The sequence below is a fragment of the Streptomyces sp. RG80 genome (genome assembly GCF_040446465.1).
Classification (GTDB): domain Bacteria; phylum Actinomycetota; class Actinomycetes; order Streptomycetales; family Streptomycetaceae; genus Streptomyces.
Window position 1 is genome coordinate 563,309 of record NZ_JBEAAJ010000004.1, and the last position, 55,973, is coordinate 619,281.

Below are 55,973 nucleotides of genomic sequence, written 5' to 3' on the forward strand. Positions count from 1 at the left end.
CCTCCAGGCCCTGGACCTGGTCTCCCCGGCGGGCGTCATGGTCGGCCTGGCACTGGCGGTACTGCTGTGGGGGATGGTCCGGGGCACCCCACACGGGAGGGAGAACCTGGCGCTACAGGCCGCGGGGGCGGTTGTCTTCGGCGCACTGGCGGTGACGGGCCTGCTGGTCGACCCGGACCTGGGCCGCTGGTTCGTGGCAGCGGGCTGGTTCTGCCACGGCATCTGGGACTTCGCGCACCTGACGCTGGCGAGGCTGAAGGGGGTGGTGGCACCGACATTCGCGGAATGGTGCGCGGTGGTGGACATGCTGGTGGGGATGGAGCTGGTGTTTCTGACGTAGGGGAACTGGACCCACCCAGGGGCGCGGGGCCGTATCGCTTTGCGGCTCCGCCGCGCGGGCGCGACCAGCCACACGCAGCCCGCACCCGCAAGACGACCCCAGCCCCTACGGCGCCCCCGGTCACGCGCTCCGGCGGCCGCTACCGAATCATGCGGCGAGCTCACCCACCCAGGGGCGCGGGGAACTGCGCGACAAGCCACGACGAACCCGCACCTCCACGACGGCCCCGCCCCCCACCGCGCCCCCGGTCACCGCGCCCCCGGTCACCGAGCCTCCGGCGGCCGCTGCCGAGGCATGTTCGGTCGAGCGCCGCCGGCACTGGGCGGCAAGGGGAACCGTCCCTGCACCACATTCCCGTCCGACCGCCCCGCCCCCGCCACCGCCGCCTGAATCCCCAGCGGCGCCGACCCCGTCCGGAACTCCACCATCCAGTCCGCGGTCTCCACCCGCACCAGCTCCGTCACGTCCTCGGAGAACCGCCGCAGCACCCCGAGGCACCGCTCGGCCGCCTCACCCGCGGTCCCCTCGGTCGGTCCCAGCACCTCCCGCACGCTCTCGGAGGCCCAGTCGAACTGAAGTACCTGGAGCCGCCGCTGCACGGCCTGCGCGGTGGCCACGTCCCTTATCCAGCCGGACGTCACACCGAAGAACCGGTCCACGGCCACGCACGCGACGGCGAGGAGCAGCGCCAGATATCCCCAGGTGGCGCCCCCGCCGATCACCCCGGTGAGGTCCAGCAGGGGCAGCGAGGCCCCGGCGACCGCACCCGCCGCCGCACCGGCCCGCAGCGCCCGCGCCCCCCGCCGCTTCCACATCCGGTCCGCGAGGTACCACGCGGCGGTGTCGAGCGCCCCGCGCTCCACCCACCGGTACAGCTCGTCGAGCCGGAGCGCGGGCTCGCCCCAGTCGCCGAGCGGAAACGTCCGTCCCGTCAGGTCGTCCGGCCGCGGCCCGGCCGCCTCCCCGCCCCGCCCGTCCTGAGGAGGATCCTCGGGCTGCATCTCCGGCTGACCCACCCGGCACTCCCTACTGACCACGACGAACACGCACGAGCACGCTGTGTGACGCATGATGCTGACGCGCCGGACCCTTCCTACCGCCCAATGGGTGGCGAAGGGATAGCTTTCGCCTCTTTTCCCCTCGGAAGTGGCCCTTGATCAGGTATAGGACTCGACGGCATCTCACTCGAAAGAGTGCTGGAGCGATGGCTGCGCAGACCACGTAGGCTCGTGACAGACGTAAGAGCACAGCAGGACCCAGGCGGAAAACAGCAGGGAGCTGATCGTGATCCCCGGTGGTGGCCAGCCCAATATGCAGCAGCTGCTCCAGCAGGCCCAGAAGATGCAGCAGGACCTGGCGAACGCGCAGGAGGAACTCGCGCGGACCGAGGTCGACGGCCAGGCGGGCGGCGGCCTGGTGAAGGCGACGGTCACCGGCTCCGGTGAACTGCGCGCCCTGAAGATCGACCCCAAGGCGGTGGACCCGGAAGACACCGAGACCCTCGCCGACCTGATCGTGGCGGCCGTACAGGCGGCCAACGAGAACGCCCAGACCCTCCAGCAGCAGAAGCTCGGCCCGCTGGCCCAGGGGCTGGGCGGCGGCATTCCGGGCCTGCCTTTCTAAGACGGGCGTCGGCCAACTACGGTACGTACCCAAGGAACCCAGGAAGGACGGCAGTCCGTGTACGAAGGCGTGGTCCAGGACCTCATCGACGAGTTGGGGCGGCTGCCCGGCGTCGGTCCCAAGAGCGCGCAGCGGATCGCCTTCCACATCCTGCAGGCCGAACCGACGGACGTACGGCGGCTCGCGCAGTGCCTGATGGAGGTCAAGGCGAAGGTCCGCTTCTGCGCGACCTGCGGGAACGTGGCGCAGGAAGAGCTGTGCAACATCTGCCGCGACACCCGCCGCGACCCCACCGTCATCTGTGTGGTGGAGGAGCCGAAGGACGTCGTCGCGATCGAGCGCACGCGCGAGTTCCGCGGCAAGTACCACGTCCTCGGCGGCGCCATCAGCCCGATCGAGGGTGTCGGACCCGACGACCTGCGGATACGAGAACTTCTCGCGCGGTTGGCCGACGGGACGGTCACGGAGCTGATCCTGGCCACGGACCCGAACCTGGAGGGCGAGGCCACGGCCACGTACCTCGCCCGCATGATCAAGCCCATGGGCCTCAAGGTCACCCGCCTGGCCAGCGGCCTCCCGGTGGGTGGCGACCTGGAATACGCGGACGAGGTGACCCTCGGCCGCGCCTTCGAGGGGAGACGACTTCTAGATGTCTGACGCCACACTGCACGCGACCGCCCAGAACCCGGACGACTTCGCGGTCCAGATCGCGGACCAGGTGGAGAGCTTCCTGGTGGCCGTCACCGAGGTGGCCAGGGGCGACGAACCGGACTCCGCCGTGCCCTTCCTCCTCCTGGAGGTCTCCCAGCTCCTGCTGGCCGGCGGGCGCCTCGGCGCCCATGAGGACATCGTCCCCGACGAGCGCTACGAGCCCGACACGGGCCCGGACGCCGACGTGGACGAGCTCCGCGAGAACCTGGCGCGGCTGCTGGACCCGATCGACGTCTACTCCGAGGTCTTCGACCCCTACGAGCCCCGCAAGGCTCCGGTGCCGGCCCGGATCTCCGACGACCTGACCGATGTCATCACCGACCTCCGCCACGGCATGGCCCACTACCGCGCGGGCCGCACCACGGAGGCCCTGTGGTGGTGGCAGTTCTCCTACTTCTCCAACTGGGGCTCGACGGCCTCCGCGACCCTGCGCGCCCTTCAGTCGGTGGTGGCCCATGTCCGCCTGAACCAGCCCCTGGAGGAGCTGGACGGCCTGGACACGGACCAGAGCATGGGCGACGAGACCCTGGAGATGGAGGCCGGCAAGGTGATGGCGGAGGAGATCGCGGGCCCGCTGGGCCTGCGGCCGGTGCAGTAGGGCGGCTCGCCCTCCGGCGCCCCCGTCACGGCCCCCACAGCCCCCACAGGCCCTTCCCCACGGCCGTGACCCCGCCCGTCAGGGCGAGCAGCAGTACGAGCAGACGGGCCCGCTGTTCCGGTGTCCGGGCGGCGAGCCCTCTGCCGATGACCCCGCCGAGCGCCATCGCGACGGCGACGGACACCCACTGCGGTGCGCGCAGCTCAGGGAGCCCGTTGGAGGCCACGGAGAACGCGTTGACGACGACGCCGTAGAACATGGCGTTCGGTACGAACTCCCGTACCGTCCAACCCGCGTTGACGGCGTACAGGGAGATCGGCGGGCCGCCCACGCCGGCCGCGGAGTTCATGAACCCGCCCGCCGCGCCCGCCGCGATCGCGCCCCGGGTGCCGCGCAACGCCGGTATCCGCACCCCTCGCATGATGACCAGCACGGCCACGGTCACCAGCCCGCCCATGACCAACAGCAGCCAGGACTCGGGGAGTCGGCGGGTCACCCAGGTCCCCGCCGGGACCGTGCAGGCCGCCGCCACGCACAACGGCACCATCGCGGCCGGGCGCACCCGCCGCCAGCCGCCGGCCAGCCCCACGACACAGATCACCCCGGCCGCGCAGTTGGCGAGCACGACCCCCTGGGCGGGGCCGAGCAGCAGGATGAGCGCGGGTACGGCGACCAGGGCGAAACCCATGCCGGTGAGCCACTGCACGGAGGAGCCGAGCAGCACGATCCCGGCCAGCAGCAGTATGTCGCCCACTCGCCCCACTCCGTTCGTCGTCCGGGCGCGGTACGGTCGCCGCGCCTCCGGGAGGGTACGCCCTGGTGATCACCTCCGGGGGAAAGTGGCGTTGAGTGATCGAGCCGTCACCGCAGGTGAGTTGGGTCTTCGTTGGACGTCCCCTGTACGACGCCTGCACGGTCGCTAACCGGTGTCACGCGAATCTGGAGTCACTTCCTCGACAGGGACCGGAACCCGGGACCGCAGACAGAGAGAGGAAGCAACCCCCCTCGCCCGCACTGGAGTTGACATGACCCGTCGCCCGATAACCAAGCGCGCAGCCATCATCGCCGCCACCGCCCTCGTCGCCGCCGGCACCGTCACCGCGGGTGTCAGCCTCGCCGGGCCGGAGTCGCCGAAGAAGCCCACGAAGAAGGAGATCGCCGGCCTCTTCGACGGCTGGAACAAGTCGCTCCAGACCGGTGACCCCGAGATCGTGACCGAGCGGTACGCCGACGACGCGGTCCTGCTGCCCACCGTCTCCAACAAGGTCCGCACCGACCACGCCGGTATCGAGGACTACTTCGAGCACTTCCTGCTGAACAAGCCGGTCGGCAAGAAGATCGAGACCCACATCAACATCCTCGACAGGAACTCCGCGCTCGACGCCGGCGTCTACCAGTTCACGCTGACCAACCCGGACACCGGCGCGAAGAGCGTGGTCAAGGCCCGCTACACGTACGAGTACGAGAAGCGGGACGGCGAGTGGAAGATCGTCAACCACCACTCTTCGGTGATGCCCGAAGGCTGATCCGCACGGACAGCCCGCCCCCGGGCGCGTCCCCGAGAGTCACGGTCCCGTTGTCGTCGGTCACCAACTGCTTGACGACGGCGAGACCGAGGCCCGAACCGGAGCGCCCGGTCAGGCCCTGACCGCGCCAGAAGCGGTCGAAGGCGCGGGACTTCTCCGCGTCGGACATGCCCGGTCCCTGGTCGAGGACCGAGAGCAGGACCTCCTCGCCCCGCGTCTCGACCCGGACGGTGATCGTGCCCCCGTCGGGCGACACCTCCAGGGCATTGGAGAACACGTTGTCCAGCACCTGGTCCAGATGGCCGGGGCTGGCCAGCACAAGCAGCCGGCCGTCGGCGGTACTCCCCCCTAGCGCGATGGTGACTCCGCGCTCGTCGGCGGCCGGCCTCCACACCGCCAGTCGTTCGGCCACGATGTCGAACAACGGCAGCGGTTCGGCCGCCGTCACCTTGGCCTCCGCCCGCGCCAGCACCAGCAGGCCGTTCACCAGACGGCTCATCCGGACCACCTCCGCGGTCGCCTGCTCGACGTCCTCGCGGACGAACTCGTCGTCCACCCCGTCCGCGATGTTGTCCAGCGACAGCCGCAACGCGGTGAGTGGGGTACGGAGTTGGTGCGAGGCGTCCGCGACGAAGATCCGCTGCGAGGCGACCAGCGTGTCCAGGCGTTCCGCGCCCTGGTTCAGGGTGCGCGCGAGCGTCTGGGTCTCCGGCGGGCCCGTCACGGGGGAGCGGGCGGTCAGGTCGCCGTCGCTGAACTTGCTGGCCATGGCGTTGAGTTCGCGCAGGGGCGCGGTGATCCGGCGGGCGGCGTATGCCCCGATCGCGGCCGCGGCCGCCAGTACGAGCGCGGCGAGTCCGGCCCGGAAGCCCCAGATCTGCCACAGCCGCTTCGTCATGTCCGAGGTCGAGTAGACGATCCGTACGGCCGCGTCGCCCTCGACAGGGACCGTGACCGTCAGATGCCTGCCCCAGACGAAGTCGGAACCCCAGTCGGTCGTCGGCTCGTTCTCCTCCACGGCCCGGGTCAGCGCCGCGTCCGCTGTAGGCCTCTCCAGCTTCGGGTCGCACTCGGCGGTGGGGGTCGCCTGGACGTCGCCGTAGGCTCTGGCCACCTTGGTCAGTGCCTCGCACGAGGCCCGGTCGCCGTTGCCCAGCAGTAGCGCCATGGTGTTCGCCTCGCGCAGGACGGACTGTCTGGTGTCGTCCCGCAGCTGCTTGGTGAGCGTGAAGGCGACCGGCACCGTGAACAGGAAGATCGCCACCGCGACGAGCAGGATGTAACTGCGGATCAGTTGCCGGTTCATGAAGCGTTGCCGTCGCCCTTGACGATCTCCAGCCGGAAGCCGACGCCTCGGACCGCCTCGATGCTGATCGCCCCGGCCAGCTTCCGCCGCAGCGCCGCCACATGGACGTCCAGGGTCTTCGTCGGCCCGAACCAGTTCGCGTCCCAGACCGCTTCCATGATCTGCTCGCGCGACATCAGCGCGCCCGGCTCCTCGGTGAGGAAGGCCAGCAGGTCGTACTCCTTGGGCGCGAGCGCGACCTCCGCGCCGTCCAGGTGGACCCGGGCCGCCTTGCGGTCGACGGTGAGGCGGTCGCCGTACCGGTCGGGACCGGCCGCGCCCGCTCCGGTGCGCGGCTGCGCGCGCCGCATCACCGCTCTTATCCGCGCGATGACCTCGCGCACCCCGAACGGCTTGGAGACGTAGTCGTCCGCGCCGAGCTCCAGCCCGACCACCCGGTCCGTCTCGTCGCTGCGCGCGCTGATCACGATGATCGGCACGTCCCCGCGCTCACGCAGCGCCTTGCACACGTCGAGCCCGTCGGTGTCGGGCAGCCCGAGATCGAGGAGTACGACGTCGTAGGGCTCCGTGTGCCTGAGGGCCGCCCCGCCCGTGGTGACCCAGGCCACCTCGAAGCCGTAACGCAGCAGTCCGCGCCGGAGTGACTCGGCGACCGGCTCATCGTCTTCCACCAGCAGTACGCGCACAGGCGAACCCTAATGCTTGAAGTTTAAAGACGGTCGGTCGCCGAGCCTCTCAGCCCGCGATCACCACAGGACGGGCAGCCGCTCCGGGATCCGCTTCATGAATCCGGTCCGCCACACCAGCTGCTCGACCGGCACGGCCAGGGCCAACCGGGGCAGCCGCTCCAGCAGCACCGCCAGGGCGATCTCGGCGTGCCTGCGGCCCAGCGCGGTGGCCGGGCAGTAGTGCCGGCCGCCGCCGAAGGAGAGATGCGCGGCGCTGTTGGCGCGGTCGAGGTCGACGGAGTGCGGGTCGGGGAAGGCGTCCGGGTCGAAGTTGGCGCCCTCGACCAGTACGAGGACCAGCTCGCCCGCGCGCACCTCGACCTCCCCCAGCTGCACGTCCTCCAGCGCCAGCCTCGGCAGCCCGTCCCCGATGGACAGGTTGATCCTCAGCAGCTCCTCCACGGCCGCCGGGATCCGCTCCGGATACGCGACCAGCTCCTCCTGGAGCTCCGGCCGCTGGATCAGCGCCAGCAGGGCCATGGTCAGGAACCCGGACGTGGAGATCACGCCCGCCCCGAACATCGTCACCCCGACCGTCGCGAGCATCTCGTCGGTGAGGTGGGCGTACTCGGGGTCCGCGCGCAGGGCGGCCAGCTCCGCCATCAGACCCGTGGTCGCCGGGTCGTCGAGGCGCTCGGTCATGTACGCGATGTCCCGGTCCCAGTTGAGCCGGGCGCCCGTCACCGGGCATGCCGAGTTCATGAACGCGATGTCCAGGCTCCGCATCAGCTTCGGCGCGTCCGCGTACGGGATGCCGAGGAGATGGCAGTGCATGCCCGCCGAGTACGGGTCCGCGAAACCACCCCGCAGGTCCGCCGGGGCGCCCTCGCGGACCATCCCGTCGACCAGCTGACCGGCGTACGACCGCATCCACTCCACGAGCCCCGGGCTCTTCGGGTTGAGGGCCTTCAGTACGGCCTTGCGCAGTCCGGCGCCCGTGATGTTCCCCATGTTGTTGACGACCTCGGGCGGGATCGTCAGCGCGTACTGCCGGGGCACCCCCGGCGCCGAGGTGTCCTTCAGGCTGAAGCGGGGGTCCTCGAGGACCCGCTTGCAGAGCTCGTACGACGACACCAGCCAGGCCTCGTCCCCGGCGATGGTGCGCACGCGGCGGACGGGTGCGTCGATGCGCAGCTCCTCGACCTCCGCCGGGAGCTGGTCGCCGCGCCAGGAGAACGGGAAGTCGACGATCAGGTCAGCGGCGGACAAGGTGCACCTCCTCGGCGGGCGTGACGATCGCGTGGCCCTGGTTGCGGGAGGCGCGCAGGCCCGCGCCGGGGGCGTACAGCAGCTCGGCCATCGGCAGCAGCTGGTGGTAGCAGTTCAGGGAGGACGGCACGCCGAGGATGGCGGGGGTGTCCAGGAAGAGGGGTGCCTCGGCGCAGACGTAGGCCAGGCAGACCTCGCGCTGGGCCTCGGTGACGTCCTCGATCTTGCCGGAGAGGAAGGTGCCGACGAGCTGTTCGCAGGTCGTGCGGAACTCCTCGTCGGTGCCGAGGCGGGCGGTGAGGTGCTCGTGGAGGTCGCGGTAGGCCGACCTGGCGCGGAGCTCCGACATCGCGTGGGCCCGTAGGCGCGTGCCGCCGGGGTCGACGGCCTGGACAGCGCCCAGCACCTTGGCCCGTACGCCGCGCAGGTTCTTCACCGCCTTGCGGCGCGCGTCGTCGGCCGGATAGCCGGAGGCCTCGTACATCTCGGCCACGTGCAGGTCGGTGTAGACGAAGTCCACCCGCTCGAACAGGGCCACCGACCAGCGGGCCAGGTCCAGGACCCGGCGGGCGGAGAAGTAGCTGTTGCCGGGGGAGACGCCGATGACGGCGTGGTCGCCGGCGGCTCGGATGACCTCGCAGTGCGGGGTGAAGGGGCGGACCTCGAAGAGGTCGGCGGGAGTGACGTGCTGGATCTCTGCGGTCGCAGTCGTCAAGGGAAGGAAGTCCTTCGCGCGTCGCTAGTCCCGGGGGAGCCGTGTGCTCCTGGTGTGGCGACGACGACGCGAAGTTAGCGTTCGACTACGGAGAGCGTCAACGGGTGACCTGGCCCACTTTGCCGAGTGTTCACCGTGGGGATGGGCAGGGTCGTGCTGGGCGTCCGGGTCTCACCATGTGGTTTCACGAAGGTCGATTTCGGACGCTCGTTAGACTGAGCCGACCGCAGTACATATGCGTATGTGCGGATAGTGACTGAGTGAGCGAGGAGCGCACGTGGGCCTTGTCGTGCAGAAGTACGGAGGCTCCTCCGTAGCCGATGCCGAGGGCATCAAGCGCGTCGCCAAGCGGATCGTGGAAGCGAAGAAGAACGGCCACCAGGTGGTCGTGGTCGTTTCCGCGATGGGCGACACGACGGACGAGCTGATCGATCTCGCCGAGCAGGTATCTCCGATGCCCGCCGGGCGTGAGTTCGACATGCTGCTGACCGCCGGAGAGCGTATCTCCATGGCCCTGCTGGCCATGGCGATCAAAAACCTGGGCCACGAGGCCCAGAGCTTCACCGGCAGCCAGGCAGGCGTCATCACCGACTCGGTCCACAACAAAGCCCGGATCATCGACGTCACGCCCGGCCGGATCCAGGAGTCCCTCGACAAGGGCAACATCGCCATCGTCGCGGGCTTCCAGGGCGTCAGCCAGGACAAGAAGGACATCACCACGCTCGGTCGTGGTGGCTCCGACACCACCGCCGTCGCCCTCGCCGCCGCGCTCGACGCCGAGGTCTGCGAGATCTACACCGACGTGGACGGCGTGTTCACCGCCGACCCGCGCGTGGTGAAGAAGGCGAAGAAGATCGACTGGATCTCCTTCGAGGACATGCTGGAGCTGGCCTCGTCCGGCTCCAAGGTGCTGCTCCACCGCTGCGTGGAGTACGCCCGTCGCTACAACATCCCGATCCACGTCCGGTCCAGCTTCAGCGGACTCCAGGGCACGTGGGTCAGCAGTGAGCCGATCAAGCAAGGGGACAAGCCGGTGGAGCAGGCGATCATCTCCGGTGTCGCGCACGACACCTCCGAGGCCAAGGTCACGGTCGTGGGCGTGCCCGACAAGCCGGGCGAGGCCGCCACGATCTTCCGCGCGATCTCGGACGCCGAGATCAACATCGACATGATCGTGCAGAACGTGTCCGCCGCGGCCACCGGTCTGACGGACATCTCCTTCACGCTCCCCAAGACCGAGGGCCGCAAGGCCATCGACGCCCTGGAGCGGCACAAGGCCGGCATCGGCTTCGACTCCCTGCGCTACGACGACCAGATCGGCAAGATCTCCCTGGTCGGCGCCGGGATGAAGACCAACCCGGGCGTCACCGCCTCCTTCTTCGAGGCGCTGTCCGACGCGGGCGTGAACATCGAGCTGATCTCCACCTCGGAGATCCGTATCTCGGTGATCACCCGCGCCGACGACGTCAACGAGGCCGTGCGCGCCGTGCACACCGCCTTCGGTCTCGACTCCGACAGCGACGAGGCCGTCGTCTACGGGGGCACGGGACGCTGATGGCCGGGACAGGGTCCGGGCGACCGGGGCGGCCGACGCTCGCGGTCGTGGGCGCGACCGGAGCCGTCGGCACGGTCATGCTCCAGATCCTGTCCCAGCACGCGGACATCTGGGGCGAGATCCGTCTGATCGCCTCCCCGCGCTCGGCCGGCCGCAAGCTGGCCGTGCGCGGGGAGCAGGTCGAGGTCGTCGCCCTCACCGAGGAGGCCTTCGAGGGGGTCGACGTCGCCATGTTCGACGTCCCCGACGAGGTCTCCGCGCAGTGGGCGCCGGTCGCCGCCGCGCGCGGCGCGGTCGTCGTGGACAACTCGGGCGCCTTCCGGATGGACCCGGAGGTGCCCCTCGTCGTCCCCGAGGTCAACCCGCACAGGGCACGCGTCAGGCCGCGGGGCATCATCGCCAACCCCAACTGCACGACCCTGTCGATGATCGTCGCCCTCGGCGCGCTGCACGCCGAGTTCGGGCTGCGCGAGCTGGTGGTGTCGTCGTACCAGGCGGTGAGCGGGGCGGGGCGGGCCGGTGTGGAGACACTGCGCCAGCAGCTCGCGATGGTCGCCGGTACGGAACTGGGGACCCACCCCGGAGACGTACGGCGGGCCGTGGGCGACAACACCGGGCCGTTCCCGGAGCCGGTCGCGCTGAACGTCGTGCCGTGGGCCGGGTCGCTGCGCGAGGACGGCTGGTCGTCGGAGGAGATGAAGGTGCGGGACGAGTCCCGCAAGATCCTCGGACTGCCGGAGCTGCCCGTCGCGGTCACCTGTGTCCGGGTGCCGGTGGTCACCACGCACTCGCTGACCGTCCACGCCCGCTTCGAGGGCGAGGTCACCGTGGCCAAGGCGCGGGAGATCCTCGCCACCGCGCCGGGTGTCGTGCTGTTCGACAACCCGGCCGCGGGGGAGTTCCCGACCCCCGCCGACGTGGTCGGCACGGACCCCACCTGGGTGGGCCGGGTGCGCCGGGCGCTGGACGACCCGACCGCCCTGGAACTGTTCGTCTGCGGCGACAACCTGCGCAAGGGCGCCGCGCTCAACACCGCGCAGATCGCCGAACTGGTGGCGGCGGAATTCACGGGTGGCTGAGCCCGGTGAGTTTGTAAGATCTGTGAACCAAGTGTGAGCCGGTCGACGCTCCGGATCACTTGCTGCGGACGCCCTTGTCGTCCGAAGATTTTCCTCCCCGTCCTTCGCAACCGCGCGCAGGGCGGGGAGCGTCTTTGCGAACGCCCTTCAGGGGGCGCGGGGATGTGACACGAGGTGTGGGGACATCTCGGTCATCCGGTATATAGGGGAAGAGCGGGTAGGCATGAGGGCGTTTGACGCACGGTCAGTTGTGCTGCCTGACATCAGACGGCCGACCGCGAGAGGCGACGCAAAAGTGACGCTCGGCACGTACAACCCTCACGGGGGTAGCGGTGTCCAACTGGCGTGGCAGAGGTACTCGACTTCACAGCGGTCTCGCGCGGCACGGCCCTCCGGCCGCCGCGCCCGCCGGCCGTACGACCCCGCATGGCCGGTGCTCCCGGTGGCATGCCGGTGATCGCGCCCATGCCCGCAGCGCGGCCGGCCCGCATACCCAATCAGCGTGACGGCGCCGAGGATGTCGCGGCAGCCGGCACCACCGTCGATCACCTCACCGAGACCTACCGGGCGCACTACAGCTCCCTGCTGCGTCTCGCCGCCCTCCTCCTCGACGACACCGCCTCCTGCGAGGACGTCGTCCAGGAGGCCTTCATCCGGGTCCACTCGGCGCGCAAACGCGTCCGGGACCGGGACAAGACGCTCGCCTATCTGCGGCAGACCGTCGTCAACCTCTCCCGCTCGGCCCTGCGCCGCCGCATCCTCGGACTGAAGCTCCTGTCCAAGCCGATGCCGGACATGGCGAGCGCCGAGGAGGGGGCGTACGACCAGCTGGAGCGCGACTCGCTCATCAAGGCGATGAAGGGTCTCCAGCGCCGCCAGCGCGAGGTCCTCGTTCTGCGTTACTTCGCGGACATGACCGAGGCGCAGGTCGCCGAGACGCTCGGGATATCCCTGGGCTCGGTGAAGGCGTACGGCTCCCGCGGCATCGCCGCGCTCCGGGTCGCCATGGAGGCAACGGCATGAGCGGCTCCGGAGAGCATGATGGGCGCCGCCCCTCGCACGCCCCGCACGAGCCCTACGCATGGCGCGAACCGGGCAGTACGGGCGCGCAAGCCAAGCCGAAGCAATCAACTGCTGGGAACGGAACTGTGAACCACGGCCTCGACGACCAGAGCCCCTCGGGAGGGCTCGACTCGGACGAGCTGGCACTGCGCCGCATGCTCCATCAGGCGGTCCAGGAGATCGAGCCGCGGGACGGCACGCTCGACCATCTGCGGACGGCGGTACCCGCCCGGCGGGCCCGCAAGCGGCAGGCGCTGGTCGGCATGGCGGCCGCCGCGCTCTTCGTCGGCACCGCGATCCCCGCCCTGCTGCACGTCTCGGGGGCTGTCGGCTCCGACGCCGACCCTCAGAACGCCGGCCTCTCCTCGCAGGCCCAGGGCGGTGCCGGCCAGGGCAAGGGCCCGGACGGCGGCGAGAGCACCTCCGGCGGCTCCTCCGGCAAGGTTGAGGACAAGGGCAAGGGCGACACCAAGGACGACGACAAGGACAAGGGCACCGGCGCCGGCACCGGGGGCAGCGACAGCTCCGACCCGTCGGCCACCAGCACGGAGGGCGTCGCCGCGTGCACGGCCGCCTCGTTCGGTGTTCCGACCGCGAGCACCGACGCCGCCGACTCGGCCGGCGCGGTGTACGGCACCTTCACCTTCACCAACGCCTCCGGCGCGGCCTGTACGGTCACCGGCCCGGGTTCGGTGAGCAAGGCGGTGTCTGGCGCGGCGGACGACAACAAGGTCTTCGCGGCCCGGCACGTCTCCGGTGACGCGGCGGTCTCCCTGCCCGACCCGTCCACCGAGCTCGCCTCCCTGGTCCTTCAGCCCGGCGCCTCGTACCACGTGAAGTTCGCCTGGGTCCCCTCGGAGACCTGCCCGACCGACACCGGCTCCACCCCGACGCCCACACCGACCCCCACGGACAACTCCGGCACCACCACGGAGGGCACCTCCACGGGCGGCGACACCGGCGTCACCACGCAGTTGATGACGGAGGACGGCACGCTCGACGGCAGCGTGACGATCACCGGCGCGGCGGAGGGCGGCACCCCGTCGACCTCGGCGACGGTGACGAACGCGTGCGCGGGGACGGTGTACTTCACGGGCCTGCTGTCGCCGACGGTGTAGCCGAACGTGTTGTCGGCGGACGCCTCGTAGCGGGGCGCCGCATGGCCGGGCGTCGAATGACTGAGCGCCCGAGTGACTGAGCGCCGGTGACTGGGCGCCGGTGACTGGGCGCCTTACACGGACGCGCGCTGCTCGCCCGTCTCCGGCTTCGCGCCCGGGTCCGGCTCCGCCTCTGGCTTCGTCTCCGCGTCTGGCTTCGTCTCCGGGTTCGTCCCCGGTTCGGGCAGCAACCCGAGTTCGGCGTCCCGGATGAACTCCACCTCGCGGCGCAGCAGCCGGAACCACATGAACACCACGAAGCCGGCGAAGACGAACCACTCCCCGGTGTAGCCCAGGTTCTGGAACGCCTTCAGGTTCAGGCCGGTGTCCGGAGCCGCGGCCGCGGGCACCGCCTTCATCCCCGAATCCCCGGTGTTGAGCGTGACCCAGGCGTCGTACACGTCGTAGGACACGAGGTTCACCAGCGATGCCGCGCTGATCGCCGACGTCTGTCCGGCCGGCAGCCCGCCCTGCGCACTGACGCCGTTCTCACCGGGCTGCTCGGACGCCTGCAGGGCGCCCCTGACGGTGACCTCGCCCGAGGGCGCGGCCGGGGCCTTCGCGGCGTCCGCGGTCCCCGGCAGCCAGCCCCGTACGACGGGCAGCGCCTTGCCGCCGTCGATCCGCAGCAGCGTCAGCACGTAGTAGCCGGGCTTGCCGTCGAGCTCCCGGTCCGGCACCAGCAACTGCTTGCCGTACCGCCCGGACGCGATGACCTGCTTCCCGGACGTCTCCTTGTCCACGGGCAGCAGGTCCGCCAGCGGCCGTGCGACATCGCGCTCGTCCGTCGCCACCCGCGAGGTCGCCCGGTCGTGGTCCGCCATCCGGTCCTCGAACCGGCTCAGCTGCCAGGACCCCATGAACACACAGAAGGGGATGGCGAGCAGCACGAAGACGTTGATCCCCCACCAACGGGGCGTCAGCAGAAACCGGTACACACCTCAACGGTACGGGGCAGCCCGGCGACGCCGGTCCGCGGGGTCAGAACCTCTCGACGAGGTGCTCCCGGCCTGTCGGCGGCTCGTACGGCTCGGGCCAGAAGTCGGTGACGGCGGCTATCCGGCCGGACTCGTCCCCGGTGAAGAAGGAGATGCCGTACATCTCCTCCAGGCCCACCGTGAAGTGGATCCAGCTGACCACGTGCCCCGGCTCGGCGATGATCCGCTCGATCCGCATGCGCCAGTCGGCCGGGTACTCCCGGTTGAACTGCACGAACCGCTCCCGACCGCTGATCCGCTCCCTCGTCTGCGGCAGCGTGTACACCACGTCCTCGGCCAGGGTGCCCGCGAACGCGTCCCAGTCCCGTGCCTCGGCGGTGGCCCAGAAAGTCTCGACTGTCTTGCGCAGATCGGTCATGGCGACGAGTCTGCACCCGGCCACTGACAATCGGCCCTCGCGGTGTGATCGGTGGAGGTTATCCACAGGCTGGGGACCTCGTCGGCGCATTGTGGGCGGGGCCAGGCAGTATGGGGCCATGACTGAGAGCAACGGGTCCGTCTCGCCCGAGCAGAACGAAGCGATGCCGGACTGGGAGAAGCGCTTCCGGGCGCCCCGGGTGTCCCTGCCGGACTGGGCGGAGGACGCACCGGACCGTTCCCTGTTCGTGTCGAACGCGACGGGGACGTACGAGCTGTATGCCTGGGACCGCGTCACGGACGAGCAGCGCCAGGTCACCGACCGGCCGAACGGCACGACGGACGGCGTGCTCGCCCCCGACGGCGCGTGGATCTGGTGGTTCGACGACAAGGACGGCGACGAGTTCGGCGTCTGGCGCCGCCAGCCGTTCAACGGCGGCGAGGACGAACTCGCCGCCCCGGGCCTGGACGCCTCCTACCCGGCGGGCCTCGCCCTCGCGAGGGACGGCCGCACGGCGGTGGTGGGCCGCTCCACCGACGACGACGGTACGACGATCTATGTCGCCCGTACCGGCGAGGACCCGGTGGAGATCTACCGCCACCGGGAATCCGCGGGCGTCGGCGACCTCTCCCACGACGGCACGCTGATCGCCCTGGAGCACACCGAGCACGGCGACGCGATGCACTCGGCACTGCGGGTGGTCCGCCCCGACGGCACGGCGGTCGCCGAGCTCGACGACACCAAGGACGGCACCCAGGAGCTGGGCCTGGAGGTCCTGGGGTTCGCCCCGGTCGACGGCGACTCCCGCTTGCTGATCGGCCACCAGCGCCGGGGCCGCTGGGAGCCCCTGGTCTGGGACGTGGCGACGGGCGAGGAGAGCGACCTCGCCCTCGACCTGCCCGGCGACGTGAGCGCGGAGTGGTACCCGGACGGCACAGGCCTGCTGATCGCCCACAGCTTCGAGGCCCGCAGCGAACTCTTCCGCTACGACCTGACGACCCGCGAACTGGTCAGGATCCCCACCCCGCCCGGCTCGGTCTCCGGCGCGACCGCCCGCCCCGACGGCAGCGTCGAATATCTCTGGTCCTCGGCCGCCGAACCCTCGACGGTCCGCTCCACCACCGGCCGTACCGTCCTGGACCCGCCCGGCCTCAAGTCCCCGGGCTCGGTCCCGGTGGAGGACGTGTGGGTGGAGGGCCCGGGCGGCCGCATCCACGCCCTGGTCCAGAAGCCGCAGGGCGTCACGGGCCCCCTCCCCACGGTCTTCGACATCCACGGCGGCCCGACCTGGCACGACAGCGACGCCTTCGCGGCGGGCCCGGCGGCCTGGGTCGACCACGGATACGCGGTGGTCAGAGTCAACTACCGAGGCTCGACGGGCTACGGCCGGGCCTGGACGGACGCCCTGAAGCACCGGGTGGGCCTGATCGAGCTGGAGGACATCGCCGCGGTGCGCGAATGGGCGGTGACCTCCGGCCTCGCCGACCCCACCCGCCTGATTCTGACCGGCGGCTCCTGGGGCGGCTACCTCACCCTCCTCGGCCTCGGCACCGAGCCCGACGCCTGGACCCTGGGCATCGCGGCCGTCCCCGTCGCCGACTACGTCACCGCGTACCACGACGAGATGGAGGCCCTGAAGGCCATGGACCGCACCCTTCTGGGCGGCACCCCGGAAGAGGTCCCGGAACGCTTCGAGGCGTCCTCGCCCCTGACCTACGTCGACCAGGTCAAGGCCCCCGTCTACATCTCGGCCGGCGTCAACGACCCCCGCTGCCCCATCCGCCAGATCGACAACTACGTCAAGCGCCTGGAAACAAGGGGCGCCACCCACGAGGTCTACCGCTACGACGCGGGCCACGGCTCCCTGGTCGTGGACGAACGCATCAAGCAGGTGAAACTGGAACTGGACTTCGCGGAGAGGTATTTGGGGGGCGGCCGGTAAACGGTTGCCGCATCTCAGCCCGTCGGGCGTCTGAGGTTGGGACCTTGCCGTCCCGATCCCCCACCCACCCGCAGGGGGCAGCGCCTCTCGACGCCGGCCAGTGTCTTGTCTTTCAGCCCGTCCGGCGTTTGAGGACAAGGCCCCTTCAGGGCCGTCGGGGGTCCAGGGGGCGGAGCCCCCTGGGGGCGGGGTCGAAGGGGCGGCAGCCCCTGGGGGATGGGACGGGTAGGGGCGGCGGGGGCGAAAAAGGCCCCGGCGCCCCGCCTACGCCCCGGCAGGCTCCCGCTCCCCCCGCCGCCCCAACAACTCCGCCAACCCCCGCCGAGTAGCCGCCAACACCACCCGATCCGCCCCTGTCAGCACATACGTATCGGGCAGATCCCAGACCAGCCCCGACCCCCCGACCTCCTCGTACGCCCCCTCCACAGCCGGCTCCTCCCGCCGCCCGGAGGGACCCGTGTCCAACGCCAGCACCCGCCACGCCCCCGCCCGAAACGCCTCCCCCACCGTCTTCCCCTCCAACTGCGGATGCCCGCCCACCTCCACCGCCGCGAACAACAACACCCGCCTCTCCACCGGAATCGCCCCCAGGATCTGCCGCCCCATCATCGCCCCGGCGAACGCGGGCGCGGCCAGATGAGAGACGCTCCGACTCCGCGTGGAGGCCTGCGGATGAGCGGCCCGCAAGGTCCGGTACACCGCGGTCGCGAAGTCGTCGTCGTACAGCCGCAGCACCACCCGAAGATCCGGCCGCACGGACCGCGCGTACAACGCGGCCTCCAGATTCGTCGTATCCGCGCTGGTCACCGCCAACAGGGCATGCGCCCGATGCACCTTGGCGGCCTCCAGCACCCCCTCCTGCGTGACATCCCCGAGCACCACGGGCACCCGCAGCCGCCGAGCCGTCGCCAGCCCCCGAGCCTCGGGATCGGACTCCACGCACACCACGGGGATGTGCAGTTCCCGCAACCGGGTCAGCACCCGCGTCCCGATCTTCCCCAGCCCGAGGAGCACCACATGCCCACCCAGCCCCCGCGGCGGCTTCCGCAACGCGGACGCGGTCCGAAACGTGCCCAGCGCCTCGAGGACCGCGGCCAGCAGCACCGGCAGCAGCAACAACCCGACGAGCCCGGCCAGGAGTTGCAGCACCTGCCGCCCGGTCGACGCCCCGAGTGCGGGATCGTTGATGGCGAAGAGATCGAGCAACGTCATGTACGTCGCGTACAGCGGATGCTCCCCGGTCACCACCGTCAGCGCGACGGCGAGCGCGGCCACACACCCCACCAGTCCGGCCAACGACCACCGAAGCCGCCGCGAGAAGAGCGAGGCGAACGGCGGCACCACCCCCCGCCCCACCGGCAGCGAAGGTCCCGCGTACGACACCTGCTCCAGCACGACTGTCCCGCGCCCCGGGGCCGCCCGTACCGCCTCCGCGTCGGGCAGCAGCTCGGGCCCCTGCTCGCCGGCACCGGGCGCGGCCCCGTCCGGCCCGCCGGTGCCGTTGCCGCTCGCGGACAGCAGCGCCAGCGTGGCCAGCCCGGAACCACCGACCCCGGGCGGCCGCTCCACCGCCCGCAGCAGCAACCCGTCCGTCTGTACGACCTTGCTGGTCCCGGCGACGGCACTGGCCACCAGCGCGGGCGCGGCGGTGTCGGCGTCGGACAGCACGGTCGTAGAGGCATCGAAACCGGAGCCGAAACCGGAGTCGGAGTCGGAGCCGGAGGCGCCACCGGACGCCAAGGCGGCCGCCTGATCGAGAAGTTCCTCGATGTGCTGCCCCAACCGCCGGTTGTAGAGCCGGAGTACGAGCCGAATGCGGGGATTGAGCCGCCGGGCGGTCAGCGCGGCGCGGATGTTGGTCTCGTCGTCGTCGTACACGAGCGCCAGCGCGTCGGCCCGCTCCGCCCCGGCCTCGGCGAGTACCGCCTCGGTCGCCTCGGCGGCCTCCAACAGCCGCTCCCCGCCGAGGGGTTCACCCACGCCCACCCGGCCACCACCGGCGGCACTCACCATCCGGTCCAGCAACGCCGCCGAAGCGGCCCGGGCCCGCCCGACGACCGGCGGCCGCACACTCCGCTCGGACGCCGGCACGACCAGCGTGACCCGCTCCCCGTACACACCCCGCAACTCGGCCGCCAGCCGATGCGCGAGCCCGTCGTCGCCACAGACCACCATGTGCGTGGCGGCAGCGGCCTGCTGACCTTGATTCGGAACGGTGCCCACGAGGGAAAAGAGTGCCTCACCGAAAGGGGTGGTTCCAGGAGGGCACAGGTCAACGGCGCTTCTTCTTGCGGCCGGTGGCGCGTTTGCGCTGCTTTCGGCGGTCCGAGGTCAGACGGTGGGCCTCGAAGGGCTTGCCCAGGGCGATGTAGACCCTGGCCAGGTTCTTGGTGATGCGCTCCGTGAGTTCGGAGTCGTCGCCCAGCACACGTCTGGCGTTGTTCCGTGCCGAGATGAGTAGTTCCACCGCCTCGGGAAACCTCCGGAGATAACTGAGGGTGGTGGCCAGGTTGTTGACCGCATGGATCACCTCGGGATGATCGTCGCGCATGGTCTGCCGCTGCATACGCAGGACACCTTCACTGATCCGCAGGGCTTCGTCGTGCTCGCCCATCTTGCTCAGGACATAGGTGAGCTGCTGGGCGGTCATCAGGGTGTCGCGGTGATGGTCGCCGAGCGTGCGTTGTTTTCGCCGCCAGATGTCCTCCAGCATGGGGCGGGCCTGGGCGTACCGACCGAGAAAGGCCAGGGCGGAGGCGAGGCCGTGCGCGGTGCTCAAGGTGTCCCGGTGGTCTTCGCCAAGGGCGCGCCGCTGGTGCTGGAGAACCTCCTCGTGCATGCGCTGCGCTGTCTCGGGGTCGCTGTCGAGCATGGAGTGGGCGAGCCGACTGGTCGCCTGAAGGGTAAGCGGATGGTGTTCGCCGAGTAGTCGGCGTCGCCGCCGGCAGATGTCCTCCATGACGGCCCGCCCCTCCGAGGTCCTGCCGCAGGAGTCCAGCGTGACGCTCAGGTCGTTGGCCGACCGCAGGGTGTCGGGATGGTCCTCGCCGAGGACGCGCTGCCGACGGGTGAGGGTGTCCCGGATGAGCGACAGGGCTTCGTGGACGTCGCCGGTCTCACTCATCGCGCGACCGATGTATTCCATGCACCCGAGGGTGTCGGGGTGATCCGCACCGAGCGCGGCGGTCCACGAAGTACGCAGGTCCGAGGCAAGGCTCCACGCCTTGTGTACTTGAGCGCTCAGGATCAGGAAGTGGGCGGCGTTGAGCAGTGCCGACCGCACCTCGTCCGGCTCGGTCCGATCGATGTGCGCGCTGACGAGATGCGAGGCCAACGTGGCCCAGGAGGCCCAGCTCTCCGGCGCTTCCGGATCCCCTGGAACCGCGTCGGCGAGGACGAGGGCGGCTTCGGTCCGGACCTTGCGGGCCCCCTCCGCCGTGATCCGCTCCCGCAACACGGCCTGAGTGAGCCGGTGGATCTGAAAGCTCTCGTGATCCACCCGGGCGAGCCCGAAACGGTTCAGCGGCTGCAACGCACTGCGCGGCCACATCACATCGTCGAGTTCCCCGGCGGCGTCGGTGAGCCGCCCCCTGCCTCCCTCCAGCCACTTGATCGGAATCGGATCGGGTCCGAAGAAGGCCCCCAGGCGCAACAGGGCCGCCGCAACGGGAAACTCACCCGCCACCCGCGCCGCGGCGATCCCTACGGCAGCCGCCAGCGACGCCCGGTCGCCAGGCGCGCCCCCAGCCTCAAGAAGCCGCTCGGTGTCGGTGGCCAACAGCCCCCGATACCGCTCGACCGTCATCCCGCTCCCGATCACCCCCGCCGCCTGGGCCAGGGCAAGCGGCAGGTCCCCGAGGTCCGCCGCCAGCAGCCCCGCGTCCTCCACCCCGAGCGTCGGGATCTGCGCCCGCAGATGCGCCACGGAATCCGCCCGGTCGAACACGTCCAGCCCCGTCTGCCGAGCCACCCCACGCCAGTCGGGATTGCGCGAGGTGATGAGTACATGCCCCGGCCCGTCGGGCAGCCAGGGCTGAAGCTGCTCGGGGTCCTCCGCGTTGTCGAGGACGATCAACCACCGCTGCCGTGTCCGCAGATGCCCCAGCAGAGTCCGCGCATTGGCCTCGGCTCCGGCCTCCGGCCTGCCCAGACCGAGCTGTCTCGCCAACTCGGTGTAGTGCACGGGCACCTGATCGGCCTGCTCGGCGTCGATCCACCACACCACGTCGTACTGGCCCGCGAACCGGTGCGCGTATTCCAGGGCGAGCTGCGTCTTCCCGATGCCGCCCATGCCGTGCAGAGCCCGCACGACGGTCCGGTCACCGTTGGTCAAGTCCTCCCGAAGCTGGGTCAGTTCGGCCTCACGCCCGGAGAAGTCGAGGTTGCGGCGCCCGAGACGGAGCACGGGATCGGACGAGGTGGCCGCACCGGGAAGCCGTGGCCGCACCCCGTCCTCGCCCAGACCAGCCACCGCGTCCCCCGGAGTCGCCGCGCTCTCCGGCACCGCCACCCCCTCCAAGACCGCCGCACCCCCCGGGACCGCCACCGCCTCCAGGGTCACCGCACGCCCCGGAAACACCGGCGGCTCATCCGGCAGCCGTGCTCCCTCCACCGCCTCCCGCAGAGCCTCCCGCGCCGCCTCCTCGTCCAGACCGTGGATCTTCTGGCTGACGAGCGTCGACAGCAGAGGCGGTACGGCCACCTCCGCGAGTGACTCGATGGCGAGGGGAATGATCCGGCGGTCACCGGCGAGCGCGGCGTTCTTCTCCCCGCGCGTCCACCGCTTCGGATCGAAGTACGCCTCGGAGAAGAGCGCCACGACCGCATCGGCCTGGTTGAGCGCCCGGTCCATACGGTCGACGAAGTCGTCCCCGGTCCGCCAGTCCCACACATCCAGCTCGACCTCGTGCCCGGCCGCCTTGAGATACCAGCCCACCCACTCCGCCCAGGGCCGGTCCACCCCCGCGTAACTGATGAAGTACCGCTGCTTGGCGCCGCCGGTCATCCCCACCCCCGAACCTGTCTCTCCCGTACCGTTCCCGCCATGATTCCGCCCCGGGTTGAGCAACGGCGCCAGAATGCCCGTATGGGAGGAAAGGCACCGCACACCGAGCCCGGAGGTACCGCGCCCGTGGCCTTCACCAAAGCCGCGCCGAACCGGACGCCGGCCCCCCGGCCTCAGGCCCCGACATCTGAGGCTCCTGCCTCCGAGGCCCCTGCCTCCCGGCCTTCCGCACCCCCGGACCACGACCCACAGGCCCGCCACCTCAACTCCCCCCTCCTGCTCACGATGCTCCTGCTCGTGGTGCTGCTCATGCAGGGCCCGATCCGCGGGCTGCTCGCCGCCCCGGTGATGCAGAGCTGGATGACGGTGTTCGTGGCGGTGGTCGTCCAGGCGCTCCCGTTCCTCGTCCTCGGTGTCCTGCTCTCGGCGGCCATCGCGGTCTTCGTACCGGCGTCGTTCTTCGCCCGCGCGCTTCCGAAGCACCCGGCCCTGGCGGTGCCGGTCGCGGGCGCGGCGGGCGCGGTGCTGCCGGGCTGCGAGTGTGCGTCGGTACCCGTGGCCGGGGCCCTGGTCCGCCGGGGTGTCGCCCCCGCCGCCGCGCTCGCCTTCCTCCTCTCCGCACCGGCGATCAACCCGATCGTCCTGACGGCGACGGCGGTCGCGTTCCCGAACGACCCCGAGATGGTCCTCGCCCGCTTCGTCGCCAGCCTGCTCGTGGCGTGCGCGATGGGCTGGCTGTGGCTGCGGGTGGGCCGCACCGACTGGCTGCGACCGCCCGCCCGGGCGTCGTACGAGGGTCAGGGCAGGGGAGTGGCCTTCTGGGGGTCGGTCCGCCACGACGTGATGCACGCCGGCGGCTTCCTGGTCGTCGGGGCGATGGCGGCGGCGACCCTGAAGGCGGTCGTACCGGAGGAGTGGCTGCGCGCGGCGGCCGGGAACCCGTTCGTCTCCGTGCTCGCCCTCGCCGTACTGGCCGTCCTGCTGTCGATCTGCTCGGAGGCGGACGCGTTCGTGGCGGCCTCGCTGTCGCAGTTCTCGCTGACCGCGCGGCTGGCGTTCCTGGTGGTCGGCCCGATGATCGACCTCAAGCTGTTCGCGATGCAGGCCGGCACCTTCGGCCGCGGCTTCGCCCTGCGCTTCGCCCCCGCCACGTTCGTCCTGGCCGTCCTGGTGTCGGTCGCCGTCGGGGCGGTGCTGCTGTGAACCGGCACGCGCAGTCGGCGGTGATGTTCCTCCTCGGCGCGACCCTGCTGCACGCGGGCAGCACCGACCTGTACCTCCGATACGTCAAGGCGGGCCTGCGCCCCCTGCTCCTGCTCTCCGGAGCGGTCCTGATCGCCGCGGCGGTAGCGACACTCTGGTACGAGCGGCGGGGCCCACGCGAAGAACACGGGCAGGAAGAGCACCAGCCCGAAGAAGGCCACGAAGGGCACCAGCCCGACGACGGCCACGAAGAGCACCAGCATGCCGAACCCCGAGTCTCCTGGCTCCTGGTCCTCCCCCTCCTCGCCCTGGTCCTGGTCGCCCCGCCCGCCCTCGGTTCCTACAGCGCGATGCGCACGGGTACGGCCCTCCAGCAGGCGTACGGCTACGAGGACCTGCCCGCCGACGGCACGCTCCGTCTCGGCGTGGCCGACTACGCGGGCCGCGCCGTCTACGACCACGGCAAGTCCCTCGCCGGCCGCGAGATCAAGGTCACCGGCTTCGTCGCCGTGGACCGCTCGGGCCGGCCCTATCTGGTCCGGATGGCCCTCAACTGCTGTGCCGCGGACGCCCAGCCGGTCAAGATCGCCCTCACCGGCACGATCCCCCCGGTCCTGCGACCGGACGCCTGGCTGGAGGTCACCGGCACCTACACACCCGAGCGGACGAAGGACCCGGTCAATGACGGCCCGATCCCGTATCTGAAGGTCACGGCATCAAGACCGGTGACGGCACCGCCGGACCCGTACGACGAGACCTGGAACAAGTAGGACCAGCAAGGCCCGAAACAGGTGACCGTCACGACAGGCGCGCGAGGGCGGCGGCCGCCGCGGTGCCCTCCTCCGCGCTGAACACATGCAGCACGAGCCCGGACTCACCTGGTCCGGCGGGCACATGCAGCGTCTCGAAGTCCAGCTCCAGCAGCCCGACGACGGGGTGCCGCAGCCGCTTGCGCCCGGCGGCGCACATCGTGACCTCGCCGGAGTCCCAGATCCGCCGGAACTCATCGCTGGCGGCGGTCAGTTCACCGATCAACGCGGCCAGCTCACCGTCGTCCGGATGCCGCCCGGCGGCCACCCGCAACTGTCCCACGGCCTCGGCGGCCCGAGCCTCCCAGTCCGGATACAGCTCCCGGGCGGCGGGATCGAGGAACACGAACCGCGCGTTGTTGGGGTCCCGCCGCCCGGGCACACCCAGACCGCCCATCAGCTCGGACCCGAGCCGGTTCCAGGCGACCACGTCGAGGCGATGGTCGGTGGCGAAGACGGGCAGCCGATCCATGGCGTCCAGCGCGCGCCGCAGTCCGGGCCCGATCCGGGTGTCCGGCACGGGTTCGGGCCGCCCGGAGGCGAGGGTGTCGAGATGCCGCCGCTCCGCCGCGTCGAGCCCGAGCGCCCGGGCCAGCGCGTCCAGCACCTCGGCGGACGGCTGGTTGGCCCGCCCCTGCTCGAGACGGACGTAGTAGTCCACGCTGATCCCGGCAAGCTGCGCCAACTCCTCGCGCCGCAACCCCTGCACCCGCCGCCGCTTCTGCCCGCCGACCCCGACCCGCTCCGGCGCGACCCGCCCACGACGGGCCCGCAGAAAGCTGCCGAGAGCCCGCTGCCCGTAGTAACTCCCGTCCATGACCCCAGTATGGGTGGCCCTACGGATACCAGGACTGCCGATCCGTTGGTCGAAGGGGGTTCTGGCTGGCGAGGGCCGACCGGGAGACGGTGAAGGCACGAAGCCGAGAAGCCGAAGAAGCGGATAAAGCCGATGAAGTCGATGAAGAAGATCCTGATCGTCAGCGCCCACCCCGAACCCCGTTCCCTGAACGCCGCGTTGACGACGTTCGCGGTGAACCACTTGCGCGAGGCAGGCCACGAGGTACGCCTCTCCGACCTCTACGCGATGAAGTGGAAGCCGACGGTCGACGCCGACGACTACCCCGACCACCACGACCCGGCCCGCCGCCTCCACGTGATGGCGGACTCCGAACAGGCCACCCTGGAAGGCAGGCTGGCCCCGGACATCACCGCGGAACAGGAGAAGATCCGCTGGTCGGACGCGGTGGTGTTCCAGTTCCCGATGTGGTGGTTCGGCCCACCGGCGATCCTGAAGGGCTGGATCGACCGCGTCTTCACCAGCGGCTTCGCCTACGGCCCCGAGGTCCCGCCCCCGTACGGCGAAGGCTCGTTGGGGGACGGTCGCCGAGCCCTGCTCTCCGTGACACTGGGCGCCAGGGAGACGTCGTTCTCCGACCGAGGCATCCACGGTCGCCTGACAGACGTGCTCCACCCGCTCCAGCACGGCCTGTTCTGGTTCACCGGCATGGCCCCCCTGGACCCCTTCGCGGTGTACGACGCGAACGAGCTACCGGAGGACCGCTTCGAGGCGGCCCGACAGACATACGCGAGGCGCCTGGACACCCTGTTCACCGCGGAACCGATCCCGTACCGCTCCCTGACAGGCGGCGACTACGACCACGACATGCGCCTACTGCCGGAACGGGAACGCCCCGGCACGGCAGGCCTGGACCTGCACGTCCTCAACCCTGGGATCGACACGCCTCACTGCTGATAGGGCTGCTGCTGAGGCTGCCCGTACGCCTGCTGCCCACCGGCGGCCTGCACCTGCAACTGCTCCGCCTGCTCTCCGGTGATCTTCTGCTCCACGCCACAGAAGGTGCACTGCGTCGAGTACTTCGTCGAGAACGGGAACAGCGGCACAAAGAACAACGTGAACTTCGTGACCCGCTTCCGAAGCGTATGAGCAGCGGGATTCCCACACTGGCCACAGACCAGGGTGAGTATCGCGAGCTGGTAGAGGTAACCCTTGGTACCAAAGATGATCATGCGAGATCCTTTCGGGGCCCAGACCGATGCCTGCCGCCAAGGCTACGACCACCCCCGCGGGGACCCACACCAAACAGCTGAGGCGCCCACGGATTCCGTAGACGCCTCACCTGCTGTTTCAGCTGTCGGGGTGGCGGGATTTGAACCCACGACCTCTTCGTCCCGAACGAAGCGCGCTGCCAAGCTGCGCTACACCCCGATGTCGCTGCTGTTCCTGCTTGTCGCGGCGACGACGTTTACTTTAGCCCACTGGTGGCTGGAGACGAAATCCGGTTTTGGCGCGGTGGTGGGCGCGGTGGCGGATCGGATTGGGGCGGGCGTGGTCGAGGGCGACGAGGAGGACGGCGAGGGCGTAGAAGGAGAGGCCGAGGAGGAGGGCGTTGCCGAGGATGGTCTTGTAGCCGTGCAGGTCGACGTCGAGGAAGGGGTAGAGATAGCGGGCCGGCGTGCCGGGGAGGATCAGTTCGCCTCGGGTGAAGGAGAACGCCAGATAGGCCAGGGGAAAGAAGAGCCAGGTCGCCGCCTGGCGGAGGTGGAAGCGGCCGGGCGCGGTCAGGAACAGCCAGTCCACCACCGCCGCGATCGGGACCGCCGTGTGCAGGACGTGGTTCGTCAGGGCCTGCCAGCCCGTCGGTGCCGTCGCCCCGCCCGTCAGCGAGAAGGGGCTCGCCGCGTCGGCCAGCAGTAGGTGGTACACCGAGCCGCTGATCAGGACGTAGAGCAGCGTCGCGCCGGTCAGCGCGGCCGGCAGCGGGCGGCGGGCGGACCACGCCCGTTTCGCCGACACCGTGAGGACCAGTGCCAGCAGGATGCTGCTCTGGATCGTGAAGTAGCTCAGCACGCGTGTCGGGCTGCCGAGGACGAGGTCGATCGTCACGGCCGCGGCGGTCGCGAGGGCGACCAGCAGGCGGTACGCGGCGGCGAGGGGTCGGCGTACGGGGGCCACCACCGCCGTCGCGGGGACGGGGGAGGGCAGCAGCGCGGGCATGCCCGGGATCGCGGGAAGGTCCGGGATGTCCCTGGGTATCGGGGCGGTCATGCCCTCACGCTAAGCACCCCCGACAAATGGGGCGATACGGGCGGGCCGTGCGGGTTACCCAACGACCCGGCACCCGTGAGGGAGCTAGGGAGACCCACCGCGACCGCACCCTCGTCACCGGCAGGACCCGGCACCCGTGTGGGAGCTAGAGGGCCCCACTGCGACCGCACCCTCGTCACCCGCAGGACCCGGCACCTGTGCGGGAGCCACGGAGCCGACCGGCAACCACACCCTCGTCGCCCGCACCGTCCGCCACCCACGCGGGACCTACTCCCGCCCCACCAGCGCCAGCACCCCCGCCACCGGCCCGGCACCCGTGCCGAAGCTACGAAGCCGCCTACGACCGCACCCCCGTCACCGGCACGACCCAGCCCCCGCACGGCAGCTACAGAGCCGACCGGCAACCACACCCTCGTCACCGGCCCCACCCGCCCCCCCCGCACGGGCCCTACTCCCGCCCCACCAACGTCAGCAGCGTCGCCTCCGGCGGGCACGCGAACCTCACCGGCGTATAGCGGTTCGTCCCGCACCCCGCCGACACGTGCAGATACGACGTCCGGCCCTCCGCCGCATGCGTGGAGAGCCCCTTCACCCGCTCCGTGTCCAGGTCGCAGTTGGTCACCAGCGCGCCGTAGAAGGGGATGCACAGCTGTCCTCCGTGGGTGTGGCCGGCGAGGAGCAGCGGGTAGGCGTCCGCGGTGTACGCGTCCAGGACGCGCAGGTACGGCGCGTGCACCACGCCCATCGAGAAGTCCACGGCGGACGACGGGCCGCCGGCCACCTCCGCGTACCGGTCCCGCTTGATGTGCGGGTCGTCCAGGCCGGTCAGCTCGACCGACATGCCCTCGATCTTCAGCACGCCGCGGGTGTTCGTCAGGTTCAGCCAGCCCGCGGCGTCGAAACCGTCCCGCAGGTTCTCCCACGGGTTGTGGACCACGCCCACGGCGGGCGGGTTGCCGTTCAGGCCGTGGCGGCCGCTCGCCTTCTCCAGCAGATAGCGGGCGGGGTTACGGGGCTTGGGACCGTAGTAGTCGTTCGAGCCGAAGACGTACGCCCCCGGGAACTCCATCAACGGGCCCAGCGCGTCCAGGACCTCCGGCACGCCGTCCGGGTCCGAGAGGTTGTCGCCGGTGTTGATCACGAAGTCGGGGCGCAGGCCCGCCAGCGAGCGCAGCCAGCGCTGCTTCTTGCGCTGGCCGCCGACCATGTGGATGTCGGAGACCTGGAGTACGCGCAGTGGGCCCATCCCGGCGGGGAGGACGGGGACCGTCACCCGTCGGAGTCGGAACGAGCGGGCTTCGAAGCCCGCCGCGTACACCAGACCGGCGGCGCCCGCCCCCGCGACCGACAGAGGTACTCCGTATCGCGCGCGCATGGGTCCCATCGTGTCAGACGCGGGAAGGGCTTCGTCCCCCACCGTCCCCCTGAAGCCGCCCCCCACTGTCCACCGTCCCCCGAAACCAACCCCCTTGACGCTCCCTTTAAATCGGCGGGCGTCCGGCCTCGCGCACCTGCGAGAATCAGTCACATGACCACCACGCTCAAGTCGAAGCTTCAGGAAGACCTCACGGCCGCGATCAAGGAGCGCGACGAGCTCCGCTCCTCGACGCTCCGCATGACGCTGGCCGCCATCACCAAGGAGGAGGTCGCGGGCAAGGAGAAGCGGGAGCTCTCCGACGACGAGGTCCTCAAGGTGATCACCAAGGAGGCGAAGAAGCGCCGCGAGGCGGCCGACGCCTTCGCCGAGGGTGGTCGTGCCGAGTCGGCCGAGCGGGAGAAGGCGGAGGGCGAGGTCCTCGCCACGTACCTGCCCAAGCAGCTGTCCGACGAGGAGCTGAACGACATCGTCGCCCAGGCCGTCGAGGAGGCGAAGGCGGCGGGGGCCGAGGGGCCGCGGGCCATGGGTGCCGTCATGAAGATCGTGAACCCGAAGGTCGCGGGCCTGGCGGAGGGCGGCCGCGTCGCCGCCACCGTGAAGAAGCTGCTGGCCGGCTGACCGACCGCGCCCGACAACGGCGAACGGCCCCTTCACCGTCGTACAGAGAATTCCGTACGAGGGTGAAGGGGCCGCCGTTTTCGACGGGCCGACCGCTCAGCTACCGGAGCCGCTCAGCCACCGGACTGCTCAACCACCCAGCCGCTCAGCCGTTCCGCCCGCCGTTCCCGTTGTTGCCCTGGAACAGGTTCTCCGGGATCGAGAAGGTCGGGTCCGGGAAGGTGCCGCCGTCCGTGCCGCCGTTGTCCGAGCCGCCGTCGTCGTCGCCGTTGTCCCCGTCTCCGTTGCCGTTCCCGTTGCCGTTTCCGTTGCCGTTCCCATTCCCGTCCCCGTTCCCGCGGTCCGGGTTGTCGGGGGGGAGTTGGATGAAGTTGAACCGCGGGGAGTCCTTGCCGGCGAGGGCGCCGGTCATGGCGTCCTTCCAGATCGGGCCCGGGACCTTGCCGCCGAAGACGAGGTCGTTGTACTCGCCGCCGATGTAGATGTTCTTCATCTCGACCTTCTGGGAGGCGCTGCCCACCCAGACGGCGCCCGAGAGGTTCGGCGTGTAGCCGACGAACCAGGCGTTCTTGCGGGAGTCCGTCGTACCCGTCTTACCGGCGTTGTCGCGGTCGGAGAGGCCTGCCGCCGTACCGGTACCGGAGTCGACCACGCCCTTGAGGAGCTGGTTGACGGTGTCCGCGGTCGTCTCGGACATGGCGCGCGAGCAGGTCGACTTGGGGACCTCCAGCGACTTGTGCTGCTGAGCGACCTTCTGGGTGATCGACTCGATGGCGATCGGCGTGCAGTACATGCCGCGGGCGGCGAAGGCGGCGTACGCGGTCGCCATCGTCAGCGGGGAGATGCCCTTGGAGCCCAGCGCGATCGCGGGCACCTCGGGCAGCTTGTCGCCGTTGCCCTGGACGACCTGGAGCTTGTTGGTCATGTTGACCACGGGGCACAGGCCGATGTCGGAGATCATCTGCACGAAGTAGGTGTTGACCGACAGCTCCATCGCCTTGCGCAGGCGGTAGGGGCCCTTCTCCGACTCCGACTCGTTCTCCAGCGTCTCGCCGTTGGTGTTGACCCACGGCTTGCTGTCGCAGGTCTGCACCGGGCTCGGGTACTCCATCTGGTACGGCGACGAGTACTCCTGGTTCGCCGGCCGGCCCTCCTCCAGCGCGGCCGCCGCGACGAACGGCTTGAACGTCGAACCGGTCGGGAAGCCGTAGTTGGATCCGCCCATGCTGTAGCCGACCGAGTAGTTGATCTCGGTCTCGTTCTTGCCGTAGCCGTACGGCTTCGACTGGCCCATTCCGACGATCTTGCCGGTGCCGGGCTCGACGAGGGTGGCCGCGGCGGCGACCTTGTCCGACTTGTAGACGTGGTCCTTGAGCGAGGCCTGGACCGAGTCCTGCGCCTGCGGGTCGAGCGTGGTCTTGATCGTCAGACCGCCCTGGTTCCAGACCTTGGCGCGAGCTTCCTTGGTCTTGCCGAAGACCGGGTCGCTCTTGAAGACGGCCTCGACGTACTTGCAGAAGAAGCTGGCGCCCTTCACGGCCGTGATGCAGCCGTTCTTGGGCTGGCTGACCTTCAGGCCGAGCTTCTCCTCCTGGGCCTTGGTGGCCTCCGCGCGGGAGATGTCGCCGACCTCGGCCATGCGCTGGAGCACGATGTTGCGCCGCTTGGTGGCCTCGGCCTCGTCGTTGATCGGGTCGTAGCGGCTCGGCGACTGGACGATGCCGGCGAGCAGCGCCGACTGAGCCAGCGTGAGGTCCTTGGCGGACTTGGAGAAGTAGCGGTGGGCGGCGGCCTCGACACCGTAGGCCTGCTGGCCGAAGAACGTGATGTTCAGGTAGTTCTCGAGGATCTTCTTCTTGCCGAGCTCCTCCTCGACCTGGATCGCGTACTTCAGCTCCTTGATCTTGCGGCCGAGGGTCTGCTGGGTGGCCTGCGCGACCTTCGTCGGGTCGTCGCCGGCCTCCTCCACGAAGACGTTCTTCACGTACTGCTGGGTGAGCGTCGAGGCGCCCTCGGCGACCCCGCTGCTCTGGACGTTCTTGTTGAGCGCGCGGAGCACGCCCTTCAGGTCCACCGCGCCGTGCTTGTAGAAGCGCGAGTCCTCGATCGCGACGATCGCCTTCTGCATGGACGGCGCGACGTCCTTGAGCTCGACCACCGTGCGGTCGCGTGAGTACACCGTGGCGATCGTGCCGCCCTTGGCGTCCAGGATCGTGGTGCGCTGGCTCAGCGGCGGCGTCTTGAGGTTGGCCGGGAGCTCGTCGAAGCTCTCCACCGACCCCTTCGCCGCGAGCCCGAGCGCACCGAAGGCGGGCAGCGCGATACCGGCCAGCACCGCACCCGAGAGCACGCTGACACCGAGGAACTTGGCGGCCTGCTGGGTGGGGGAGAGCCCACCACCGGAGCGCTTCTTCGACATGGAGGGCAGCCTAATCCGTACTCATGAACGTTCGACGAGTCCCGTGGCCGTTTCGAGCGCATGGCAAAGAGAGCGCCTACCTTCTCATTCGCCGGACACGCGCGCAGGCCTTGGCCTAAGCTGCTCTCAACTGTCACAGCAGTGCGGCCACGTATCAATACGTCCGGCGACCCCGAATCGTTCCGGAGGTTCCCCAAGTTTTTGTAGGGGACGTGTCCGAATCCGCCTTGTGTGTCATCTGGTGCCCGTTGTGACTCAACTGAACTGTCCCGCTTTGCCGGGATGATCACGCATGTCGCGGGCTCACTCCCCCGGGTGATCTGCCGCTTACCCATAGTCCGTTCGGGCCATTCAAGATTGGGCCCGAAGGGGGTGTTGCGCTGTGCCCACCTTCCGTAACGTCCTCAACTGGCGGCGGTGAATATGCCGCTGCCGCCGTGGGGGAGCCTCGATTCGGGAGAGGACGGCGCCGGTATGGGCTGGGTAGTCGACTGGAGTGCGCAGGCGGCCTGCCGCACTACCGATCCGGATGAACTGTTCGTTCAAGGAGCAGCGCAGAACAGGGCCAAGGCGGTGTGCACCGGATGCCCGGTGCGCACGGAGTGCCTGGCGGACGCGCTCGACAACCGCGTCGAGTTCGGTGTGTGGGGAGGAATGACGGAGCGGGAGCGCCGCGCACTGCTGCGCAGGCGGCCCACCGTGACCTCCTGGCGCCGGCTTCTGGAGACTGCGCGTACGGAGTACGAGCGAGGGGCCGGCATCCTGCCCCTCGACGATGACGAGGTGTACGAGCACTACGCGGCGGTGAGCTGAGGGCGAGGCCCTTCGGGGTCCGTCCGCCTCCGCTCGACCGTCAGACGGCCCCGGCCGCCCGTCGGCTTCGGCCGCGCTGCCGTGGGCTCAGCCGCTGCATGTCCGCGGTCCCAGCGTCGTCAGTGGTCGGTCTCAGCCGTCCGCGGTCTCCGGGTCGCCCGTGGTCTCGGGCAGCTCCGGCCGACCGGCCGCGAGCCGTGTTCCGATGTCTCGCAGCCCCGCGAGGTCGTGTACGTCGCCGGGCAGCGCGGCCACTTCTGCCACCGCCACCTCGGGGTGGAGCGCGGTGAAGCGGTCACGCGTGCGCTGCTCGCGGGAGAGCAGCCGCATACGCTCGGCATGCAGCCTCAGCAGGCCTGCGGTGAGTTGTTCGACGGTCGGGTCCGCGGCGGAGTCTGCGACGGCGGGGGAGCCTTCGGAGGAAGCCTGATCGGACACGAGGGAAGACGCGGGGGAATCTGAACTGCCGTCTGTGTCGGGAGAGTTACGAACTCCAGCTTTCCCGCCCTCCTGATCGACAATGCGGGACTTCGCAAGATTTTCCGCGACGGGGTCCTGGACCAGGTCGAGATTCTCCGCGGCGGCGAGTGCCCGCTCGGCCGACAGCCGGGCGGCGCCGCTGCCGTGCACCCGGTTGAGCACCAGCCCCGCGAACGGCATGTCCTCGGCGGCCAGGCGTTCCACGAAGTACGCGGCCTCCCGCAGCGCGTCCCGCTCCGGTGCCGCGACCACCAGGAACGCCGTGCCGGGCGCCTGAAGCAGCTTGTACGTCGCGTCCGCGCGCGTGCGGAACCCGCCGAACATCGAGTCCATGGCGGCCACGAACGTCTGGACGTCCTTGAGGAGCTGACCGCCGAGCAGCTTGCCGAGGGTGCCGGTCATCATCGACATCCCGACGTTCAGGAACTTCATCCCCGCGCGTCCGCCGAGCTTGGCCGGGGCGGTGAGCAGCCGGATCAGCTTGCCGTCGAGGAAGGACCCGAGCCGCTTGGGCGCGTCCAGGAAGTCCAGCGCGGACCGGGACGGTGGGGTGTCGACGACGATGAGGTCCCATTCGTCCTTCGCCCGCAGCTGCCCCAGCTTCTCCATCGCCATGTACTCCTGCGTGCCCGCGAAGCCCGCCGAAAGCGACTGGTAGAAGGGGTTGCCCAGGATCGCGGACGCCCGCTCGGGGTCCGCGTGCGCCTCGACGATCTCGTCGAAGGTGCGCTTCATGTCGAGCATCATCGCGTGCAGCTCGCCGTCGCCCTCGACGCCCTTCACCCGGCGTGGGGTGTTGTCGAGCGAGTCGATGCCCATGGACTGGGCGAGCCGGCGGGCCGGGTCGATGGTGAGCACGACGACCTTCCGGCCGCGCTCGGCGGCCCTGAGGCCCAGCGCCGCCGCGGTCGTGGTCTTGCCGACCCCGCCCGAGCCGCAGCACACCACGATGCGGGTCGCCGGGTCGTCGAGCAGGGGGTCGAGGTCGAGCACGCGCGCGGGGGAGAGGCGGTGCTGCCGGTCCTGGTCCGCGCTCATGAGACTCCCTGCTTCCGCAGTTCCGTGGCCAGCTCGTACAGGCCCGCCAGGTCCATGCCCTCGGCGAGCAGCGGCAGTTCGTGCAGCGGCAGGCCCAGCTCGGCGAGCACCGCGCGCTGTTCGTGCTCCAGCGCGTACCGCTCGGCGTACTCCTCGGCCTGGGCGAGGAGCGGGTCCACCAGCCGCTCGGCGTGCCCACCGCGCCGCGCCCCGCCGAGCCCGGCGGCCGACAGCACCTGCGCGAAGGAGGAACGAGTGGTCTCCCGTACGAGTTCCAGCTCGGTGGCGTCCAACACCTCCGGGCGCACCATGTTCACGATGGTCCGCCCCACCGGCAGTTTCGCCGCCCGCAGCTCGGCGATCCCGTCCGCGGTCTCCTGGACGGGCATCTCCTCGAGCAGCGTCACCAGGTGCACGGCCGTCTCCGGCGACTTCAGCACCCGCATCACGGCCTGCGCCTGATTGTGTATCGGCCCTATCTTCGCGAGCCCCGCCACCTCGTCGTTGACGTTCAGGAAGCGGGTGATGCGTCCGGTGGGGGGTGCGTCCATGACGACGTAGTCGTAGGCGAACCGCCCGGACTTCTCCTTGCGGCGCACCGCCTCGCACGCCTTGCCGGTCAGCAGGACGTCCCGGAGGCCGGGCGCGATGGTGGTGGCGAAGTCGATGGCGCCGAGTTTCTTCAGGGCCCGGCCCGCTCCACCGAGCTTGTAGAACATCTGGAGGTAGTCCAGAAGGGCCAGTTCGGGGTCGATGGCGAGGGCGTACACCTCCCCGCCGCCGGGAGCTACCGCGATCTTCCGTTCCTCATAGGGCAATGCCTCCGTCTCGAAGAGCTGTGCGATGCCCTGGCGGCCCTCGACCTCGACGAGAAGCGTGCGCTTCCCCTCGGTGGCCAGAGCCAGCGCGAGGGCCGCGGCCACCGTCGTCTTACCGGTTCCGCCCTTGCCACTGACGACCTGGAGCCTGCTCACGCCTTCGAGCGTAACCATTCGATGCGGGTACCAACCGGCAGGCTGTGGATACTGCGTTTTTCCGGGGGGCGGCCCCCGGACCCCCGGGGGCGAAGCCCGTGCGTGGGCAGCGGCTAAAGTCGGCCGCATGACCAAGTGGGAATACGCGACTGTGCCGCTGCTCGTACACGCCACGAAGCAGATTCTGGACACCTGGGGCGAGGACGGCTGGGAGCTCGTCCAGGTCGTGCCCGGGCCGAACAACCCCGAGCAGCTGGTGGCCTACCTGAAGCGGCCGAAGGCGTGAGCGCGGTCGAGGCGAGGCTCGCCGAGCTCGGTCTGACGCTGCCGGAGGTCGTCCCTCCGCTGGCCGCCTACCAGCCGGCCGTGCGGTCGGGCGTGTACGTGTACACCTCCGGCCAGCTGCCGATGGTCGAGGGCAAGCTTCCGGTCACCGGCAAGGTGGGCGCGGAGGTCACCCCCGAGGAGGCCAAGGAGCTGGCCCGCACCTGCGCGCTGAACGCGCTGGCGGCCGTCAAGTCCGTCGCCGGTGATCTGGACCGCGTCGCGCGCGTGGTGAAGGTCGTGGGCTTCGTGGCGTCCGCGTCGGACTTCACCGGTCAGCCGGGTGTCATCAACGGCGCGAGCGAGCTGCTCGGCGAGGTTCTCGGCGACAAGGGCGTCCACGCGCGGAGCGCGGTCGGCGTGGCGGTGCTGCCGCTGGACGCGCCGGTGGAGGTCGAGGTCCAGGTGGAGCTGACCGGCGAGTAGCCGAGATCCGCGTGGACCTGACCGGTGGGTAGCCGATGGGTGGTGGCACCACCGGTCACCTCTCGAACATTCGCGCACCACGGGATAGCCTCCGCCCATGGCGAATGGGCAGTGGTTTCCGCAGGACTGGCCGGAACGCATCCGTGCGCTCGCCGACGGCACGCTCACCCCGGTCGTCCCCAAGCGCGCGGCGACCGTGATGCTCCTGAAGGACACCGACGCCGGTCCCGTCGTGCACATGCTGCGCAGACGCGCCTCCATGGCTTTCGCCGGGGGCGCGTACGCGTATCCGGGCGGCGGGGTGGACCGTCGCGACGACGACCACCAGATCCGCTGGGCGGGCCCCACGCGCGCGTGGTGGGCCCAGCGGCTCGGCGTCGGCGAGGCGGAGGCCCAGGCCGTCGTGTGCGCGGCCGTACGGGAGACGTACGAGGAGGCGGGCGTCCTGCTCGCCGGTCCCACCCCCGACTCGGTGGTCGGGGACACGACCGGCGCGGACTGGGAGGCGGACCGGGAGGCGCTGGTCGCCCGGGATCTGTCCTTCGCCGAGTTCCTGGAGCGCCGCGGCCTGGTCCTGCGCTCGGACCTCCTCGGCGCCTGGACCCGCTGGATCACCCCGGAGTTCGAGTCCCGCCGCTACGACACCTGGTTCTTCGTCGCCGCCCTCCCCGCGGGCCAGCGCACCCGCAACGCCTCCACGGAGGCCGACCGCACGGTGTGGATCCGGCCCGAGGACGCGGCGTCCTCGTACGACAAGGGCGAGCTGCTGATGATGCCGCCCACGATCGCGACCCTGCGGCAGCTCACCCCGTACGACACGGCCGCCGCCGCCCTCACCGCCGCCCCCGACCGCGACCTCACCGCCGTCCTGGCCAGGGCCCACCTGGTCGACGACGAGATCGTGCTGTCCTGGCCGGGCCACGACGAGTTCACCAAGCACATCCCGACCGGTGGAGCCACGGCATGACGGCACGGTCGACGCCGCTGGAAGGAACCTCCGCATGACCGACGCAGCGGCCCTGCCCGGCCAGCCGAGGGGCGGGGTGCTCTCCGGCCCCGCCACCCCGAGGGCCGTCAACGTCCTCGCGCCCAACGCGTCCGCGATGACCCTGGACGGCACGAACACCTGGATCCTCGCCGAGCCCGACTCCGAACTGGCCGTCGTGGTCGACCCCGGACCGCTGGACGAGGGGCATCTGCGCCGCGTCCTCGACACCGCCGAGCAGGCCGGCAGGCGCGTCGCCCTCACGCTGCTGACGCACGGTCACCCGGACCACGCCGAGGGCGCCGTCCGCTTCGCCGAGCTGACCGGCACGAAGGTGCGGGCCCTGGACCCGGCGCTGCGGCTCGGCGACGAGGGGCTGGCCGCCGGGGACGTGGTCCGGGTGGGCGGCCTGGAGCTGCGGGTGGTACCGACGCCCGGGCATACCTCGGACTCGCTGTGCTTCCATCTCCCGGCCGATCAGGCGGTCCTGACGGGCGACACGGTCCTGGGACGCGGGACGACGGTCGTGGCGCACCCCGACGGCCGCCTGGGCGACTATCTGGACTCCCTGCGCCGCCTGAGGTCGCTCACGGTCGACGACGGCGTCCACACGGTCCTCCCGGGCCACGGCCCCGTCCTGGAGGACGCCCAGGGCGTGGTGGAGTTCTACCTCGCCCACCGCGCCCACCGGCTCGCCCAGGTGGAGACGGCCGTGGAGGACGGCTACCGGACGCCCTCCGAGGTCGTGGCCCATGTGTACGCGGACGTGGACCGGTCCCTGTGGCCGGCGGCGGAACTGTCGGTCCGGGCTCAGCTGGAGTACCTCCAGGAGCACGGGCTGATCTAGGCCCCGGCGCCTGACGCGCGCGTCGCCTTCACGCCGTGCACGCGCGCGTACTCCTCCGCCAGCCACGGCCCGAGATCGTCGACGTACGACATGAGCACGGCCCGGTCCCCGCGCGGCTCGTACCCCCGCACCGCCGCCGCCCGCATCTGCTCGGCCCGCTCGGGGTAGTACGCGCCGAACGCCTCCGCCATCTCCGTCAGATCGCTCGTCCAGCCGTTCCAGCGGGGCATCACGAGGGTGAAGCCGGTGCGGACGAGACGGCGGGACATGGAGCGCACGAGAGGCCGCAGGGCCTCCTCCGTGTCGTCCGCGCGCGAGATGCGCTCGCGCCAGCGCGGCAGCAGCAGGGCGAGGTCCCCGTTGGTCTCGCGCGCGAGCCGTGAGTCGGGGCGGTAGCGCGGCAGGTACTCCGCGAGGTCGTCGCCGAGCAGCGGGGTGCACAGACAGGCCACGAACCACCCCAGGTCGTACGTCTCCGGCTCGCTGAGCAGCCGTGCCCGGCCGTACAGCAGCGTCCCGGCCCCGTCGATCTGCGGGAACTCCTTGTCCAGGGCGGTGTCGAGCGCCCCCGCCGCCTCCCGGTCCGCGTCCGTCGGTTCCTCGTGCAGGGCGACCAGCAGATCCAGGTCGCTGTGCCCCACGCGCGCGGTGCCACGCGGGATCGACCCGTAGAGGTACGCGCTGTGCAGCCGCGCCCCGAACACCTCCAGCAACCGGTCCCGCGCCACGGCGACGACGGGACGAAAGGCGTGCGGCACGCGCGCGAGGGAGCCTTCGCGCTCGAGATAGCCCTCGGAGTCGAGCCCCTGGGAGCGAATCGATTCAGCCATGGGTCAACTGTGCCAACTCCACCCGCTCCGGCGTTCGAGGAAGGGTACGGCGGCCCCGGGGCCCCACCCACCCGGCCCCGCACTCGTCAGCGCAGCCCCCAGGAGGCGACGGGCACACGAGCGAGGGCCCGCCTCACGAAGAGACGGGCCCCTGAGACTCGTACGGCCAAGACCAAGCGTCAGCGAGACCGCTTTGCGAGCCGCTCCACGTCCAGCAGGATCACCGCGCGGGCCTCCAGGCGGAGCCAGCCGCGCTGGGCGAAGTCGGCGAGGGCCTTGTTGACCGTCTCGCGGGAGGCGCCGACCAGCTGGGCCAGCTCTTCCTGCGTGAGGTCGTGGACGACGTGGATGCCCTCCTCGGACTGCACGCCGAAGCGGCGGGAGAGGTCGAGGAGCGCGCGGGCGACGCGGCCGGGGACGTCCGAGAAGACCAGGTCGGACATCTGGTCGTTGGTCTTGCGCAGTCGGCGGGCGACGGCGCGCAGCAGCGCGGTGGCGACCTCGGGGCGGACGTTCAGCCAGGGCTGGAGGTCGCCGTGGCCGAGGCCGAGCAGCTTGACCTCGGTCAGCGCGGTGGCGGTCGCGGTGCGCGGGCCCGGGTCGAAGAGCGACAGCTCGCCGATCAGCTCGCCGGGGCCGACGACGGCGAGCATGTTCTCGCGGCCGTCGGGGGAGGTGCGGTGCAGCTTGACCTTGCCCTCCGTGACGACGTAGAGCCGGTCGCCAGGGTCGCCCTCATGGAAGAGGGAGTCGCCACGCGCGAGGGTCACCTCACTCATGGAGGCGCGGAGCTCCGCGGACTGCTCGTCATCGAGCGCCGCGAAGAGCGGGTTGCGCCGCAGAACGTCGTCCACGAGTTCTCTCCTTGTCGACCTGCTCAGGGGATCTTGCTCCCCCTTGGTACCAGGGGACCGTGTTCCCCATTTTGCCGGACGGTCCAAACAGTGTGATCTGTCACAAGGATGCCGCACACATGTCCCGAGGTAAGCGGCAGGGGTCCAATCGGGGGCCGATCTCCTGGGTCCGGGGCGATTGTCGGTGCCGGGCTTTAGGCTGGCCGGGTGTCCAAATCGCCGGTGAGAGCACAGGCCAAGGGGGCTGGGCGGGTGGTTGTACGTCGGGATTCCGCTGTGGGCGAACAGGACCCCGGTGGCGGAAAGAAAACGGCAAAAGCGACAAAGAAGGCTGCGGTGAAAAAGGCTCCGGCGGTGGTGAAGCAGGCTGCCGAGAAGAAGGTCCCCGTGAAGAAGGCTGCGGCGGGAAAGGTTCCGGCCAAGACCGTCGCCGTCAAGCCCGCGAAGACGGAGTCGCCCACCGCGCTGGTGCGCCGCGCTCGCCGGATCAACCGCGAGCTCGCGGAGGTGTATCCGTACGCCCACCCCGAGCTGGACTTCGAGAACCCCTTCCAACTCGTGGTCGCCACGGTGCTGTCCGCCCAGACCACCGACCTGAGGGTCAATCAGACGACCCCCGCCCTCTTCGCGAAGTACCCGACCCCCGAGGACCTGGCCGCCGCCAATCCCGAGGAGGTCGAGGAGATCCTCCGCCCGACCGGGTTCTTCCGGGCCAAGACCAAGTCGGTCATAGGGCTGTCGAAGGCGCTGGTGGAGGACTTCGGCGGTGAGGTGCCCGGCAGGCTGGAGGACCTCGTCAAGCTGCCCGGCGTAGGCCGCAAGACCGCCTTCGTCGTCCTCGGCAACGCCTTCGGGCGACCCGGCATCACCGTGGACACGCACTTCCAGCGGCTGGTGCGGCGCTGGCGGTGGACCGCCGAGACCGACCCCGACAAGATCGAGGCCGCGATCGGCGCGCTGTTCCCCAAGAGCGACTGGACGGACCTCTCGCACCACGTCATCTGGCACGGCCGCCGAATCTGCCACGCCCGCAAGCCCGCCTGCGGCGCCTGCCCCGTCGCCCCGCTCTGCCCGGCGTACGGCGAGGGCGAGACGGACCCGGAGAAGGCGACGAAGCTCCTCAAGTACGAGAAGGGCGGTTTCCCTGGGCAGCGGCTCAACCCTCCGCAGGCGTATCTGGACGCGGGCGGGAAACCCGCGCCGCCGTTGGGGGCTGGATGACACGCCGTCGGGCACGCTCCCAGGAACGATCTCGGGGCCTCGAGGCGTTGGACTCGCAAGGACGGGGGTGGCGATGACACGCGCGAGCAACGCACAGGGCGTGGCACTCAGCAAGGAGGGCCTGCCGCACTGGCTGGACCCGGTGGTGGACGCCGTCGAGACGGTGGAGCCGGTGCAGCTGAGCAGGTTCCTGCCGCCGGCGAACGGGGCGGGACGGCAGTCGGCCGTGCTGATCCTGTTCGGCGAGGGCGACCGCGGACCCGAGCTGCTGCTCATGGAGCGGGCCAGCTCGCTGCGGTCCCACGCCGGGCAGCCCTCCTTCCCCGGCGGTGCCCTCGACCCGGAGGACGGCGACCCGAAGGCCGACGGGCCGCTCAGGGCCGCCCTGCGCGAGGCCGAGGAGGAGACCGGGCTCGACCCGGCCGGTGTCCAGCTCTTCGGTGTGCTGCCCAAGCTCTACATCCCGGTCAGCGGCTTCGTCGTGACCTCGGTCCTCGGCTGGTGGCGCGAGCCGAGCCCGGTCGGAGTCGTCGACCCCAACGAGACGGCACGGGTCTTCACGGTTCCCGTGGCGGATCTCACGAACCCCGACAACCGGGTCACGACCGTCCACCCCAGCGGCCACCGAGGTCCGGCATTCCTGGTCGAATCGGCGCTGGTCTGGGGCTTCACGGCCGGGATCATCGACCGTCTGCTGCACTTCTCGGGCTGGGAGCGCCCCTGGGACCGGGAGAAGCAGGTCCCGCTCGACTGGCGGTCATGACAGGGTGTCTGCCGTGTTGTGTCGTGTGATGAGGCGAGGCCTGAACCGGTGAACGTGCTGGACATCCTGTTGCTGCTCGCCGCCGTGTGGTTCGCGATCGTCGGCTATCGCCAGGGCTTCGTCGTCGGCATCCTGTCGGTGATCGGCTTCATGGGCGGCGGCCTGGTCGCCGTCTATCTGCTCCCCGTCGTCTGGGACGTCCTCACCGACAACGCGGAGGTCAGCACGACCGCCGCGGTCGTCGCGGTCGTCGTGGTCATCGTCTGCGCCTCCGTCGGCCAGGCCCTGACCACCCATCTCGGCAACAAGCTCCGCCGGTACATCACCTGGTCCCCGGCCCGCGCCCTGGACGCCACCGGCGGCGCCCTCGTCAACGTCGTCGCGATGCTCCTGGTCGCGTGGCTGATCGGGTCCGCCCTCGCCGGTACCACCCTGCCGACGCTCGGCAAGGAGGTCCGTAACTCCAAGATCCTCCTCGGTGTCGCGCGGGCGCTGCCCGACCAGGCGAACACCTGGTTCGCGGACTTCTCCTCGGTCCTCGCGCAGAACGGCTTCCCGCAGGTCTTCAGCCCGTTCGCCAACGAGCCGATCAACGAGGTCCAGCCGCCCGACCCGGCCCTCGCGAACAGCCCGGTGGCCGCCCGCGCCAAGCAGTCCATCGTCAAGGTCATGGGCACCGCGCAGAGTTGCGGCAAGGTCCTCGAAGGCAGCGGCTTCGTCTTCGCCGAGCGCCGCGTCATGACCAACGCGCATGTGGTCGGCGGCGTCGACGAGCCCACCGTCCAGATCGGCGGCGAGGGCAGGAAGTACGACGCGACGGTCGTCCTGTACGACTGGGAGCGCGACATCGCCGTACTCGACGTGCCCGACCTGGACGCGCCCGCCCTCAAGTTCACGTCCACGGACGCCAAGAGCGGCGACAGCGCGATCATCGCGGGCTTCCCGGAGAACGGCGCGTACGACGTCCGGGCGGCGCGTGTGCGCAGCCGTATCCCGGCCAACGGGCCGGACATCTACCACCGCGGCACCGTGCACCGCGATGTGTACTCCCTCTACGCGACCGTCCGCCAGGGCAACTCCGGCGGCCCGCTGCTCACCCCCGACGGGGAGGTGTACGGCGTGGTCTTCGCGAAGTCCCTGGACAACGCCGCCACCGGGTACGCGCTGACCGCGGACGAGATCGAGGAGGACATCGTCAAGGGGCGCACCGCGAACCAGCAGGTGGACAGCGACAGCTGCGCGCTGTGAGTCCTGCTCGGCCCTGCCGAGAAGGGCGTCAGCCTCGAGGGTGGCGCAGGCGCACCGAGACCCAGCGGGCCCGGCGGCGCAGGATGTGCGGAATGCCCACCCGGAGGTCCGTGCCCTGCATCTGCGGGGCCCCTCCTCGCTGGTGGGGGCTCAGACCGTGGCCCGAGCGGCGGTTGCGTGCTGCGTCACTGTAGTCGTGCGTCCAGCCCATACCCCGACGTGTGCCCCTGCCCCAAGGTCGATAACCGCCCCCAGGGCCCCCAATTGGCCTATGCGCCAGGCAATTGGCTGTTCGTAGGACAGGTGTTCAGTTCCGAATACCGGGCGCGCCCACACGGTCACCGATCGGGTTCGGGATCCTTCAGCCAATTGATCAGTTCTGCACTGAAAGCGACCGGATCCTCCTCGTGCGGACTGTGCTTTCCCGGGGGCCGACCCCCGGACCCCCAGCCGATCTCCGCGCGGACGCCGGTCACCGGTCGGGTTCCGGATCCTTGAGCCAGTTGATGAGCTCTGCCGAGAAAGCGACCGGATCCTCTTCGTGCGGGAAGTGGCCGAGGCCGTCGAACAGGCGCCAGCGGTAGGGGGCTTCGACGTACTCGCCGGAGCCGGCCGCGCTGCGGGTCCGCAGGACCGGGTCCAGTGAGCCGTGCAGATGCAGCGTAGGCACCCGCACCGGCCGCTTCATACGGCGGTTGAACTGGATGCCGTCGGGACGGGCCAGGGAGCGCACCATCCAGCGGTACGGCTCGATCGAGCAGTGCGCCGTCGACGGGATGCACATCGCGCGGCGGTACGTCTCCACCGCGTCGTCGTCCGGCAGCACCGGGCCGGACCAGTCCCGCATCAGCCGGGCCACCAGCGCGCCGTCGTCCGCGGTCAGTTGCCGCTCCGGCACCCAGGGGCGCTGAAACCCCCAGATGTAGGAACCGGCACGCGTCTGCTTGACGTCCGACAGCATCGCCGAGCGCCAGCGCCGCGGATGCGGCATCGAGGACACCGCGAGCCGCCGCACCAGCTTCGGGCGCATCGCGGCCGCCGTCCACGCCAGGTATCCGCCCAGGTCATGGCCGACCAGCGCGGCGTCCGGCTCACCGAGGGAGCGGATCACGCCGGTGATGTCGAGGGCGAGGTTGGCCGGGTCGTAGCCGCGCGGGGTGCGGTCGCTGCCGCCGACGCCCCTGAGGTCCATGGCGACGGCCCGGAACCCGGCGTCGGCCAGCGCGGGCAGCTGGTGCCGCCACGTCCACCAGAACTGCGGGAAACCGTGCAGCAGCAGGACCAGCGGGCCGTCGCCCATCTCGGCGATGTGGAAGCGCGCACCGTTGGCGGCCACCTCGCGATGGGTCCAGGGCCCGTCCGGTCGTACTACTGAGGCAGGTGTGGCGGGGTCGGTCATGACGACGAGCGTGCCACAGCCTCGATGGCCTCCGGCACACGGTCCTGCGTCAGCTCGGGCCGCGGATGCGGCTTGGCCTTCTGCAGAACGCTCGCCGTCTCCTTCATCGACGCGGCCGTCTTCTGCGCGCCGCCGCCCTTCTTCGCCTTCTTCGCGAAGACCACGCCGATCAGCGCGAGGAGGCCCGCGATCAGCACGTTGGCCGCGAAGGACAGCAGGAAGCAGACCGCCATGTTCCAGTCGCTCCAGGTCCGGATGCCGTACGCGAGGGCGAAGTTCAGCATCGGCAGGGAGAACACCAGCACCGCGCCGGCCACCATGAACGCGCCGCCGCTCGTCGCGCCGCGCTTCACGTCCCGCTTGAGCTGCGCCTTGGCCAGCGCGATCTCGTCGTGCACCAGCGCGGACATCTCGGTCGTCGCCGAGGCGAACAGCTGGCCGATGCTGCGTTCGGCGCCGACCGGGCTGCCGTCGGGTGCGCTCATCGCGTTCTCCCTGGATTCGTCCTGCGTAAGGATTCGTCTTTTGTACCGTCCCGTCAGATCATGCCCGACGGTCGTCCTCCTCGCCTGCCCCGCCCGTCACTTCGGCAAGCCGTTGTCGCTCGGCGGCCTTCAGTTCGGCGATCCGGCGGTGCTCGGCGGCCTTGCTCTCGTGGATCGCGGCCATGCGCAGGTGGTACGCCGGGTCGTCCTCCTCGTAGATGTCCGGGATGCCGTCCAGGTCGTCGTCGCGCTCCTCGGCCTCGACCATCCGGCGGTACTTGGCGTTGCGGATCTTCAGCAGCGTGGTCGCGAGGGTCGCCGCGATGAGCGAGCCCAGCAGTACGGCCGCCTTGACCTCGCCGGTGAGTGCAGCGTCGCCGTCGAAGGCCAGCTCGCCGATGAGCAGCGACACGGTGAACCCGATGCCGGCCAGGGTCGCCACCGCGAAGACGTCGGCCCACTCGAGGTCGTCGCTGAGCGCGGCCCGGGTGAAGCGGGCCGTCAGCCAGGTCCCGCCGAAGATCCCGAGCGCCTTGCCGACGACCAGCCCGAGGACGACTCCGAGCGTCTCCGGCTTGGTGAACACATCGCCCAGCGCACCGCCGGACACCGAGACACCGGCGCTGAACAGGGCGAACATCGGGACGGCCAGCCCCGCCGAGAGCGGACGTACGAGATGCTCGATGTGCTCGCCCGGGGAGTGCTGCTCGCCCTCCCGGGTGGTGCAGCGCAGCATCAGGCCCATCGCGACGCCCGCGACGGTGGCGTGGACGCCGCTGTTGTACATCAGGGCCCAGATGACGAGCGCGAGCGGCACGTAGACGTACCACCCGCGTACGCCCTTGCGCAGCAGCAGCCAGAAGACGACCAGGCCGAGCACCGCGCCGCCGAGCGCGGCGAAGTCGATCTCGGCGGTGAAGAAGACCGCGATGATCAGGATCGCGAAGAGGTCGTCGACGACCGCGAGGGTGAGCAGGAAGGCGCGCAGGGCGCTCGGCAGGGAGGTGCCGATGACCGCGAGCACGGCCAGCGCGAAGGCGATGTCGGTGGCGGTGGGGACCGCCCAGCCCTGGAGCGATCCGCCGCCGGAGAGGTTGGTCAGGACGTAGACGAGGGCCGGTACGGCCATCCCGCACAGGGCCGCGACCACGGGCAGCGCGGCTGCCCTGGGGTCCTTCAGGTCACCGGCGACGAGCTCGCGCTTGAGTTCGATCCCGGCGACGAAGAAGAAGATCGCGAGGAGGCCGTCGGCCGCCCAGTGGGCGATCGAGAGGTGCAGGCCGAAGGCTTCGGGGCCGAGGTGAAAGTGGCTGACGCTCTCGTAGCTGTCGTGCAGCGCGGGTACGTTCGCCCAGATCAGGGCCGCGATCGCGGCGACGAGGAGCAGTACGCCGCCGACGGTCTCGGTGCGCAGCGCATCCCCGACGAAGGTCCGCTCGGGCAGGGACAGCCGTCCGAGGACTTTGCGGTGGTGGGGGGTGCGGGGCGCGGCCATCGGGGGGTCCTCCGGTCGGTGGGTAGGGCGGAGCTGCTCGCCGACCAGACTTCCCGGCACACCTTCGGAGTCACGCTGTTTTCGTTAGCTTACCTAAGTTAGCTTACCGAAAAGGGGTGCCCGGCGCGCTTTCACGCCGGGCACCCGTTTCAGCGGACGGGATCTCAGTCCTCGCTCGGCGCCGCCGGGAGCTTCGCCTGGATGAGGTCCATGACCGTGGAGTCGGTCAGGGTGGTGACATCGCCCAGCTGACGGTTCTCGGCGACGTCCCGCAGCAGCCGGCGCATGATCTTGCCGGAGCGGGTCTTCGGCAGCTCGGCGACCGGGAGGACCCGCTTGGGCTTGGCGATCGGGCCGAGGGTGGCGCCGACGTGGTTGCGCAGGTCGGCGATGAGGTTCTCGTCCTCGGCGTTCGCCGTGCCACGCAGGATCACGAAGGCGACGATGGCCTGCCCGGTGGTCTCGTCGGCGGCACCGACGACGGCGGCCTCGGCGACGGAGGGGTGGGAGACCAGCGCGGACTCCACCTCCGTCGTAGAGATGTTGTGGCCGGAGACGAGCATGACGTCGTCCACGCGACCGAGGAGCCAGATGTCGCCGTCGTCGTCCTTCTTCGCCCCGTCACCGGCGAAGTACTTGCCCTCGAAGCGCGACCAGTAGGTGTCGAGGAACCGCTGGTCGTCGCCCCAGATGGTGCGCAGCATCGACGGCCACGGCTCGGTGAGGACCAGGTAGCCGCCACCGCCGTTGGGGACTTCCTGCGCCTCGTCGTCCACCACGGTGGCCGAGATGCCGGGCAGCGGGGTCTGCGCCGAGCCCGGCTTGGTCTCGGTGACGCCCGGCAGCGGGGAGATCATCATCGCGCCGGTCTCGGTCTGCCACCAGGTGTCCACGATCGGCGTCCGGTCCGCGCCGATGTGCTTGCGGTACCAGATCCACGCCTCGGGGTTGATCGGCTCACCGACCGAGCCCAGCACCCGCAGGCTGCTGAGATCGAACTTCGCGGGGATGTCGTCGCCCCACTTCATGAACGTACGAATGGCCGTCGGGGCCGTGTAGAGGATCGTGACGCCGTACTTCTGCACGATCTCCCAGAAGCGGCCCTGGTGCGGGGTGTCCGGCGTGCCCTCGTACATGACCTGGGTGGCGCCGTTGGCGAGCGGCCCGTAGACGATGTACGAGTGCCCGGTGACCCAGCCGACGTCGGCCGTGCACCAGTACACGTCGGTCTCCGGCTTGAGGTCGAAGACGGCGTGGTGGGTGTACGCGGCCTGGGTGAGGTAGCCGCCGGAGGTGTGCAGGATGCCCTTGGGCTTACCGGTCGTTCCCGAGGTGTAGAGGATGAACAGCGGCTGCTCGGCCTCGAACGCCTCGGGGGTGTGCTCGGCGGACTGCCGCTCCACGATCTCGTGCCACCACACGTCGTGGCTGTCGTCCCAGGCGACCTCCTGCCCGGTCCGGCGCACGACGAGCACGTGCTCGACGTTGTCGACCTTGGTGAGCGCCTCGTCGACGGCAGGCTTGAGCGCGGACGGCTTGCCGCGGCGGTAGCCGCCGTCGGAGGTGATGACGACCTTGGCGTCGGCGTCCTGGATGCGGGTGGCGAGCGCGTCCGCGGAGAAGCCGCCGAAGACGACCGAGTGCGCGGCGCCGATGCGGGCGCAGGCCAGCATCGCGATCGCCGTCTCCGGGATCATCGGCATGTATACGGCGACCCGGTCGCCCTTCTGCACGCCCAGCTCCAGCAGGGCGTTCGCGGCCTTGGAGACCTCGTCCTTGAGCTCGGCGTAGGTGATCGCCCGGCTGTCGCCCGGCTCGCCCTCGAAGTGGATGGCGACCCGGTCGCCGTTGCCCGCCTCGACATGCCGGTCGACGCAGTTGTACGCGACGTTGAGTTCGCCGTCCTTGAACCACTTGGCGAACGGCGGGTTCGTCCAGTCCAGCGTCTCCGTCGGCTCCTTGGCCCAGGTCAGCCGACGGGCCTGCGTGGCCCAGAAGCCGAGCCTGTCAGCCTTGGCCTCTTCGTACGCCTCGGCCGTGACGTTGGCGTTCGCGGCCAGGTCAGCAGGCGGCGCGAAGCGACGCTCCTCCTTCAAGAGGTTGGCCAGGCTTTCGTTGCTCACGACATCTCCCTTTCCCAGGGTGTCCGTTGTGTCCCAGGCCACAGCTCATCAGACCGGAGGGTGTCTGACAAGGGCCGTTTGAAAATTGGTTTAGACCTGTGAGGGTCCGTTCCTTCGTCAAGCTCGGCGGCCGGGCTCATTCGTACCCACGTACGCCGACCAGGCAGAGTTCATGATCTGTAACGCCTCTCACACTCCGGCCCAAGTACGGGTGTAACGCCACCCGCGAGAAAGGAGTTCCGAGTGGAAGGGATACGGGGTGGGCCGCAGGCGGCGGTCCGCGACCCTGAGCTCTTCGAGGAGTTCTACCGGCGCCATGTGGACGCCATGACGTCTTTCGTGGCCCGGCGTGTCGTGGACCCGCACACCGTGGCCGACCTCACGGCCGAGATCTTCCTGGCGGTCCTGGACTCCGCCCACACCTACCGCCCCGGCCGGGGCAGCGAGACGGCGTGGCTCTACGGCATCGCGCGCAACGTCGTCTCCTCGGAACGCCGGCGTGTGGCCCGCGAGACGGTCCGGGACCGGCGGATCTCGGGCCGGCGCCTGCTGGAGGCGGACGACATCGCCCGCCTGGAGGACAAGCTCGACGCGGAGAGCCCCGGCCGCCGCGCCCTCGCCGCCCTGGAACGGCTCCCCGCGGGGGAGCGAGCCGTTCTGGAACTCATCGCGGTCGACCAGCTCACGCTCGCCGAGGCGGCGGCCGCGCTGGGCATCAGCCAGGTCGCGGCACGGGTGCGGCTGCACCGGGCCCGCAAGTCGCTGCGCGAGCAGACGGATTCGGCGGCGCCGGATCCACGCGGGACGCACCTGTCGTACGTCACGAAAACAACCGGGGGAGAGGCATGAGCACGAAGACCACGTTCGAGGACCGGCTGCTCGCGGAGCTGCGGGGGGAGATCGAGCGCCGGGAGGCCGTCCCGACGTCTGTTGTCATGGCGCCCCCTGCCCTTGTGACTCCCGACCTGGCGCCTGCCGACCTTGCGTCCGCCGTACGGCGTCGGCTGTCCACGGGCCGTCGGCTTGCCCTCGCCGCCGGAGTGTGTGCCGTGGCCGGTCTCGCTACGGTGCTGGTGCCGGGCTCACCGGCCGACGCACCGGCGTACGCGGTGGAGCGGAACGACGACGGCAGCGTCACCCTCACCCTCGAGGACCTGGCCCCCACGCTCGAGTCCCAGCGCGAACTCGCCGAGCGGCTCCGGCCCAGCCGGGTCCACGTGGACATCGCGAACCTCGACGACGACCACCTGTGCCGCCAGCCACGCGGTGAGCAGCTGCCGGAGAGCAGGCCCGTTCACCCCGGCGAGGGCTGGCGGATCACTCTCCGTCCCGGCGACACCGTGGCCTTCGAGAACCACCGGACCGGCGACGGCGGGAAGGAGACGGCTCTGGCCTTCTACGCGGTCAAGGGTGCGATCAAGCCTTGTGTGCCGACGGCGGCCGACAGGGACTTCGTGGAGCTGACCGCTTCCCCTTCGTCCGTCGGGCGCTGACCGGGCGCGGGCAGGGCGTTGACGGCGGGGCCGAGGGTGGGGCTCTGGCGTGGGTCCGGCGGTGGGGCTGGCGGCCCTCATGGCAGGGGCCGCCAGCCCCGGCTTCACGCCGGGACGTCCGCCGCCTCCACGTGGTCGAACAGTTCGTCCCCGCTCACCCCGGTGAGCAGATACGCCTGCGCCTCGCCCACGTGGAAGTACATCCCGTGCAGCTCCAACGCCCGCTCCCGCAGCGCCCGGGCCACGGACTCGTGCGCGCGCAGATGCTCCAACTGCTGGACCACGTTGGTCAGACACAGCTGCTCCACCGCGTCCGCGGGCGCCCGCCCGGCGAGCCTGGCCCACGGCCGGCTGTCGTCGGCCATCCGCTCCAGGCTGGGCAGCCCGTGCCGCAACCACCGCTTGAGCGGCGTCCGGGCGCCTCCGGGCTCGGAGTTGAGCAGCGCCTGCATGGCGCCGCACCCGGAGTGCCCGCACACGGTGATCGACCGTACGTTCAACACGTCCACCGCGTACTCGATCGCGGCCGCCACCGAGTCGTCGCCGCTCTCCTCGCCGGGCAGCGGGACGAGGTTGCCCACGTTGCGCACCACGAACAGGTCGCCCGGACCACTGGAGGTGATCATCGAGGTGACCAGCCGCGAGTCGGCACAGGTGAGGAAGAGCTGCGAGGGCCGCTGACCCTCCCGAGCCAGCCGCGCGAGCTCGCTCCGCACCAGAGGAGCGGTGTGCCGCTGGAACGCGCTGATACCGCGCGCCAGTTCATGCCCACTGGGACCGGAAGGGCCGGTCCCGCCGACACCGCCGGTCTGGGGCGGGGCGCCGGACTCGCCCGGGTCTCCGCCGGACGACGACCCGGACCGAGGGTCCTCGCACTGGTGGTTGCGCCAGGGCGTCCAGGGGCTGCACCGGCAACCGGCTGAGGTGGCTGGGTCGGTGGACCCGGCGCCCGGTCGGGCTCCGAGGGCGCTTCCGCGACCGGTTCCCACCCCGAGCGCGGTGTGGGCGGCGGGGACCTCCCCGGGCTCCGCGATCCGGACCCCGGCACGACGGCCGGTCAGTTCGACGGTGCCGCCCTGCGCGGTGTGGGTGCTCTGCCAGTCGTGAAGTGCCTCGTACGCCGCGTGGTCCATGAAGGAGCCGTCCAACTCGACGACGACCTGGGCACCTTGGGGCACGAGATGCAGAGCCCGGCTGAGGCGGGGCACGGCGAGGAAGGTCAACTGTCCTCGTACGTGTACGTGATGGACTCCTTCCAGCTCGTCGTGGGTGATACGGGTACGGGCGAGACGGTTCAGGGCGACGGCGACGGCCACGGCGATGCCGAGCGTGACGCCCTCCAGGACACCGAAGACGACCACGCCGAGGGTGGTGACGGCGTAGACCAGGACCTCGCGGTGGCGGGTCACCGTGCGGATGTGGTGCAGGGACACCATCTGGATGCCGACGGCCATCACCAGAGCGGCGAGCGAGGCGAGCGGGATGAGCTCGAGCACCGGGACCATCAGCAGCGCGGCGATCACTACGAGAACGCCGTGCAGCATCGTGGAGTTCCGGCTCACGGCACCCGCGTTCACATTCGCCGCACTGCGCACGGCGACCCCGGCGACCGGGAGCCCGCCGAGCGAACCGGAGACGATGTTGGCGGCGCCCTGACCGAGCAGCTCACGGTCCAGGTTCGAGCGTCTGACGCGGCCGGTCAGGCCAGGCCGCCCGGCCGCCATCTTGTCCACGGCGACCGCGCCGAGCAGCGACTGCACACTGCACACCAGCGTGGTGGTCAGCACGGCGGCGACTAGGCCGAGCACCGGCCCGTCGGGGAGTCCGGCCAGGGCGTGGCTGCTCCACGAGGGAAGGTCGACCTCGGGTAGCGTCAGCCCGGCGAAAGCGGCGGTCGCGCTGGCTCCGGCGACGGCGACGAGCGCGGCCGGGATCTTCCGCAGGACGGAGCCGACCCGGCCCGGAATCCGGGGCCAGAGCAGCAGCAGGGCCAGGGTCAGCGCGCTCACCGACACGGCGGCGGGGCGCACCTCGGCCAACTGGGCCGGCAGCGCCCGGAGGTTGGCCAGGACGGAGCTCTGCGGGGTGCCACCGAGGACGATGTGCAGCTGGGCGACGGCGATGGTGACGCCGATGCCGGCGAGCATGCCGTGCACGATGGCGGGGCTGACGGCGAGCGCGCTGCGCGCCACGCGCAGGCAGCCGAGGCCCAGTTGGGCCAGGCCCGCGAGGACCGTGATGGCGCAGGTGGTACGCCAGCCGTAGCGGTGGATCAGGTCGGCGGTGACGACCGTCAGGCCGGCCGCGGGACCGCTGACCTGGAGCGGGGAACCGCCCAGCCAGCCGGCGACGAGTCCTCCGACGGCGGCGGCGACGAGGCCTGCCTGGAGGGGCGCGCCGGTGGCGAGGGCGATGCCGAGGGACAGGGGCAGGGCGATCAGGAAGACCGCGATCGAGGCCGACACATCGGCGCCCGCGACACGGAAGCGGCGGGGCCGGGACGGCGGTGGACTGTGGGGTCGGTGGATGCGCTTGTTCCGACTCGGGTCGGTGGCGCGGGTGGGGACGCAGGCGGACATGGTTCCCGTCTCCTCCGGGGCAGCGCGGTCGCGGATCAGGTGGTCCCCCGGCGGGCGGGGGGCGGGTCGCGGCCGTGGGTCACGGCGTGCAGCGGCGGGATGAATCAACGCTCGGTAAACGAATCGTAATTCAGAGTAAAGGCCAGGCATAGACTTTCCTGGCAAATAGGCTAATAAGTCACTCATCAGGGTGATGCGGATATTTGATCGGCTTGTCGTACTAATTCCTTCCGGGCCCCGTGCGAGCTTGGCGGCGCTGTCGTTGGCCCCGAGAGAAGGAAGTAGGTGGGCGGAACATGGCCGCCACCCAGAGGATCGCCGCCGGCGCCGTGGTCGCCGCGGTCTGTGCCGCATCGCTCGCCGGTTGCGCGATCGGCACCGACGGTGCCGAGAAAGGGGCCCTCGGCCCGCAGAAGGCCAAGCCGGCCCAGGCACCGCCCAAGAGCGCGGTCCGCCTGATCGGCGACGGCTCCACCGCGTACACCGGTGCGCAGCCCCACCTGCCCCGACCGGAACGGATGAAGCCCGGTCAGAAGCCCCCGCAGTTCGTGGTGTTCTCCTGGGACGGCGCGGGCGAGGACGGCCAGAAGCTGTTCTCCCACTTCCGCAAGGTCGCCAAGGCGAACAACGCGACGATGACGTACTTCCTCAGCGGCGTGTACATGCTCCCCGAGGACAAGAGTGACCTCTACAAGCCCCCGCAGCACTCCCCGGGCCGCTCCGACATCGGCTTCAACGACAGGAAGGGCATCGCCGAGACCGTCAAGCAGCTGCGCGGGGCGTGGCTGGAGGGCAGTGAGATCGGCACCCACTTCAACGGCCACTTCTGCGGCAGTGGCGGCGGGGTCGGCCAGTGGTCGGTCGAGGAGTGGAAGGACGAGATCGCCCAGGCCAAGCAGTTCGTGAAGTCCTGGAAGACCACCACCGGCATGAAGAACGCCGCCCCGCTCCCCTTCGACTACGACAAGGAGCTCATCGGCGCCCGCACCCCGTGCCTGGAAGGCCAGAAGAACTTCATGAAGGCCGCCCGCGAGCTGGGCTTCCGCTACGACACCAGCGGTGTCAACGACCAGCTCTGGCCGAAGAAGAAGGAAGGCCTGTGGGACCTGTCGATGCAGCTCGTGCCGTTCAGCGGGCACTCCTTCGAGCAGCTCACCATGGACTACAACTTCGCCGTGAACCAGTCGGGCACGATGTACGGCGACCCGAACAAGCACGCCTTCTGGGGCGACCAGATGCGTGACAGCCTGCTCAAGGGCTTCCACCGGGCCTACGACGGCAACCGCGCGCCCCTGATCATCGGCAACCACTTCGAGTCCTGGAACGGTGGCACCTACATGCGGGCCGTCGAGGAGACCATCGAGCAGGTCTGCAACAAGCCCGACGTGCGCTGTGTCTCCTTCCGGCAGCTCGCCGACTGGCTGGACGCCCAGGACCCGGAGGCCCTGGAGAAGCTGCGGACCCTCGGCGTCGGCCAGGCCCCGAAGGAGGACTGGGCGACCTTCCTCTCGGGCCGCCCCGCCCCGGCCCCGAAGGGAGTTCCCGGAGCGCCGGCGGCCAAGCAGTGAGTCTTCCGGTCGTCCGGGAGCCGGCCTTCTAGGAAGCGGCCCTCAGGCGTTCGCCGCGACGCTCTCACTCAGCACGAACCCGGGGTCGACCTGCGCCGCCAGGTCGGCCCCGGTGCGCTCATTGCCCCAGGATCGGGCGTTCTTCAGGTGGAAGTGGACCATCTGGCGCGTGTACTGCTCCCAGTCACGCAGGTCGTACGTCGCGTCGACGGCGGTCTGCAACTGCCGCAGGGTGCGGCGGTTGACGTCCTCCAGGAGCTCGAACCGGGGCGGCCGGCCCTTCTCCATGGCGCGCACCCAGTCCGAGTGCCCGACCGTCACCAGCAGGTCGTCCCCGACCTCGGCGCGGAGGAAGTCGAGGTCGTCCTGACCCTGCACCTTGTTGCCGACGACCTTCAGCACGACGCCGAAGTCATGGGCGTACTCCTTGTACTGGCGATAGACGGAGACCCCCTTCCGGGTCGGCTCGGCGACGAGGAACGTGATGTCGAAGCGGGTGAACATCCCGGAGGCGAAGGAGTCCGAGCCGGCGGTCATGTCCACCACGACGTACTCGTCACGCCCGTCCACCAGGTGGTTCAGGCACAGCTCCACCGCTCCCGTCTTGGAGTGGTAGCAGGCGACCCCCAGGTCGGCGTCCGTGAAGGGGCCGGTGACCATCAAACGGACGGCGCCGCCGTCGAGTTCCAGCGGCCGGGCGCAGGCGTCGTAGACCGGATTGTCCTCACGCACCCGCAGCAGCCGGGAGCCCTCGCCCGGCGGGGTCGTCTTGATCATCGTCTCGGCGGAGACGATACGCGGGTTGGTGCCGCGCAGGTGGTCCTTGATCAGCGGCAGTCGATCGCCCATCGCGGGCAGCGCGGCGGCCTCCGCCTCGTCGAGACCGAGGGCGGCGCCCAGGTGCTGGTTGATGTCGGCGTCGACGGCGACGACCGGTGCGCCGGTGGTGGCGAGATGGCGGATGAACAGGGAGGACAGCGTCGTCTTGCCGCTGCCGCCCTTCCCGACGAAAGCAATTTTCATGTTCACGAAGGGTAGTGGGGCGATAGCTGTACGTGGCAGGCGTGCGTGAAGAAGACCACTCCTTCGTGGGGTGCGCGCCTCGGTTGCGTAATGTCGTACTCATGAGTACGACAGGCGCGACTGCCGATCCGCTCGCCACCCTGGGTTCGCTGCCCGGCGTGGCCAACTCCGTGGAGTCCGTGCGCAAGGCCGTGGACCGGGTCTACGGGCACCGGATCATGCGGCGCCGCAGCACCGCGGTCACCTCCGAGGCGGCCCTGCGCGGAGCCCGTGGCTCGGCGGCGCTGTCCGGCGCCGACTGGGCGCTCGAAGAGGTGCGCCGCCGCTCCGACTTCAGCGGCGACGACGAGGCGCGCGTCGTGGGAGCCGCCCTGAGACTGACCGCCGAGGCGGGCCAACTCCTGTCCATCTGGCGCCAGTCGCCCCTGCGTGTCCTGGCCCGGCTGCACCTGGTGGCGGCCGCGACCAAGGGCGACGAGGTGGGGCGCCCGCGCCAGGCGGGTGAGCCGGTCGACGAGCCGCTGATCGAGCTCGCGCTGCCCGACAGCGCCGAGGTGCACGGCCGGCTGGACGGCCTCTCCGGGCTGATCATCGCGGGCAGTTCCGCCCCCGCGCTGGTGACGGCGGCCGTCGTGCACGGCGAGATCCTCGCCCTGCGGCCCTTCACCTCCCACAACGGTCTCGTCGCGCGCGCGGCCGAACGCATCGTGCTGATCAGCAGCGGCCTCGACCCGAAGTCCATCTGCCCGGCGGAGGTCGGTCACGCCGAGCCGGGCCGGGCGGCCTATCTGTCGGCGCTGGAGGGCTATGTCTCCGGGACCCCGGAGGGCATGGCCGCCTGGATCGCGCACTGCGGCAACGCGGTCGTGCTCGGCGCGCGTGAGTCGACGGCGGTCTGCGAGGCGCTTCAGCGCGGGGCGGCGTAACTGTAATTACAGAAGGGCGTAACTGTAGTTACAGAAAAGGCCCTCCCGAAGGAGGGCCTGAACAGGGTTGCGGCGGTACGAGGATTCGTACCGCCGCTGGCATGTTCACCGGGTTACCAAGCGTCCTCGATATTTTGCCCATCAGGTCGGGAACTTGGCCCGTCACCTGGTGCGGCTGGCCCGTAATCGACGGGTCGACGTCGCGTGGGTGCTCGATGCTCATGCGCGGTCCGTGGGGCCAAATGCGTTATTAAGGTGATCCTCTCGGATGTCCTTGGTCTCGCGGGCCGTTGACTCCTTTGTACTCCTGGTCCGGGGCAAGCGGAAGCCCTGGCAGCAGTTCTTTACTTTTACTCTCAAACAGTCATCAAACGGGCATCTGCCGGTCACATCCGCCGGTCAGAGGACCGTCGCCCGGCGTCGGCTGGCGTACCAGACGAGCCCCGCGGTGGCCGCCGCCGCTCCTATGGCCGCCGCCGCGACGAGCGCCGGACGGGACGGTGCGGAGAACGCGGGGAGCCGCTGCTTGAGCCGGACCGGCCGGTGGAAATCGAGAATCGGCCAGCCGCGCGCGACCGCCTCGCGGCGCAGCGCCCGGTCCGGGTTCACGGCGTGGGGGTGGCCGACCTCCTGGAGCATCGGCAGATCGGTCGCCGAGTCGCTGTAGGCGTAG

At 70.4% G+C, this 55,973-nt stretch carries 53 protein-coding genes and 1 tRNA gene (2 of these 54 running past the window's edge); 26 read left to right on the forward strand and 28 right to left on the reverse strand.

What is annotated here, in order from left to right:
* Positions 1–340, forward strand: the 3' portion of a protein-coding gene (locus ABKA17_RS16705; RefSeq protein ID WP_353692832.1) for a hypothetical protein. Its footprint begins 221 nt before the window's first position; the window shows 340 of its 561 coding nt (coding positions 222–561); its start codon lies beyond the left edge, outside the window; it ends in the stop codon at positions 338–340.
* A gap of 263 nt (positions 341–603) precedes the next feature.
* Here ABKA17_RS16705 and ABKA17_RS16710 read toward each other — a convergent pair whose 3' ends face one another.
* The gene (locus tag ABKA17_RS16710) at positions 604–1,356 is read right to left on the reverse strand and encodes an SLATT domain-containing protein (protein ID WP_353692833.1); all 753 of its coding nucleotides are present in this window, start codon (positions 1,354–1,356) and stop codon (positions 604–606) included.
* Between the two features lie 268 nt (positions 1,357–1,624).
* Here ABKA17_RS16710 and ABKA17_RS16715 point away from each other — a divergent pair, with 268 nt between their 5' ends.
* Genes ABKA17_RS16715 through ABKA17_RS16725 form a run of 3 tightly spaced genes read left to right on the forward strand, consistent with a single transcriptional unit; the run spans position 1,625 to position 3,272 of the window.
* Positions 1,625–1,963 carry a YbaB/EbfC family nucleoid-associated protein gene (locus ABKA17_RS16715; RefSeq protein ID WP_079309378.1) on the forward strand — a complete coding sequence of 113 codons (339 nt, stop codon included), beginning with the start codon at positions 1,625–1,627 and terminating at the stop codon, positions 1,961–1,963.
* A gap of 57 nt (positions 1,964–2,020) precedes the next feature.
* Positions 2,021–2,620, forward strand: a complete 600-nt coding sequence (recR, locus tag ABKA17_RS16720) for a recombination mediator RecR (protein ID WP_353692834.1) — start codon at positions 2,021–2,023, stop codon at positions 2,618–2,620.
* Positions 2,613–3,272, forward strand: coding sequence for a DUF5063 domain-containing protein (locus ABKA17_RS16725; protein WP_353692835.1), 660 nt, complete (start codon positions 2,613–2,615; stop codon positions 3,270–3,272). The genes recR and ABKA17_RS16725 overlap by 8 nt, the downstream gene beginning before the upstream one ends.
* Before the next feature lie 25 nt (positions 3,273–3,297).
* On the opposite strand, the gene ABKA17_RS16730 is transcribed toward ABKA17_RS16725, so the two are convergent.
* The gene (locus ABKA17_RS16730; RefSeq protein WP_502994266.1) at positions 3,298–4,017 is read right to left on the reverse strand and encodes a TSUP family transporter; all 720 of its coding nucleotides are present in this window, start codon (positions 4,015–4,017) and stop codon (positions 3,298–3,300) included.
* A 280-nt stretch (positions 4,018–4,297) separates the two neighbouring features.
* Here ABKA17_RS16730 and ABKA17_RS16735 point away from each other — a divergent pair, with 280 nt between their 5' ends.
* A complete protein-coding gene (locus ABKA17_RS16735; RefSeq protein WP_353692837.1) occupies positions 4,298–4,798 on the forward strand; it encodes an SgcJ/EcaC family oxidoreductase in 501 nt (166 codons plus the stop codon).
* Here the strand turns inward: ABKA17_RS16735 and ABKA17_RS16740 are convergent.
* From ABKA17_RS16740 to ABKA17_RS16755, 4 genes are read right to left on the reverse strand one after another with little or no spacing between them, the layout of a single operon-like run.
* The gene (locus ABKA17_RS16740) at positions 4,764–6,104 is read right to left on the reverse strand and encodes a sensor histidine kinase (RefSeq protein ID WP_353692838.1); all 1,341 of its coding nucleotides are present in this window, start codon (positions 6,102–6,104) and stop codon (positions 4,764–4,766) included. The genes ABKA17_RS16735 and ABKA17_RS16740 overlap by 35 nt on opposite strands.
* Positions 6,101–6,790 carry a response regulator transcription factor gene (locus tag ABKA17_RS16745; protein WP_353692839.1) on the reverse strand — a complete coding sequence of 230 codons (690 nt, stop codon included), beginning with the start codon at positions 6,788–6,790 and terminating at the stop codon, positions 6,101–6,103. The genes ABKA17_RS16740 and ABKA17_RS16745 overlap by 4 nt, the downstream gene beginning before the upstream one ends.
* A 60-nt stretch (positions 6,791–6,850) precedes the next feature.
* On the reverse strand, positions 6,851–8,041 hold the full coding sequence (locus ABKA17_RS16750; RefSeq protein ID WP_353692840.1) for a cytochrome P450: 1,191 nt from the start codon (positions 8,039–8,041) through the stop codon (positions 6,851–6,853).
* The gene (locus tag ABKA17_RS16755; RefSeq protein WP_353692841.1) at positions 8,028–8,756 is read right to left on the reverse strand and encodes a cyclodityrosine synthase; all 729 of its coding nucleotides are present in this window, start codon (positions 8,754–8,756) and stop codon (positions 8,028–8,030) included. Before ABKA17_RS16755 ends, ABKA17_RS16750 begins: the two co-directional genes overlap by 14 nt.
* Before the next feature lie 277 nt (positions 8,757–9,033).
* Here ABKA17_RS16755 and ABKA17_RS16760 point away from each other — a divergent pair, with 277 nt between their 5' ends.
* The 4 genes from ABKA17_RS16760 to ABKA17_RS16775 all read left to right on the forward strand — a co-directional run bounded on the left by ABKA17_RS16760 (position 9,034) and on the right by ABKA17_RS16775 (position 13,570).
* The gene (locus ABKA17_RS16760; protein WP_353692842.1) at positions 9,034–10,311 is read left to right on the forward strand and encodes an aspartate kinase; all 1,278 of its coding nucleotides are present in this window, start codon (positions 9,034–9,036) and stop codon (positions 10,309–10,311) included.
* On the forward strand, positions 10,311–11,390 hold the full coding sequence (locus ABKA17_RS16765; RefSeq protein ID WP_353692843.1) for an aspartate-semialdehyde dehydrogenase: 1,080 nt from the start codon (positions 10,311–10,313) through the stop codon (positions 11,388–11,390). Before ABKA17_RS16760 ends, ABKA17_RS16765 begins: the two co-directional genes overlap by 1 nt.
* Before the next feature lie 447 nt (positions 11,391–11,837).
* Positions 11,838–12,413: a SigE family RNA polymerase sigma factor gene (locus tag ABKA17_RS16770; RefSeq protein ID WP_353693015.1), complete on the forward strand. Its 576-nt coding sequence runs from the start codon at positions 11,838–11,840 to the stop codon at positions 12,411–12,413.
* A 125-nt stretch (positions 12,414–12,538) separates the two neighbouring features.
* A complete protein-coding gene (locus tag ABKA17_RS16775) occupies positions 12,539–13,570 on the forward strand; it encodes a hypothetical protein (RefSeq protein ID WP_353692844.1) in 1,032 nt (343 codons plus the stop codon).
* Positions 13,571–13,683: 113 nt separating this feature from the next.
* On the opposite strand, the gene ABKA17_RS16780 is transcribed toward ABKA17_RS16775, so the two are convergent.
* Both ABKA17_RS16780 and ABKA17_RS16785 read right to left on the reverse strand, forming a co-directional pair.
* A complete protein-coding gene (locus ABKA17_RS16780) occupies positions 13,684–14,547 on the reverse strand; it encodes an SURF1 family protein (protein ID WP_353692845.1) in 864 nt (287 codons plus the stop codon).
* A gap of 43 nt (positions 14,548–14,590) precedes the next feature.
* Positions 14,591–14,965 (reverse strand): nuclear transport factor 2 family protein, encoded by a 375-nt coding sequence (locus tag ABKA17_RS16785; RefSeq protein WP_353692846.1) that lies wholly within the window; start codon positions 14,963–14,965, stop codon positions 14,591–14,593.
* Positions 14,966–15,083: 118 nt separating this feature from the next.
* Here ABKA17_RS16785 and ABKA17_RS16790 point away from each other — a divergent pair, with 118 nt between their 5' ends.
* Complete coding sequence (locus tag ABKA17_RS16790; RefSeq protein ID WP_353692847.1) at positions 15,084–16,907, forward strand: S9 family peptidase; 1,824 nt, start codon at positions 15,084–15,086, stop codon at positions 16,905–16,907.
* Positions 16,908–17,171: 264 nt separating this feature from the next.
* On the opposite strand, the gene ABKA17_RS16795 is transcribed toward ABKA17_RS16790, so the two are convergent.
* On the reverse strand, positions 17,172–19,082 hold the full coding sequence (locus tag ABKA17_RS16795) for an NAD-binding protein (protein WP_353693016.1): 1,911 nt from the start codon (positions 19,080–19,082) through the stop codon (positions 17,172–17,174).
* Positions 19,083–19,179: 97 nt separating this feature from the next.
* A complete protein-coding gene (gene fxsT / locus ABKA17_RS16800; protein WP_353692848.1) occupies positions 19,180–21,912 on the reverse strand; it encodes an FxSxx-COOH system tetratricopeptide repeat protein in 2,733 nt (910 codons plus the stop codon).
* An 81-nt stretch (positions 21,913–21,993) separates the two neighbouring features.
* On the opposite strand from fxsT, the gene ABKA17_RS16805 reads away from it, so the two are divergent.
* Together ABKA17_RS16805 and ABKA17_RS16810 are read left to right on the forward strand one after the other, a co-directional pair.
* Positions 21,994–23,115 (forward strand): permease, encoded by a 1,122-nt coding sequence (locus ABKA17_RS16805; protein ID WP_502994252.1) that lies wholly within the window; start codon positions 21,994–21,996, stop codon positions 23,113–23,115.
* The gene (locus ABKA17_RS16810) at positions 23,112–23,885 is read left to right on the forward strand and encodes a TIGR03943 family putative permease subunit (RefSeq protein WP_353692849.1); all 774 of its coding nucleotides are present in this window, start codon (positions 23,112–23,114) and stop codon (positions 23,883–23,885) included. The genes ABKA17_RS16805 and ABKA17_RS16810 overlap by 4 nt, the downstream gene beginning before the upstream one ends.
* A gap of 28 nt (positions 23,886–23,913) precedes the next feature.
* On the opposite strand, the gene ABKA17_RS16815 is transcribed toward ABKA17_RS16810, so the two are convergent.
* Complete coding sequence (locus ABKA17_RS16815; RefSeq protein WP_353692850.1) at positions 23,914–24,741, reverse strand: helix-turn-helix domain-containing protein; 828 nt, start codon at positions 24,739–24,741, stop codon at positions 23,914–23,916.
* A gap of 132 nt (positions 24,742–24,873) precedes the next feature.
* Between ABKA17_RS16815 and ABKA17_RS16820 the strand changes: the two genes are divergently transcribed.
* Entirely contained in the window at positions 24,874–25,677 is an 804-nt protein-coding gene (locus tag ABKA17_RS16820) for an NAD(P)H-dependent oxidoreductase (RefSeq protein ID WP_353692851.1), read from the forward strand.
* Here the strand turns inward: ABKA17_RS16820 and ABKA17_RS16825 are convergent.
* From ABKA17_RS16825 to ABKA17_RS16840, 4 genes are all read right to left on the reverse strand, one after another.
* Positions 25,668–25,952: a zinc ribbon domain-containing protein gene (locus ABKA17_RS16825; RefSeq protein ID WP_353692852.1), complete on the reverse strand. Its 285-nt coding sequence runs from the start codon at positions 25,950–25,952 to the stop codon at positions 25,668–25,670. The genes ABKA17_RS16820 and ABKA17_RS16825 overlap by 10 nt on opposite strands.
* A gap of 125 nt (positions 25,953–26,077) precedes the next feature.
* Positions 26,078–26,151, reverse strand: a tRNA-Pro gene (locus ABKA17_RS16830).
* 42 nt (positions 26,152–26,193) lie between these two features.
* A complete protein-coding gene (locus ABKA17_RS16835; RefSeq protein ID WP_353692853.1) occupies positions 26,194–26,991 on the reverse strand; it encodes a Pr6Pr family membrane protein in 798 nt (265 codons plus the stop codon).
* 448 nt (positions 26,992–27,439) lie between these two features.
* Positions 27,440–28,366, reverse strand: a complete 927-nt coding sequence (locus ABKA17_RS16840) for a metallophosphoesterase (RefSeq protein ID WP_353692854.1) — start codon at positions 28,364–28,366, stop codon at positions 27,440–27,442.
* 153 nt (positions 28,367–28,519) lie between these two features.
* Between ABKA17_RS16840 and ABKA17_RS16845 the strand changes: the two genes are divergently transcribed.
* The gene (locus ABKA17_RS16845; protein WP_353692855.1) at positions 28,520–28,987 is read left to right on the forward strand and encodes a GatB/YqeY domain-containing protein; all 468 of its coding nucleotides are present in this window, start codon (positions 28,520–28,522) and stop codon (positions 28,985–28,987) included.
* A 145-nt stretch (positions 28,988–29,132) separates the two neighbouring features.
* Here the strand turns inward: ABKA17_RS16845 and ABKA17_RS16850 are convergent, their stop codons facing one another.
* On the reverse strand, positions 29,133–31,406 hold the full coding sequence (locus ABKA17_RS16850; RefSeq protein WP_353692856.1) for a transglycosylase domain-containing protein: 2,274 nt from the start codon (positions 31,404–31,406) through the stop codon (positions 29,133–29,135).
* 474 nt (positions 31,407–31,880) lie between these two features.
* On the opposite strand from ABKA17_RS16850, the gene wblA reads away from it, so the two are divergent.
* Positions 31,881–32,219, forward strand: coding sequence for a transcriptional regulator WblA (wblA, locus tag ABKA17_RS16855; RefSeq protein ID WP_353692857.1), 339 nt, complete (start codon positions 31,881–31,883; stop codon positions 32,217–32,219).
* Positions 32,220–32,351: 132 nt separating this feature from the next.
* On the opposite strand, the gene bagB is transcribed toward wblA, so the two are convergent.
* Both bagB and bagA read right to left on the reverse strand, forming a co-directional pair.
* A complete protein-coding gene (bagB, locus tag ABKA17_RS16860) occupies positions 32,352–33,737 on the reverse strand; it encodes an ATPase BagB (protein WP_353692858.1) in 1,386 nt (461 codons plus the stop codon).
* Positions 33,734–34,711: an ATPase BagA gene (gene bagA / locus ABKA17_RS16865; RefSeq protein ID WP_353692859.1), complete on the reverse strand. Its 978-nt coding sequence runs from the start codon at positions 34,709–34,711 to the stop codon at positions 33,734–33,736. The genes bagB and bagA overlap by 4 nt, the downstream gene beginning before the upstream one ends.
* Positions 34,712–34,838: 127 nt before the next feature.
* On the opposite strand from bagA, the gene sp36 reads away from it, so the two are divergent.
* The 4 genes from sp36 (at position 34,839) to ABKA17_RS16885 (ending at position 37,293) form a co-directional block, all read left to right on the forward strand.
* The gene (gene sp36 / locus ABKA17_RS16870; protein WP_353692860.1) at positions 34,839–34,997 is read left to right on the forward strand and encodes a Sp36 family protein; all 159 of its coding nucleotides are present in this window, start codon (positions 34,839–34,841) and stop codon (positions 34,995–34,997) included.
* Positions 34,994–35,461, forward strand: a complete 468-nt coding sequence (locus tag ABKA17_RS16875; protein ID WP_353692861.1) for a RidA family protein — start codon at positions 34,994–34,996, stop codon at positions 35,459–35,461. Before sp36 ends, ABKA17_RS16875 begins: the two co-directional genes overlap by 4 nt.
* A gap of 97 nt (positions 35,462–35,558) precedes the next feature.
* Positions 35,559–36,428 (forward strand): NUDIX hydrolase, encoded by an 870-nt coding sequence (locus ABKA17_RS16880; protein ID WP_353692862.1) that lies wholly within the window; start codon positions 35,559–35,561, stop codon positions 36,426–36,428.
* Between the two features lie 34 nt (positions 36,429–36,462).
* A complete protein-coding gene (locus ABKA17_RS16885; protein WP_353692863.1) occupies positions 36,463–37,293 on the forward strand; it encodes an MBL fold metallo-hydrolase in 831 nt (276 codons plus the stop codon).
* On the opposite strand, the gene ABKA17_RS16890 is transcribed toward ABKA17_RS16885, so the two are convergent.
* The gene (locus tag ABKA17_RS16890; protein WP_353692864.1) at positions 37,290–38,123 is read right to left on the reverse strand and encodes a nucleotidyltransferase domain-containing protein; all 834 of its coding nucleotides are present in this window, start codon (positions 38,121–38,123) and stop codon (positions 37,290–37,292) included. The two genes, ABKA17_RS16885 and ABKA17_RS16890, sit on opposite strands and share 4 nt — an antisense overlap.
* A gap of 179 nt (positions 38,124–38,302) precedes the next feature.
* Positions 38,303–38,977, reverse strand: coding sequence for a Crp/Fnr family transcriptional regulator (locus ABKA17_RS16895; RefSeq protein WP_266824125.1), 675 nt, complete (start codon positions 38,975–38,977; stop codon positions 38,303–38,305).
* Between the two features lie 276 nt (positions 38,978–39,253).
* Here ABKA17_RS16895 and nth point away from each other — a divergent pair, with 276 nt between their 5' ends.
* The 3 genes from nth to ABKA17_RS16910 all read left to right on the forward strand — a co-directional run bounded on the left by nth (position 39,254) and on the right by ABKA17_RS16910 (position 42,209).
* Positions 39,254–40,198, forward strand: a complete 945-nt coding sequence (gene nth / locus ABKA17_RS16900) for an endonuclease III (protein WP_353692865.1) — start codon at positions 39,254–39,256, stop codon at positions 40,196–40,198.
* A gap of 73 nt (positions 40,199–40,271) precedes the next feature.
* Positions 40,272–40,961: an NUDIX hydrolase gene (locus ABKA17_RS16905; RefSeq protein WP_353692866.1), complete on the forward strand. Its 690-nt coding sequence runs from the start codon at positions 40,272–40,274 to the stop codon at positions 40,959–40,961.
* A gap of 48 nt (positions 40,962–41,009) precedes the next feature.
* Positions 41,010–42,209: a MarP family serine protease gene (locus ABKA17_RS16910; RefSeq protein ID WP_353692867.1), complete on the forward strand. Its 1,200-nt coding sequence runs from the start codon at positions 41,010–41,012 to the stop codon at positions 42,207–42,209.
* A 28-nt stretch (positions 42,210–42,237) separates the two neighbouring features.
* Here the strand turns inward: ABKA17_RS16910 and ABKA17_RS16915 are convergent, their stop codons facing one another.
* From ABKA17_RS16915 to acs, 5 genes are all read right to left on the reverse strand, one after another.
* Positions 42,238–42,420: a hypothetical protein gene (locus ABKA17_RS16915; RefSeq protein WP_095046639.1), complete on the reverse strand. Its 183-nt coding sequence runs from the start codon at positions 42,418–42,420 to the stop codon at positions 42,238–42,240.
* Positions 42,421–42,681: 261 nt separating this feature from the next.
* Positions 42,682–43,608 carry an alpha/beta fold hydrolase gene (locus ABKA17_RS16920; RefSeq protein ID WP_353692868.1) on the reverse strand — a complete coding sequence of 309 codons (927 nt, stop codon included), beginning with the start codon at positions 43,606–43,608 and terminating at the stop codon, positions 42,682–42,684.
* Positions 43,605–44,093 carry a phage holin family protein gene (locus ABKA17_RS16925; protein ID WP_353692869.1) on the reverse strand — a complete coding sequence of 163 codons (489 nt, stop codon included), beginning with the start codon at positions 44,091–44,093 and terminating at the stop codon, positions 43,605–43,607. The genes ABKA17_RS16920 and ABKA17_RS16925 overlap by 4 nt, the downstream gene beginning before the upstream one ends.
* Before the next feature lie 58 nt (positions 44,094–44,151).
* On the reverse strand, positions 44,152–45,588 hold the full coding sequence (nhaA, locus tag ABKA17_RS16930; RefSeq protein WP_353692870.1) for a Na+/H+ antiporter NhaA: 1,437 nt from the start codon (positions 45,586–45,588) through the stop codon (positions 44,152–44,154).
* Between the two features lie 164 nt (positions 45,589–45,752).
* On the reverse strand, positions 45,753–47,711 hold the full coding sequence (gene acs / locus ABKA17_RS16935; RefSeq protein ID WP_353692871.1) for an acetate--CoA ligase: 1,959 nt from the start codon (positions 47,709–47,711) through the stop codon (positions 45,753–45,755).
* 243 nt (positions 47,712–47,954) lie between these two features.
* Between acs and ABKA17_RS16940 the strand changes: the two genes are divergently transcribed.
* Complete coding sequence (locus ABKA17_RS16940; protein ID WP_353692872.1) at positions 47,955–48,560, forward strand: RNA polymerase sigma factor; 606 nt, start codon at positions 47,955–47,957, stop codon at positions 48,558–48,560.
* The gene (locus ABKA17_RS16945) at positions 48,557–49,204 is read left to right on the forward strand and encodes a hypothetical protein (protein WP_353692873.1); all 648 of its coding nucleotides are present in this window, start codon (positions 48,557–48,559) and stop codon (positions 49,202–49,204) included. The genes ABKA17_RS16940 and ABKA17_RS16945 overlap by 4 nt, the downstream gene beginning before the upstream one ends.
* 104 nt (positions 49,205–49,308) lie before the next feature.
* Here the strand turns inward: ABKA17_RS16945 and ABKA17_RS16950 are convergent, their stop codons facing one another.
* Complete coding sequence (locus ABKA17_RS16950; RefSeq protein ID WP_353692874.1) at positions 49,309–51,783, reverse strand: bifunctional SulP family inorganic anion transporter/carbonic anhydrase; 2,475 nt, start codon at positions 51,781–51,783, stop codon at positions 49,309–49,311.
* A gap of 296 nt (positions 51,784–52,079) precedes the next feature.
* Between ABKA17_RS16950 and ABKA17_RS16955 the strand changes: the two genes are divergently transcribed.
* Entirely contained in the window at positions 52,080–53,351 is a 1,272-nt protein-coding gene (locus tag ABKA17_RS16955) for a polysaccharide deacetylase family protein (protein WP_353692875.1), read from the forward strand.
* A gap of 42 nt (positions 53,352–53,393) precedes the next feature.
* Here the strand turns inward: ABKA17_RS16955 and ABKA17_RS16960 are convergent, their stop codons facing one another.
* On the reverse strand, positions 53,394–54,374 hold the full coding sequence (locus ABKA17_RS16960; RefSeq protein ID WP_353692876.1) for an ATP-binding protein: 981 nt from the start codon (positions 54,372–54,374) through the stop codon (positions 53,394–53,396).
* Between the two features lie 101 nt (positions 54,375–54,475).
* Here ABKA17_RS16960 and ABKA17_RS16965 point away from each other — a divergent pair, with 101 nt between their 5' ends.
* Entirely contained in the window at positions 54,476–55,300 is an 825-nt protein-coding gene (locus ABKA17_RS16965; protein WP_353692877.1) for a Fic family protein, read from the forward strand.
* Positions 55,301–55,699: 399 nt separating this feature from the next.
* Here the strand turns inward: ABKA17_RS16965 and ABKA17_RS16970 are convergent, their stop codons facing one another.
* Positions 55,700–55,973: the 3' portion of an HAD family hydrolase gene (locus tag ABKA17_RS16970; RefSeq protein WP_353692878.1), read on the reverse strand. 560 nt of this gene lie beyond the right edge of the window; only the last 274 of its 834 coding nucleotides appear in the window; its start codon lies beyond the right edge, outside the window; it ends in the stop codon at positions 55,700–55,702.

Coding starts and splice junctions, on each gene's coding strand:
- ABKA17_RS16905 (WP_353692866.1), top strand. CDS start 40,272: ATGACACGCGCGAGCAACGCACAGGGCGTGGCACTCAGCAAGGAGGGC.
- ABKA17_RS16805 (WP_502994252.1), top strand. CDS start 21,994: ATGGGAGGAAAGGCACCGCACACCGAGCCCGGAGGTACCGCGCCCGTG.
- ABKA17_RS16795 (WP_353693016.1), bottom strand. CDS start 19,082: ATGGTGGTCTGTGGCGACGACGGGCTCGCGCATCGGCTGGCGGCCGAG.
- ABKA17_RS16770 (WP_353693015.1), top strand. CDS start 11,838: ATGCCGGTGATCGCGCCCATGCCCGCAGCGCGGCCGGCCCGCATACCC.
- sp36 (WP_353692860.1), top strand. CDS start 34,839: ATGACCAAGTGGGAATACGCGACTGTGCCGCTGCTCGTACACGCCACG.
- ABKA17_RS16890 (WP_353692864.1), bottom strand. CDS start 38,123: ATGGCTGAATCGATTCGCTCCCAGGGGCTCGACTCCGAGGGCTATCTC.
- bagB (WP_353692858.1), bottom strand. CDS start 33,737: ATGAGCGCGGACCAGGACCGGCAGCACCGCCTCTCCCCCGCGCGCGTG.
- ABKA17_RS16815 (WP_353692850.1), bottom strand. CDS start 24,741: ATGGACGGGAGTTACTACGGGCAGCGGGCTCTCGGCAGCTTTCTGCGG.
- ABKA17_RS16820 (WP_353692851.1), top strand. CDS start 24,874: ATGAAGTCGATGAAGAAGATCCTGATCGTCAGCGCCCACCCCGAACCC.
- ABKA17_RS16825 (WP_353692852.1), bottom strand. CDS start 25,952: ATGATCATCTTTGGTACCAAGGGTTACCTCTACCAGCTCGCGATACTC.
- ABKA17_RS16835 (WP_353692853.1), bottom strand. CDS start 26,991: ATGACCGCCCCGATACCCAGGGACATCCCGGACCTTCCCGCGATCCCG.
- ABKA17_RS16950 (WP_353692874.1), bottom strand. CDS start 51,783: ATGTCCGCCTGCGTCCCCACCCGCGCCACCGACCCGAGTCGGAACAAG.
- wblA (WP_353692857.1), top strand. CDS start 31,881: ATGGGCTGGGTAGTCGACTGGAGTGCGCAGGCGGCCTGCCGCACTACC.
- ABKA17_RS16740 (WP_353692838.1), bottom strand. CDS start 6,104: ATGAACCGGCAACTGATCCGCAGTTACATCCTGCTCGTCGCGGTGGCG.
- fxsT (WP_353692848.1), bottom strand. CDS start 21,912: ATGACCGGCGGCGCCAAGCAGCGGTACTTCATCAGTTACGCGGGGGTG.
- ABKA17_RS16920 (WP_353692868.1), bottom strand. CDS start 43,608: ATGACCGACCCCGCCACACCTGCCTCAGTAGTACGACCGGACGGGCCC.
- ABKA17_RS16945 (WP_353692873.1), top strand. CDS start 48,557: ATGAGCACGAAGACCACGTTCGAGGACCGGCTGCTCGCGGAGCTGCGG.
- ABKA17_RS16785 (WP_353692846.1), bottom strand. CDS start 14,965: ATGACCGATCTGCGCAAGACAGTCGAGACTTTCTGGGCCACCGCCGAG.
- ABKA17_RS16965 (WP_353692877.1), top strand. CDS start 54,476: ATGAGTACGACAGGCGCGACTGCCGATCCGCTCGCCACCCTGGGTTCG.
- ABKA17_RS16925 (WP_353692869.1), bottom strand. CDS start 44,093: ATGAGCGCACCCGACGGCAGCCCGGTCGGCGCCGAACGCAGCATCGGC.
- ABKA17_RS16955 (WP_353692875.1), top strand. CDS start 52,080: ATGGCCGCCACCCAGAGGATCGCCGCCGGCGCCGTGGTCGCCGCGGTC.
- ABKA17_RS16840 (WP_353692854.1), bottom strand. CDS start 28,366: ATGCGCGCGCGATACGGAGTACCTCTGTCGGTCGCGGGGGCGGGCGCC.
- ABKA17_RS16885 (WP_353692863.1), top strand. CDS start 36,463: ATGACCGACGCAGCGGCCCTGCCCGGCCAGCCGAGGGGCGGGGTGCTC.
- ABKA17_RS16790 (WP_353692847.1), top strand. CDS start 15,084: ATGACTGAGAGCAACGGGTCCGTCTCGCCCGAGCAGAACGAAGCGATG.
- ABKA17_RS16915 (WP_095046639.1), bottom strand. CDS start 42,420: ATGGGCTGGACGCACGACTACAGTGACGCAGCACGCAACCGCCGCTCG.
- ABKA17_RS16845 (WP_353692855.1), top strand. CDS start 28,520: ATGACCACCACGCTCAAGTCGAAGCTTCAGGAAGACCTCACGGCCGCG.
- ABKA17_RS16880 (WP_353692862.1), top strand. CDS start 35,559: ATGGCGAATGGGCAGTGGTTTCCGCAGGACTGGCCGGAACGCATCCGT.
- ABKA17_RS16765 (WP_353692843.1), top strand. CDS start 10,311: ATGGCCGGGACAGGGTCCGGGCGACCGGGGCGGCCGACGCTCGCGGTC.
- ABKA17_RS16960 (WP_353692876.1), bottom strand. CDS start 54,374: ATGAAAATTGCTTTCGTCGGGAAGGGCGGCAGCGGCAAGACGACGCTG.
- ABKA17_RS16735 (WP_353692837.1), top strand. CDS start 4,298: ATGACCCGTCGCCCGATAACCAAGCGCGCAGCCATCATCGCCGCCACC.
- ABKA17_RS16725 (WP_353692835.1), top strand. CDS start 2,613: ATGTCTGACGCCACACTGCACGCGACCGCCCAGAACCCGGACGACTTC.
- ABKA17_RS16850 (WP_353692856.1), bottom strand. CDS start 31,406: ATGTCGAAGAAGCGCTCCGGTGGTGGGCTCTCCCCCACCCAGCAGGCC.
- nhaA (WP_353692870.1), bottom strand. CDS start 45,588: ATGGCCGCGCCCCGCACCCCCCACCACCGCAAAGTCCTCGGACGGCTG.